This window comes from Bifidobacterium biavatii DSM 23969, from assembly GCF_000741165.1.
In the GTDB taxonomy this organism is placed as follows: Bacteria; Actinomycetota; Actinomycetes; order Actinomycetales; family Bifidobacteriaceae; genus Bifidobacterium; species Bifidobacterium biavatii.
The window spans coordinates 1-55,185 of the sequence record NZ_JGYN01000027.1; the positions used below are offsets into that span (position 1 = coordinate 1).

Below are 55,185 nucleotides of genomic sequence, written 5' to 3' on the forward strand. Positions count from 1 at the left end.
CTTTTGACTACCCCTCAGTCTCACTGCGTTCGACAGCTCCCCTGACAAGGGGAGCTTGTGTTGTATATGAACTCACACGATGCCGTTGTCGTAGGCGAAGACGACGGCCTGGACGCGGTCACGGGCATTGATCTTGGCAAGAATGTGCGCCACATGCGTCTTCACGGTCGGCAGACTGATGAACAGCTTGCTCGCGATCTCCTGATTGCTCAATCCGTGCGCGATCTCGACGAGGACCTCGCGCTCGCGGTCGGTGAGCAGCTCCAGTTCCGGATCGGTGTACGCCGGGCGTGCGGATGGCGACGACGCGTCGGCTGCGACCGACTGCGCCTCGGACGGAGCGCCGGCCAGCGTGTCGCCCTTCGCATACCCGTCCTGCATCATCTTCTCGATAAGTCGTTTTGTGGCCGACGGCGCGATGATCGCGTTCCCGTTGAACACCGTGCGAATCGACGACAGCAGCGTCTCAGGCTCCGTGTCCTTGAGCAGGAAGCCCGACGCGCCCGCGTTGATCGCGGCCATCACGTATTCGTCCAGATCGAACGTGGTCAGGATGATCACGCGCGTCGGACGACCGTCGGCGGACGCCTGCAGTGAACTGACGCGACGTGTCGCCTCAATGCCGTCCATGCCGGGCATGCGCACGTCCATAAGCACCACATCAGGCCGCAACGTTTCCGCCAACGCCACGGCCTGCGCGCCGTCCCCAGCCTGCCCGACCACCTGCATGTCCGGCTGGGAGCCGATCACCATCGCGAACCCGGCGCGCACCAGCTCCTGGTCGTCCGCGATCACCACTCGAATCCTGTTCTCACTCATACCTCACCACTGTATGCGGTGCTCGGTAAGACGAAAGTGGTCGACACCCTGATTCTTCCCTGAAATCATCAATCGTCGCGACGAGAACGAGCCAGATGCATATGCGTCTTAGGCGCGTCGCGTGCCGGCAAGCTGCTCGTCAAGAGAGGCGGCCGGCCGCAGCTGCATTTCGGGCTGCGCATGGCCGTGCGCTTCGTCGCTGAACCCGGTTTCACGCAGCACGCTCAGCAGCTGGCGCATGTGCTTCAGCGCGGAGCGGCCCTGCCGGCCGATCGCCGCGAACGCCGCCGCAACCGACTCGGCCGAAGGCTCCTCGCCGCGCGCCTCGGCCTCATCCATCATGCGAATGCCGGCCACGGTCCGGTCGATCACCGAGGTCAGCGTTTCGCTCACCTCGCTTTGGATGTTCGCGCTGATTCGGTCGCGTTCCATATTCGCCGCCAGCACCTTCTGCTTGGCCTGTTCGGCGCGCAACGCCTCCTCGCGCGCCTGCAGGACGAGCACGTTCGATCCGTTCGACCGCTGCCATCGCGCCAGCAGGATCGTGCCCATGCACATCGCGCCGACCAACGCCGCCCATGACAGGTCCTGCGCCCACAGCCTGAACATGCCGGGAACCCCGGAGACCGTGAAATCCGCGGTGCGCAGCATCCAATGCAGGATGCTGCCGTACCCGTAGGAACTGAGCGCAACCTTGAATCCGAACAGCACGGCGACCGCCGCGGACGCGCAGCCCGTCCACCGCCATGCGGTAGGCCGGCCATACAGCACCGCCGAATACAGCGCGCACAACGCGAACAGGTTCGAGAACAGCACCGGCTGGAATACGACCAGTTGGAATACGGACGCGATCACGACCGCGAGCGCCGCGCCTTCGGGGAACCGTCTGCGGAAGCACAGCGGCAGCATCGTCGTCAGCACGATGAACCGGCCGACCGCAAGTTCGCCGGTGGTGCCGTCCAGATAGCCGTCGAACATCGATATCGTGTTGCTGTACATGATCGCGACGAGCAGCAGCGTGCCGATGATGTCGGTCGCCAGGTAATGCCGTTCGGTCCACTGCGAGAGCCGTTCCACCCAGTTGAACGGCTTGCCGTCCGACAGTCCGGCCTGCGCGATCGGCTTGGACCGCAGGCGAGCGTGCAGTTGCGCCCACGTGGGGAGTTGGGGGAGCGTGGGGGCGGAAGATGTGCGAGCAGAGTTGCGAGCGTTGTCGTCCGTGTACGTGCCGCTGCTATGGCGGGCGGGGCGGAGCGGTGACAGGGCATCTTGTTGGGGGGAGCGTGGGGGGAGGAAAGATGTCTCCGCTCGCTGCGCTCGGGCGGCATGACATGGGAATTGGCTTGTTTGGCTGCGACGGGAGAGCTGGCTTGCTTGGCCGACATGACGGGGGAGTCAGCTTGTTCGCTCGATATGGTGGAGGAGCGTGCGCGTGCGAGCGGTGTCGCGGCGGGGAACGAAGCGTTGCCCGAGCGCGAGGGGGAATCGCCGGCCGGCATGGCGACAACGTGACGATCGGCTGGTTCGGTTCCGGACGGCTGCGCCGGTGCGGCTTGTGCAGATTCGGCCCCGCGCAGTGGCACGACGGCGTGCACGACGAACCCGCCGCCGACCTGCGGGCCGGCCGTCACCGTGCCGCCGGCCGCTTCGACGCGTTCGCGCATGCCGAGCAGCCCGTAGCCCGGCTTGTGCCCGTCCAACGCCGACGCCGCGCCGCGCCCGTCGTCGCGCACGGTGATTTCCAACGCGCGGTCCGTCCAGCGTTCACCGATGCGCACGTGCGCATTCGGTCCGGCGTACTTGCGCACGTTCGTCAACGATTCCTGCACGAGATGATAGACGGCCGTGCTGGCCGCCGCGCTCAGCAGTTCCGGCCTGGCCGTACCGTCGATGCGACGCACGATCGCGTCGCCGGACGATGCGATCGACGACGCTGCCGATGGCGTCCGCCACAAGGCGTCTGATGCTGGCGTTGCGGTCGGCGACGCCGTCGACGCGAAGGTTGCCGATGATGCGGATGCTGTCTTGACCGTTGACGCCGCGACCGGTGAAGCGGTCGCCGCCCGCGCCTGGTCGACGAGCGCGTCGATGTCCGCGTAATCGGCATGCGACGACCCGCCGAACACGCCGAACAGGCGCTTCATGTCATGCAGCGCGCGCTCCGACTCGTGCCGGATCGTCTCCATCGTCTGCCGTGCCACGGCCGGATCATGCGCGCCCGCGTACCGGCCGCCGTCCGACTGCACGATGATGATCGACAGCGTGTGCGCGACCACGTCGTGCATGTCGCGGGCGATGCGCGCGCGTTCCGCCAGCGCCGCAATGCGACGCTCCTCGGCTTCGCTCGCCTCGAGCGCCTCGTTGCGCTCCTGCATCATGCGGATCGTGATCAGACGCGCACGCTGCCAGAACGCGGCGATGACGACCGCGGCAAGACACGCCGCGATCGCTGCCAGATATATCGCAGACTCCTGCAGCAGCGTCTGCGCGCACGAGCCGGTGAATCCGCCGCCCGCATACACGGCCCGACAATCGGGGATCGACCCCGGAAGGGCCTGCGCGTACTCGTCGGGCGTGATGTACGGGTCGAAGAACGGTCCCAAGTCGAGCGCCCACGCCATTGCCGGACCGGCCAGTGCGCCGACCGCCGAGGCGAGCACGATGAACGCCGTCGTATTACGCGGGTCGCCGTACACGATCACCGAATACAACATGACCAGCGACAGAAAATCGGAAGGCACCATCGCCGGACCGACGACCAGCTGGATCACTGTCAGCCCCGCGAACACGAGCGCCGCGGTCTGCGGCCGCACGCGACGAATCGCGAGCGGCAACGCCAGCGCGACCGACCATGCGGCCATCGGACCGATATCGTATGAGAACAGCACGCCGGGCATGTTGCCCACGCTCGTGCCGAACAGCAGGCCGAACGCGAGCGCGGCCAGCAGCGCGGCGACCGAGTCGACGGCCAGCGCGCGCATCTGCCTGTTGCGTGCAAAGGCGGTTCGTATCGTCGTCAGTCGTCGCGTCATGTCCATGACCGTCCAGCGTAGCGCGCCGTCATCCGTACGACCATCATGCGTCGGGATGAAGCAGGGGAACGACGCGTGGCAGACGGCAGGGCAGTGGACCTGACGGTAGGCGAAACAGGCCCGCGATACGATCGCAAGCGGCTTGGTTGTCCCCGCGTGCGGCTGATATGGAGGACATCACGGATCCGCCGGGAAGCGTCCGCGGGACTGCGAAGGTTTCGAGGACACGTTCCGCGAACATTCCCGCCGGGGAAGCCAAGGAAAGGAATAGCGCAATGACGTTGCTTGCCGAATACTACGTGCCGGGACTGCACGTTGAGGACCGTTCGATCACAGTGCCGCTCGACTGGACCGGACATGAACCGGGCCGAGGCTTCGACGGCGAGTCGATCAGCCTGTTCTACCGCGTGGTCACCGCGCCCGAACACGCGCACGACGACCTGCCGCTGCTCGTCTACCTGCAGGGTGGCCCCGGCGGCGAAAGCCCGCGCCCGCTCAACCCGAGCTCCGACGGTTGGATCGAAGAGGCGATCAAACACTTCCGCGTCATTCTGCCCGACCAGCGCGGCACCGGACGCTCCAACCGCATCGACACGCAGGTCATGGCACGGCTCGCCCCGGCGGGCGCCCGCGCGCAGGCCGACTATCTGAAACTCTTCCTTGCCGATTCGATCGTGCGCGACTTCGAACACCTGCGCCGCACCGAGTTTGCCGGCGCGAAGTGGGTGACGCTCGGCCAAAGCTACGGCGGCTTCCTCACACTCACCTACCTGTCACTGTTCCCGGCCGGCGTGGCCGCCAGCTTCACGTGCGGCGGCATCCCGCACGTGCCGGCCGACGCGGCCGAAGTGTACGAGCACACATTCCCGCGCATGCTCACCAAGACCAGGCAGTTCTATGAGCGCTACCCGCAGGACGTCGAGCGCGTCGCCGCTGTGGCCGACCGTCTGGCCGGCGGTGACGTGACGCTGCCGAACGGCGACCTGTTCACCGTGGAGCGCCTGCAGTGCCTCGGCTCCGACTTCGGCATGAAGCCGAGCTTCGAGCGCGTGCACTGGATCTTCGACGCCGCGTTCCTCGACGGCGATGGTTCCGCTAGCGCCGATTCGCCGCTGTCCGACGAATTCCTGTCGCGCGTGGAGGCGGCCACGTCGTCGCGTCCGTTGTACTGGCCGCTGCAGGAGTTCATCTACGCGAACGGCGAGATGGATGCGCCGATCCGCTGGGCAGCGCAGCGCGTGCGCGACACGAAGCCCGAATTTGCCGCCGGCGTGCGTCCGCTCAACTTTACCGGCGAGGCGATGTTCCCGTGGATGTTCGAACAGGAGCGCGCGCTGCGCCCGTTCAAGCCGGCCATGGACCTGCTTATGGAGGACACGCGGTTCGGCGTGATCTACGACGCCGACCAGCTGGCCTGCAACGAAGTGCCGCTGCAGGCGGCCGTGTACTTCGACGACATGTACGTCGACTCCGGCATGCAGCTCGACACGCTGAGCCGTGTCGGCAACGCGCACGCGTGGGTCACCAACGAGTTTGAACACGACGGCAACCACGGCGACCGCGTGTTCAAGCACCTGTATGCGGAAGCGCTGAACCGCGGCGATCTGGAACCGCTGTTCTGACCTTCCCGTCGTCACAGCGAAGCGCACGCACACACGGCAAACGAAAGGACATCAATCATGAGCATGGACATCACCATCGGATTCATCGGCTACGGCAATATGGCCCAGGCCATCGCGCGCGGACTCGTCGACGCGGGCGTCGTCGACGGCGGTCGCATCGTTGCCTGCGCTGCGCATTACGACAAGCTCGAACACACCACGGCCGAACTCGGCGTACGCCCGCTGCACAATGCGACCGAAGTCGCCGCCGCGGCCGACGTCGTGATCGTCGCGATCAAACCGTACCAGATCGAGTCCGTCATCGGCCCGATCGTAGGCGAACTGGCCAAGCCGGGCAAGATCGTCGTGTCGATCGCCGCAGGCTGGGATCTCGCGAAATACCGGGATCTGTTCGGTGATGCGTTCGCGGCCGCGCACGTGCAGTGCACGATCCCGAACACGCCTATGGCTGTCGGCAAGGGCGTGCTTGTCACCGAAGCGGACAACACGCTCACCGATGAGCAGAACGCGACGTTCGAGGCGCTGTTCTCGCCGATCAGCCTGATCGAACGCGTTGACACCGCGCACATGAACATCGCCATGTGCATCGCCGGCTGCGCGCCCGCGTTCACCGACATGTACATCGAGGCGCTCGGCGACGCCGGCGTCAAATACGGGCTCCAGCGCACCGCAGCTTACCGCATGGCCGCCAAGATGGTCGAAGGCGTGGGAGCGCTGTACATGGCCACCGAAACGCACCCCGGCGCGATGAAGGACGCCGTCTGCTCGCCCGGCGGCACCACGATCCGCGGCGTCGTCCAACTCGAAAAGGACGGCTTCCGCGGCGCGGTCATTAACGCGGTGGACGCGATCGAGGCATAATCTGTCCTCCAACGGCGTCAACGCGCGCGGAACGGCCGGCACGGTCGGGACGATACGACGATCCCGAACCGTGCCGGCCGCACGATCAACGGCAACGGAAGGAGCATCGCATGTTCAGCATCCTCGACATGTTCAAAATCGGCGTCGGCCCGAGCTCGTCGCACACGGTCGGACCGATGTGCGCCGCGCACGAGTTCGCCGCATCGCTCGTCTCCGGCGGGCTGATCGACCGCGTCGCCCGCGTGCGCACCACGCTGTATGGCTCGCTTGCCCTGACCGGCATGGGCCACGGCACCGACCGCGCCTCCGTCGCCGGACTCGAAGGCGGACTGCCCGCCACCGTCGACACCGCGCACGTGCTGTCCATCAAACAGGAATGCGAGCAAACCGGGCGGCTCAACCTCGCCGGCGTCAAGGACATCGCCTTCGACTACGAGCACGACGTCGTCTTCGAACTGTGGCAGCGCATGGCCGCCCACCCCAACGGCATGCGGTTCCAGGCATTCGACGCGTCCGGCAACCTCGTCGACGAACAGGTCTGGTATTCGATCGGCGGCGGCTTCATCCGCAAAGGACACCGGGACGATCTCATGATCGGCATCCACGACCGGCCGCCGGCAGGCACGTCGTTCGCCGACGAAGACGAATCGTCGTCCGTCGACTTCGGACCGGACGTGCCGTACAACTTCACGTCCGGCAGCGAACTGCTCGCGATCTGCAAGCGCGAGCGCATGCCCATCGCCGACATCGTCTGGGCGAACGAAATCGCGATGCGCCCCGCAGAACAGGTACGCGCCGAACTGCTGCGCGTGTGGACGACCATGCACGAATGCGTGCTGAACGGCTGCATGAGCCCCGTAAAAACGTTGCCCGGCGGACTCGACGTGCCGCGCCGCGCTCCCAAAATGTACGCGCGGCTGTCCGCCAACAGCGACCTGCTCAACCGACGTCGGCGTTCGGACGCGGTGCTCGAATCGTCCGATGCGGCATGGGTCAACCTGTTCGCGCTCGCCGTGAGCGAGGAAAACGCGGGCGGCGGGCGCATCGTGACCGCGCCGACCAACGGCTCCGCGGGCATTATCCCGGCCGTGCTCGAATACTACTGGCATTTCGTCGACGCGGCCGACGAGGACGGCATCGTCACGTTCCTGCTCACCGCCGGCGCGGTCGGCTACCTGTTCAAGCGCAACGCGTCGATCTCCGGCGCGGAGGTCGGCTGCCAGGGCGAGGTCGGCTCGGCCTGCTCGATGGCCGCGGCTGGACTGTGCGCCGTGGTCGGCGGCACGTCCGCGCAGGTCGAGAACGCGGCCGAAATCGGCATCGAACACAACCTCGGCCTCACCTGCGACCCGGTCGGTGGACTCGTGCAGATCCCGTGCATCGAACGCAACGCGATGGCCGCGAACACCGCCATCAACGCGGTGCGCATGGCCATGCTCGGCGACGGCTCGCACATCGTCACGCTCGACCAGGCCATCAAGACCATGAAGGACACCGGCGAGGACATGATGGCCAAGTACAAGGAGACGTCGCAGGGCGGGCTCGCCGTCAACGTCGTCGAATGCTGAATCCGAACGCTTAATCGGCCGTCGAGGCGTATCGGTACGGCCTCGCGGACATGGCACGAAAGGAAGACCGTCGCATGAGCGACATGCAATACTCGTACGAAAACGCGATCCGTGAATTCGTGTACATCGAACTGCCGTTCGACGGCGACGCGGACGGGCGCAACGATCTGGTGCGCGCCGACATCATACGCCCGCGCGAACTCGACGGCACGGCGACAATCCCCGTCATCATGGACCCGAGCCCGTATTATGAGCTGTACGACCGGCACGGCGAGAAATTCGAATACTCGCATCCGGAGGACAAGTGGAACAGCCCGCTCAAACTGTTCCCGTTCTTCTACGACAACTACTTCGTGCCGCGCGGCTACGCGGTCATCCTGCTCAGCACGTCCGGCACCGCGCTGTCGGAAGGATTTTGCGACATCGGCGGGCCCAAGGACATCGCCTCCGCGAACGCGGTCGTCGACTGGCTCAACGGGCGCGCGAAAGGCTACATGACGCGAGACAGGCGCACTTCGGACAACGAGATGACCGCCTACTGGGCGTCCGGGCTCGTCGGTGCGATCGGCAAATCCTACGACGGCTCCGTGCCTAACGGCATGGCCGCCACCGGCATCGAGGGTCTGAAGACCATCGTGCCGATCTCCGCGATCTCCAGCCAGTACGACTGGTACCATCCGCACGGCGCGCTGCTCAACGGCGACGACGCGGACGGCGGCTGGTTCGAACCTGACAACTTCGCCGTCACCCTGCAATCCACCGCCGACGGCAAGCTGCAGCGGTTCAACACCAAAGGCGGCTGGCAGCGCCTGCACGACGGGTCCGACAAGGAACATCGCAGCACCAACGAATTCTGGGCCGAACGCGACTATCGCGCGCACGTCGACCGATTCAAGGCCAGCGTGTTTCTCGTGCACGGCGTCAACGACCTCAACGTGATGATGAACCAGGTCGACACGTACTGGAAGGCGCTGGGGGAGTGCGGCGTGCCGCGCAAGATCTGGCTGCACCAGTACGCGCACGACGACCCGTTCGACGTGCGGCACGACATGTGGCTCGAGACGCTGGAACGCTGGTTCGACTACTGGCTCAAAGGCATCGACAACGGCATCATGGACGAGCCCGAAGCCTCGATCGAAGACCCGGACGGCAACTGGCACGAATACGTGAGCTGGCCCGTGCCGGGAACCGCGCCGCACACGTTCGGCGTGCGTGCGATTGGCGGGGATGATGCCGGTGCCGGCGCCGCCTGCTCGCGGCTCGGCGAGTTGGTTGAAATCAACGATATCGACGACGATCGCGATGACGGTCAGAACCAGCCGGTGCCGGCCGACGGCGAGCCGACACGCGTCGCCACGATCAAGGGCGCGCGCATCAAGGAACTCACGACGTACGCCGAATCGCACGCCGCGCACGACGACCGGCTGCTCGCCGTCAGCGCGCCGCTGGAGCGCGACCGACACATCTCCGGCACGCCGCGGATCAGCCTGCGCGTCAAGGCCAGCACCGCCGACACGAACCTGTGCGCGTCCATCATCGAATACGGCGAAGGCAACTACGTGCAGGTGAGCGAAGACATCCACGCGCTCGTCGAACTCAAGGAAAAGCGCCCGCCGGCAGGCGGCACGTCCGACGACGACAAGGCGATCTTCCCCGTGTGCGTGCCGCGCAAGTCGCACGAAATGCAGAACATGGTCACGCGCGGCTGGATCGCCACCGCGCACAAGGACTCGTTCGCCGAGTTCACGCCCACGCCGGTCGGCACATGGATGGACGTGACGTTCGACCTGCTCGCCACCGACTGGACCGTGCGCGCTGGGCACAGGCTCGCGCTCGCGATCTACAACAATTCCAAGCGTCTCGCCGCCGTGCCGTTGTCGGACTTTACGATCGACCTCGACTCGGTGCGGCTGACGATACCGATGGCGTGACGGTCGTTTGCGCAGTGTTCGCGCGGCGGTGAGGCGGCGTGTAGCGTTGACGGTTCTGCGGCGTTGGACGTTGGTCGTTGCGTGTTGATTGTCGGGCGCCGTTCTTCGCATCGGCTCCCGGCCGGTCGGCGACATGCCCGGCCGGGTTCGCGGGACCGACGTCCACCTTGCCGCCAATACTGGGACACATGTCTCTTACTATCGGAATCGTCGGCCTGCCGAACGTCGGCAAGTCGACCATGTTCAACGCGCTGACGCGCAACAACGTACTCGCTGAAAACTACCCGTTCGCCACGATTGAGCCGAACACTGGCATCGTGCCGCTGCCCGACAAGCGCCTGCCCGTGCTTGCCGAACTCGTGCACACCGAAAAGATCGTGCCCGCGACCGTCACGTTCGTCGACATCGCCGGCATCGTCAAGGGCGCGTCCGAAGGCGAAGGCCTCGGCAACAAGTTCCTCGCCAACATTCGCGAGGCGGACGCGATCTGCGAGGTCGTGCGCGCGTTCAAGGACGACGACATCGTCCACGTCAACGGCAAGGTCGACCCGGCCGACGACATCGACACGATCAACACCGAGCTGATCCTCGCCGATCTGCAGACCATCGAGAACGCGCTGCCGAAGCTCGAAAAGGACCTGCGCGGCAAGAAGATCGAGCCCGCGTATCTCGAGGCCGTCAAGAAGGCGAAGGTCATCCTCGAGAACGGCGAGACGATCGACCATGCGGCCGCCGCCGGCAAGATCAACAAGGACGACATCTACGACCTGCACCTCATGACCGCCAAGCCGTTCATCTACGTGTTCAACGTGGACGACGACGAGCTGTCCAACGACGAGCTCAAGACGAAGCTCGCCGCGTCCGTCGCGCCCGCGCCGGCCGTGTTCCTCAACGCCCAGTTCGAGGCGGACCTCACGGACCTCGACGAAGCCGATGCCCGCGAGATGCTCGCCGACGCCGGGCTTGCCGAGTCGGGCCTCGACCAGCTGGCCCGCGTCGGATTCGACATCCTCGGCCTGCAGACCTTCCTGACCGCAGGCGAGAAGGAGGTGCGCGCCTGGCAGATCCACAAGGGCTGGACCGCCCCGCAGGCCGCCGGCGTGATCCACACCGACTTCGAAAAGGGCTTCATCAAGGCCGACATCGTCTCCTACGACGACTTCGTCGCCGCCGAAGGCTCGATGGTCAAGATCAAGGAGGAGGGCAAGCTCCGCCAAGAAGGCCGCGACTACGTCATGCAAGACGGCGATATCGTCGAGTTCAAGTTCAATGTCAGCAAACACTGATATAGAGCCAATCCTGTTGGCACAAATCCAGTGCCAACATGTCAGGACACGCCGGGTTGGCACACGAATTGTGCCACGCCGCATCGCCTAGTCTGACATGGGCATGAACAGGACCCGCTCCCTAAATATGGGGGCGGGTCCTTCTGCTTCTGCAGTTCAGTGATAGCATGCAGACTTATTGATTTCGGTCAGTGAAAGGAACGAAATGAGCGAAACCATCGAAACCGAACGCCTGCTGCTGCGCCCGTGGAAGGTGAACGATGAGACCGAAGCGGCTTCGCTATTCCGTTACGCTTCCGACCCTGAAATCGGATTGCTGTGCGGATGGCCGCCTCATACCGGCGTCGAGGGCAGCATGAACGACATCAAGAACATTCTTGCCGTGGAGAACAACTGGGCTATCACCATCAAAAGCAATGGCGACGGGCCGGTCGGCAGCATCGCGCTCAAACCGGTCAGTCACTACACTGTTGACCCGGTCGAGTCTGATGATGCACTGAGAAAACAATACGGCGGGTATCTCGGTGATAATGCACTGGAACTCGGCTACTGGATTGGACGCCCGTTCTGGGGCAGGGGCTTTATGCATGAGGCCTTGAACGCCGTACTCGGATACGCTTTCGGTGCGTTGCATAAGGACGCCGTGTGGGGCGGGCATTACAAGGAGAACACCCAATCCGGTCGTGTGATGGCTAAATGCGGCATGAACCCGGTATGTGAATCGAATCATGACTACTTCGGCCTCATTGACGAATACCATGATGACGTATTCCGTATCATCACCGCCGGCAAATGGGACTTGGAACATGAGGCCATCAAGTATGCGAGCGGCCTTGCACTGAAGATGTTGGAAGAAGCGGAATAATAGAGCTTTCCGGGTTGTGCGTTGTAAGGAGGCATGGAAGGCTGCTGTTGGCAATCAGCCTAGCGTTCGACAATGAACTGGCTGACTGTGCCGTCGGCGAGCGCCAAGGCTGTTGCGTCTATTCTCCGGTCCACGGGATGGGGAATCCGGTTATTTTTGCGAGCGCGTATGCTATTGCGGCGAGTATCAAGGCGGAGATCAGGGTCGTGAAGACGAAGTCTCCTATTAGGCATGCCTTTCGGAATCGCGGGTGCCGTTGCGAGAAGAGACGCATGCGTTCCCCTCTTGGATGATCTAGGTACATTGACGTTGCGCAGGCGTTGAACAGTCGCATGAATGGGCAGTATCGCAGCATGCGTAGCACCTGTTCCAGATCGAGGCTGGTGGCGCGGCCGCTTTTCGTTCCTTTATCGACGGGATTGAGTGGGTCTTCTTCGAGATTGTCTATGGCTACGGAACGGTTCTTGGCGGTTTTCTCGTATTGTTTCGATTCGTCGTCCCGAAGCGTTCCCTGTGCGTTGTCGTCTCCGTGTTTTCCGCCAAGCGCATCGGTGTCTTGGTCGAGGTATCGCTCCTCGATATCATCGTCTGTTGCCAAGGCCGTCAGTCCTTTTCGGGAGGGTTCTTCTTGAGTCGTTCGCGGCGTTTGCGCGCGGCGTCGAGGGATACGCCGAATCTTGCGGCGATGTCGATGAGGCTGCGGCCTTCGTGGAGCATGTCCATGAACGGCTTTTCCGGCATGAGCAGCGCGCCAGCGAATTCGTCGGCGTAGAACTCGTGCAGGTCGTACCGGCCGGGCTCGCGTCGTTCCACGAAGGAGAAGTCGTTGTCATCGGACACGTCCACACGTTCCACATAATGGCCTAGCTCATGGGCGAGGGTGAACCTGCGGCGCGTCTCGGTCTCCGATTTCTCGACGTAGGCGCGCGCCTGCTCGTTCGGCTTTTTCACGATCATGCCGGACAGCTCGGTAGACAATGACGCCTGATAGGGCATGATTCCCATCGCCTTGCTTATGGCTGCGATTTTGACCGGGAAACGTCCGTCCCAATAGTTGTCGAGAACGTCCTGCGCATGCTCCCGAGCGGACTGCCATACCAGTTTCGCCATCATCGCCTCCCCACGTGCCTAGCCTCATTAAACACCGAGCGGCACGCGTGCGGCAAGGTTTATCCACTGCGTGAAACGTTCGGTGACACGTGTTTCACGCAGCGGAGGCGGGGTCAGGCGGCCCTTTCGACCACTTCGGCGTCGATGACGTCGGTGTCGTCGCGGAGGTCGGGTATGGCCTGTCCGAGGAGTTTGGCGAGGCTGGCCGTGTCCCTGTGCGTGTAGTGGTTGGTCATGCTGATGCTGGTGTGGCCCATGATGGCGGTGCGGGCGTCGTCAGGCATGTTGGCCCGTGCGGTCATGCTGGCGGTCCAGTGGCGGGCGCTGTGGATGGTGACTGGCGGAAGGCCTGCGGCCTTCAACGCTTTGTTCCAGTTGTATCGTTCGGTCGAGCTGCGCACGGGGTTGCCCTGCGAGTTGGTGAAGATGGTATTTTGGTGTTCGCCCTAAGAGGTGTTAGGCTGTGAGGCGAGCTTGAAAGCCTGAATCCGCTTTTGCTGGTGGGGTGGGATTTCCGGCTCGAAGCCGCGTGGCCGGCTGCCGCAGGCATCCGATGGCGCATCCATGAACGCCATCCGCGAGAGCTGGATGTCATCGCCCACTGGCAGGGCCAGACGGTTTGGTCGGACCGATGTCACAACAGACCTTCGGGTTTAGTCATGCAGAAGACTGTAATTTTTTGACTTCACAGGGATGAAGGGTTAAGGGTCAAAACGAACATAACCAAGGCCAAAAGCCTCATGCTCGCATCGGCGCGGGCCGCAATCCCCGCATACTCAAGACTCGTCGGCATGACTACCACGTTCGTCTGTGAGGATGGCTTCACCCTGCCCGTACGGTGGGAGGCGTCGAACTTTGCCCATCTGTGTGGCCTCGACTACTACACCGACGGCACGCGCACCAGACGATACCCGTACGTCAGACTCTACGAACATATGGTATCCGGCAAACGCATCTCCGAACGCCAGCTCTCACCCAACGGCGACCCCAGATGGCTCCCGTACAAGGCCGAAGCCATCATCGGGGCATTCCACCTCGATAAGGCCCCGAGGTCATCGTGGAATCTGGCAACAGCCGCATCCTCTTCTACGCCGGCAACACCGTATGGTGCATCGGCATAGGCCACGATCTCGAACGCGACTACTACTATCCGCAGTCACTCGTACGCAAATCCTACGAAAAAGCCATGAAACCTGGCAGCGCCATCCATGTCATCGGCCACATCGAATACCAGCCAACCACAAACAACTAAATCAAAAGCCCCGGCGCTCGCAGACGAGCGACCGGGGCCTTCTTCTTGTTGCGTCTCGGTTTTTTATTGCTTGCTCATGCGGATGGTCATGGTGGTGCCGAGCATGGACGCCTCGTAGGTGAGTTCCTGCTTGTCGGCTGAATACGCGAAGTCCTTGGTGTCGTCCTGCGACGTCATGAGCGCGGTCTTCATGGTCTCGGTGTCGCCCTTGCTGGTCCATTTCCAGTCGCCGGCCTCGCTGGGTGCCTCGTAGCTGCCTTTCCAGTAGAGGCTCTTGGTGTCCTGGCCGACCCAGTTGATCTCGATGGAGTCGCCGCTGATGGTCGCCTCCATCCACGAGTCGTCGCTCTTGGAGTTGGTCTGCTTCCATGTGCCGGTCAGGTCGGCGGGTTTCGGCTTCTCCTGCTGCTGGGTGGTCGTGCTGCCGTCGTCGTTGCCGGTCGTGGCCGACGTGGTGCCGCATGCGGCCAGTCCGATCAGCATCGCCGTGGCGGCGAGCAACGCGATGGTTTTCTTCATGGTGCTCTTCTTTCTTCTATGACCGCACGGTCGTTCGTGCGGCGAAACCTATATGATTCCGGCTGATTCGCCATCGTTGGCTTTAACCGATCCCGGTTGCGGGCATGCCGTGCTGATTCGGGGAGAAAGAGAACGATCCCGCCTGGTTCGCCGCGCATAGACGCTCGCGTGCGGGGTGCTGTCGATGTTCATGTTATCGCCTCATTCCCAGTGCAGGGGCTGCATCAGCCTCGTCGTGTAGTCGGTGTTTGCTTTGAGGAACGTCAGCATCCGGGTCGAATATGAGTCGTCCCGGTTGATCTCGTCCACGAGATACAGCAGCGCTATCAACGCCTGAGCCACCGATCTGCCCTCGTAGACGAGCGACGGGTATCGTTCGCGCATGTCCTTGGTGACCGGCGGTACGATGACCATTTCGCGATGCCACAGTCTGCTGTGATGTGAGCATAGATTGCGCAGATAGACCATCGCGTGGATGATCTCGGATGCGGTGCGCAGGTTGGTGCGCACGCCGAGCGACCGGTACAGTTCCTTGAGTGCTGCCGTATCCCTGTGCAGGCTGAGCATACGCGACACGGTGTCGAACGGCATGGTCTCCACCGCAGCCCATATCGGCACCGGCTCGCCCGCTTTGCGATAGTGACGGATGCATACCTCGTTTGACATGTCCATCCATTTGCGGATGTTCGCAACCAGTGAAATGCGAAGCTCGACGCCCTTGCGGTTGGTAATCGACTCGTATGAATCGATGTCCGCATACGAATACGCACCACCGTTCTGCGCGACGAGATATTCGAAACGAGACCTCACCGTCAACTCGATAAGAGCCGTGCCTCGCAGGATCATGGGACGCAGTTCGCTGTCCAGTCGATATGGTTCGAGAAAGTCCGAGACGTTGACGTTCGGTTTGAAGTCGTTGTCTCCATGCGCTGGATCGTTCTGGAATGCACGGAAATAACCGGACAGCCGGTAGTAGTTGGAATCAAACAAAATCCGGCGCATTGCGTCGTGATCCGGCACGGTCAGGCCCCGTGACTCCATGAGCTCGATCATCTCATCCAAGTTCTTCACGGGCTTCACCGACACCTCCGGAAATGAAAAGAGCCTCCCGGGTTGCGCACTGTAAGGAGGCGTGGAAGGCTGCTGTTAACATCCAATTTAACATCCGGGCCCGACCATGGGTGATTCGCAGCCTCATCATGCTGCCACAGTGCGGGACAATCGCGATGCTGTGCGACCATTCCCGGCAAAAATGCGACGCAGTCCGGTGATGGCGTCGAGTTCAAGTTCAACGTGTCGAAGAAGTAGTTATTGAGCAGTGTGAGGGCCTTGGAATTCCAGTGATTCCAAGGCCCTCGGCTATTTCCTGTTATAATTGCCCTTCTTGCCAGACGCGATTATGCGCATCACTGTAATGAACGACCGGGGGTGTTATGAGTCTTAAGTTGCCAATTCTCGTTGTTGTCGATCTTGATGGCACGTTACTTAATGAGAATGGGCGGGTCTCCTCTCGATTGCAAGACATGCTTGGCCGAGCTAATAATGCCGGCGTTCTTTTCGCCGCGGCATCAGCGCGTCCGCTTCGCTTGGTAAAGCAAGTACTGGGGCCGGTATTGCCTTTATTCTCCGCTTTGTTTGTATCTAACGGTGCGCAGATTGTGGATGCAGCCACGTGCCAGGTTATTCATTCTGAACTGCTTGATGAGAGGCAGTGCGCTGGCATTATCGCTATGCTGAAAAGTAGATATCCGCAGGCTGGATTCGGATGGGAGTACAGGGAAGGATTCGGTTGCGATCAGGCATTTTGGGACCTGCACGCGCATGGAGGAATACTGCGTGATCCGGATTCTCAACGTATATCGTCAATTCCGAATGCTCCGGTTCTTGAGCTTGTCATGGCAACACCCGGGTATAAAGCGGATCAGTATATTGACGGTTGCCATGAGTTGATTGGTAAGGACTTTACAGTTACCGATTCCAGCGGCGGTGTTATGGAAATCTCAAATGCTCATGCGAACAAGGCGTATGCTTCACGAGAGTCTGGGCAAAAGCTGGGCACTGGTTTGAGGAATGTCATCGCTTTTGGTGATGGGCTCAATGATGTTCCATTGCTGCGCTCGGCGGGGATGGGCGTCGCTATGGCAAACGCCGATGAGCGGATCAAAGCTGCCGCTGATGCTATCGCTCCGTCCAACCAACAAGATGGGGTAGGGGTCTTCCTCACCAACTTATTAAGGGATGAGGGTCTTTTCTAACAATGCTGGAGCACAACGAAACCTGTTGCTGACTTGAACCCTATTGTGTGATCATGACCATGCATAGGTCGATTACCAGCGATGACGCTCTTGCTACGGGAATATACTCAAGACAGAGATTTAACTCATATGAGATATCGGATGGGAGGTGTGGCATGCTGGAGTTGAGTCGTTTCTTCGGAATCATCATCCGCATGATGTATCAGGACGAGAGCGAACATCACAAGCCGCATGTCCATGTGTACTACGGCGACTTCAAGGCGTCCATCGGCATCGACGGGGAGCTGTTGGCCGGCTCACTTCCAGCCAAGCAGTACAAGCTGGTGGTGGCATGGCTCGTATTGCATGAGGATGAGCTGTACAAGGCGTGGAACGAGGCCGTGTCCGGACGCCCGTTCGACCGTATCAAGCCGCTTTCGTGAGGAAGGATCCCGTCATGTTTGAAGTGAATGGCATCCTGTACGCGGATGAGCCCGCGCTGGAGTTGGAAATTCGTTCGGCTCGTGTCACGGATGATCATGTCATGCTGGTGACGTTCTCCACGGGCGAGACGCGCCTGTGCGATTTCACCGAAATGTACGACGACGTTCCCGCCTTCGCCCCGCTGTGGGATAAGAAGACGTTCGAGGACTTCCATATCGATCACGGGATTCTGACTTGGTGTGACGGTGACATCGACATCTCTCCCACGTATCTGTACGAACACTCATACGAGTACGCCGCTTATGGCGAACTGGTTTCGGCGTGATGCCGTATAGCGATGGCGTCGAGTTCAAGTTCAACGTGTCCAAGAAGTGACCGCGGTGATTGCTTCATAGCATCGAGGGCCTTGGAATTCCAGTGATTCCAAGGCCCTTGTCTATACTGTATTCAGTCGTCGCCGCACCAGATCGTGTTGAGATGGGTTTGGTGTGTGTCTGATTGGGAGGAGCGGATATGACCGGTTATGTGTTGCGTCTGTATGATGTTCCGCTGCTCCAGTTCGATGCCTCGTACGGTGAGGGGCTGTTGGCCGGCAAGGTCGAGGCGCATGTCCGTTGGTTCGACGAGTCGAAGCGGATGCTGTTGCCGTTCCCGTTGGCTCCGGAACCGGATGACACGAAGCTCACTACTTGGCTGGAGCGGCGGACCATTCCGAAGAACCGTGAGTTCGCGGCCCAGATTCTCGCGCAGGCCGGGTTGAACATCGCGGATACGCTGGGCATCATCGAGTTGTGCAAGGGGCTGTCGGTCAACGATTCGTTCTGGGTGGAACGTGATGATGAGGATCTGAAGTTTGCGGACATCAATCTGTATGACAATCCGTTGGACGAGACGCTCGCGATCGTGGCGTATACGGGGTACACGTCGAGTGAGAAGCATGCGATCGGTCTGTCGAGCGAGTGGACGACGGATGGCCAGTTCCCGAAGGCGTGGCGGCATACGGGTGGTGGTCTTGAATTGTGGAAGGCCGGTTCCGAAGGGTATGCGAACGCCGGACTGGAGCCGTATTCCGAGTATCTTGCCTCGCAGCTGGCACGCAAGATCGGCGTGAACGCAGTCGATTACCGTATCGCCCGTTGGAAGGGCAAGCTGGCTTCGGTGTGCCCTTCCATGAATTCGAAGGATGTGTCGTTCGTGCCGTTTTACGCGGCTACACAGCTCGCCTCGTTCCCTGAGATCCTCGCGGTCGCCCGTGCCGTGTCCGTGGAGTCGTTCGAGGCGATGCGCACGATGCTGGTGTTCGACGCGCTTATCGTCAACCAGGACCGTCACGCCAACAACCACGGCTTCTTACGCGACAACCACACCGGTCGTATCCTCGGCCCGGCCCCGTTGTTCGACCACAACATGTCACTGTTCAAGAACGACATGCGCTCCGATTGGGAGCATGGCGCGTGGACGCCGAAAGTGTTGGAGGAACGTCAGCCGTCGAACTCGCGCATGACGTTCTACAACCAGTGCGAAGCCATCATGGGAGCGGCACAGCATGAGATGCTGCGCAAAGCATTGGACGTCGCCTTGGAGAACGATCCGACATACCCGCTTGAGGACGGCCGCATCGAAGCATTGAACGAGTACCTGCACGCCGCGGCCCGAACGCTGCTTGACATCCCCGTGGTGAACGAGTCGAAGCTCGCCACCCAGCTCGACACGTTGCAGCCCGCCATCGAATATGCGCCCGTGATTCGCAACAACAGCCTGCTTGAGGAAGAATAATTGGTCGAGTTCAAGTTCTCCCCAACGTCTAAGAAGTGATTGTCGGGTAGTGTAGAGGGCCTTGGGATTTCGGTAATTCCAAGACCCCCTGTCATATGTGGAATCAATGGTCGCATGTGTGTGCCGTGTCGGGAATGACGTATTCGAGGTCTGCGCATGGGCACGCTTTCATCAAAGTGGGTTCGAACTTGTAGCTTCACCCCAGGCTTCTTCCGCCGTGCGATGGCGTGTGTTGCATGCCGCCCGCGACCTTGCCGTCGAGATCGTTCCTCACGGCCGCCGTAATGGCCTATTGTCCATAATTTTGCAGATGTCTAAATCTATGCTATCTTGACATCTGTAAATATATGGACATGTGAAAGATTGGATATCATGGCGAATGACATGGCATGCCAGCGAGTGACAATCAATGGCCAGCGGGAAAGCGATCAGAAGGATATCGCCGTTGTCACCGGCGCGTCATCCGGTCTGGGGCCGCATTTTTTGAGGCGATTGTCAAACGGTATCGCGATCTTGACGAGATCTGGATCGTCGCCCGACGCGAGCAGCGGTTGCGTGCACTCGCCGAGCGGCACGGCGATTCACACGCGCGTATTCGGGGCATCCCACTGGATCTGACCGGGGTTGACGCCTACGGGAAATTGACGGTGCTGCTGGAGGATTTGCGGCCGAATATCCGTGTGCTGATCAACAACGCCGGCTATGAACGCGAGGGCGCGCTGCGCGACATGGACCCCGTGGACATTCGCGCCATGATCGATTTCAACACGACGGCCATGACGCTGGTCAACCGCGTCTGCCTGCCATACATGGGCCGGGGAAGCTTCGCGGTAATCACTGGATCAGTGTCGTCCTTCGCGCCGATTCCCTGGCAGGCCGTGTATTCCGCGAGCAAGGCGTACACGCGGTTCCTCGCCCGCGCGTTGCATGAGGAGGAACGTGCGCGCGGCGTCAATGTAATGCTGTTCAGCCCCGGCAACATGGACACCGAAATGAACGTGCGCGGCGCCGCATCCGGTAAACTGGCTCGGCTGCCGTACCTTGATTTGCGCAGGGAAACGGCGAAGGCGTTGGCGAAGGCCGAACGCGGATGCGCGAACTACACGCCGCTGATGTTCTACAAGCTGTACCATGTGTTCGCCAAGCTGGTGCCGACCACGTTGGCCGTGCGCGTCACCAGTCTCAGGTCTGGCGGTGCCGTAAGTCGGGGTTGATGGTCATGGCCGGTTCGCATCATCCCTGTCGTTACGAGGAATCCAAACACAGTCACCGGCCGGAGGTGACGGTAGATGTTGTACCGTATACTCCGCAATGCAATATCTTGTATTGAAGGAGACGGATATGCCGTACATCAGGGCTCGTGTTGCGGGAGATGGATCAACGGAAATCGCAGCCAAGGTTGCGGATTTGCTCACCGGTCTGGCGGTGGACGTTCTCGGGAAGCAGCGTGACGTGGTGTCCGTGGACGTGGACTTCGCGGATCCTGCGTGCTGGTTCGTCGGCGGGTGGTCTGTGCCGGATCGTGGCGAGGGCACATTCTATGTGGAGATCAAGATCACCGAGGGCACCAACACCAAAGGTGATAAGGCGTTGTTCGTTCGGCGTGCGTTCGATGGCATGGCGGCGATTCTCGGAACGGTGTCCGAAGCCAGCTACATCGTGGTTCAGGACATGCGTCCAGACTCGTGGGGTTTCGCCGGTCTCACGCAGGAATACCGGTACATTGCCGGCAGGCTCGCCGCCAAGACTGATGACTGATTCATTGACCGTACCAGCCGGTACGCGGGGACGGAAGGCAGGTCAGCCGAGTCCAAGTAGTGATTGCTGAGTAGTGCCGAGGGTCTTGGAGTCCTAGTGATTCCAAGACCCTGATTTTGTAATGGCATGTGAGATAGCTTTGCCGCCGTTGATCGCGGATAACGGTCAGCCGTTGCGTCTGCAATGGTAAGGAGCGCTTCCGCCTATTCCGTTTTCCGATGCAAAGAAGCGAATAACGGAGCAACGCTGACCAACCGCTTATGCTCTCCTCAGTTCGTCATTTCTCGGTCTCGCCATTGGCGTGGGGTGGCGTCCATGTGCTGCCGGAACACGTAACTGAAATAAACGGGTGACGAGAAACCGCATGCCTGCGAAATCTCCTTGATGGACATGGTTCCCTCGGACAACAACTCACGGGCCTTGCCAAGGCGATAATCGGTGAGGTAGTCGATTGGCGTCTGCCCGGCATATGTGCGAAACAGTTCGCAGCAGACGCGACGGTTGACTATGCCGGCTCGCGCGATGTCGTCAAGGGTGATCTTTTGTGATGCGTTGGCGCGGATGAAGGCCATCATAAGCAGGAACGATCTGAACTCAGGCCCCGGATCGTTTGCCGTGGCATGTGCCGATGAAGGAGTTGGGTATTCCGAGGTCCTTTGGTCCACCGTCTTGGGTTCGGCGGTAATGGTTCCTTCGTTGATTCTTTCCAACGCCAGAAAGCACAAGCGTGCGGACTGGGCGACTGCCGGCAGCACCGTCAGCGCGTCGCCTGTCTCCTGTTGACTTTCACACCGGGACAACAGTCGTTCGAGCTCGTCGATACCGAACAGCAACGTGCGGTCCCGTTCGCGGGTTGAGTCGAGTACGACGTAATCAGGAGCGGTGTCATCCATGCGTTTGAGCATGGCGGCTGCCAGTGGCGCGTACATCGCGCCTAGCAGTGAAGCATCGATTACCGCCGAGACGAATCCGGCATCGTCGCCGTCGTCGCATACCAGATAGTGCATGCGACGCGAGTTGATGAAGATGCCTTCGCCTGCATGCAACGGAATGAGCGCGCCGTTGACGAATACGCGTGGATGGCCGTTGAGAACATGGATGAATTCCAAGTCTCGATGCCAATGACACGCCATGCGGAAGCCATAACGATGCATGGAGTCACGTCTTGCGTACATCGGCAATCCCGGCAGATTGTAGTGCGGGGTTTCCGAAAGGTCGGAGAAAATGGTCAGAGGATTGGAACTCTTCGGAGAGGTCTGATCAATCGTTCGCTTAGCGGTCATTGTTGTCACGATTTCTATAGTAATGGAAACTATAGTGATGGTTCGTCTCGTATCTCGTCGAGTTCGTATCACTACTATAACAGTAGTTTCTAAGTGGGTAATGTGAACATATCGATCATCATGTTCACCTTATTTCGATAGTTAATCGTGTTGTCTAGGAAAGGATGCTCATAGTGGATGCCACGAGGACGCGAAGTGGATCCCGGTTCTTCACCGTGCCGGTCGTCACGCTTATCGCATTGACGTTTTTGCTGGGACTGAGCGAGTTCATCGTGGTTGGCGTCATGCAGCCGATTGCCTCGGACATGCGCGTTTCGTTGGCGGCCATCGGTTCATTGGTCTCCGCCTTCGCGCTCGTATACGCGCCGATGACTCCACTCGGAGCGACCGTATCCGCCAAATTCAATCGATTCTATGCCTTGATGGCGATGACGGGCATCTTCTTGGCCGGCAATGTCCTGTGCGCCTTTGCCCTGAATTATCCGATGCTGCTGGTGGGACGCATCGTCATCGCCACAGTGAGCGGACCGCTCGTGGCCGTGCCCATGACGTTCGCACCGGATCTGGTCGGCGCATCTGATCGGCCCCGGTTCATGTCCTGGATCTTCTCCGGCATCTCCATCGCTGCGGTCTTCGGCGTGCCGATCGGTACATTCATCGCACAACAGTTCGGCTGGCGCTGGTCATTCCATCTGATCAATCTGCTGACCGTGCTCGTCATCATATCGATGCTGCGCTGCCTGCCACGCGCCTCATATACAACCGGAGCCACGCGTTTCCTACCACAATTCCGTCTCTTTACCGACGTGCGGGTCTGGTACGGCATGCTTGCGGTCGTTTTTGGAGCGGCGGCGACATACTCCTTCTATACATATCTTTCCCCCATCCTCACCGAGGAAATCGGCGTCCCCGAGCGGTACCTGAGTCTTGCGTTGACCGCGATCGGTCTTGCGGCATTGTGGTCCAATTTGTACAGCGGCAAGTTGGCGGCTCGTGGCACCGGCTCACAGCCTATCATCGGTTTGATTCCGCTGTACCTGTTGCAGGCCGTCTGCCTGGCCGTGCTGCCGTTCGCAAGTATGATTCCGGCGCTCGGGGCCGTGGATCTGCTCGCACTGGCCTGTCTCATGTACTTGCAGAATTCGCCGTCGCAGGTACTGCATACCGCCATCGCTGCCGAACGGTTCCCCTCGTCCATGACATTGGCCTCTTCGATGAACGCGATGGCATTCAACATCGGCATAACCTTGGGCTCCACCATCAGCGGACTGGCCATGACGCATCTGGGACTGCGTTGGCTCGGCCTCTTCGGCGCGGTGCTGGCACTGGGTTCGGTCGGCGTGCTGGTGCTGCTCAAGCGCACGGAATCACGCAACATCTCGTGATGGTTTTGACTGCTGTTTCAACAACACTCAACCCAACAATGAAGTAAGGAGTAACCATGAGAACAGTACTGTGCTCACCCGGCAGCTACATCCAACAGGAGGGTGCGCTTGGCTCGCTCGCCTCGGAATACGTGGAACTCGGTTCAACAGGCGCGTATCTGATCGTCGACCCGTTCATCGACCGGATGTACCACGATCGAATCACTTCGAGTTTCGATGCCTCGAACACTCCATATCATTACGAGGCGTTCGCCGGTGAATGCTCGATGACCGAGGTTCACCGTCATCAGAAACTGCTGGACAAATGCGATGTGGTGCTCGGTATCGGAGGCGGCAAGTCGCTCGATACGGCCAAGGCCGTGGCGCATTTCGCCGAGCTGCCGGTCATCATCGTGCCGACGGCCGCGTCCTCGGACGCGCCGTGTTCGCGGCTTTCGGTGCTGTACACCGACGACGGGCAATTCGACAAGTATCTGCCCTTGCCCAAGAACCCGGAAAAGGTGATCATGGACACGGACGTCATCGCCAAGGCACCTGCCAGACTCCTGACGGCCGGCTTCGGTGACGCCTACGCCACCTATTTCGAGGCTCTTGCCTGCGTCAAATCGAACGCGGTCACCATGGCCGGCGGCCATGCCACCAATGCCGCCGAAGCGATGGCACGCCTATGCCATGATCTGCTCATCGCCGACGGCGTGAAAGCCTTGGCGGCGGCGCATAAGGGTCTGCGCACCCGTGCCTTGGAACAAGTGGTCGAAGCGAACACGCTGCTCAGCGGCATCGGTTTCGAGTCGAGCGGATTGGCGGCGGCGCACGCCGTGCATAACGGCCTGACCGCGCTGGAAGGCACGCATAAGTATCTGCACGGAGAAAAAGTAGCATACGGCACTCTCGCGCAGTTCGTACTGGAGGACCGGCCGATGGCTGATTTCGAGGAGGCGTTCGGCTTCTTCCGCGCGGTCGGCTTACCAACCACCTTGGCCGACATCGGCATTGCAGACGCTACGGACGCCGACCTTCTACGCGTGGGCAAACTGGCCTGCTCGCCGGACGACACGATGGGCAACATGCCGTTCGAGGTCACTCCGTCCGACGTGGCCACCGCCCTGCGTGCAGTGGACTCGCTCGACGCCGTAGTCGGATAGTGGGACTTGTCCGTATGAACGGCCTGTTGCTGGAGAAACAGCCTGATGCCGTATAGCGACATCGTCGAGTTCATGTTCTCCCCAACGTCTAAGAAGTGATTGTCGGGTAGTGCCGTGGGCCTTGGAATTCCAGTGATTCCAAGGCCCTCGACGCTATGAAGCGCATGTGTCCCCGTGCGGATGCGGAAGCATAATGCGCGTTTTCTGCAGGATATGAGTCTGCGCAATCCGCCAATGTTCACCGCGACGTTGCACGGGATATCAGCGCGACGATGCCGAGGGTGACGATGATAACCGCGGCGGCTGCGGCGAAGCTGCCGGTCATTGCGGATTCGTAGGCGTGGGAGGCAATCTGTCGTATCAGGCCGCTCGTTGCTTCCGTGAGCCCGGCGGCCTGTTGGAAGTCCAGCGTCACGGAGCCGGCGGATTGCGGATTCAGCCCGGCGGATTGCGCGAGATCGTGGAATTCCGCCACATATAGTCCACTCTGGATACTGCCGAAGATTCCCACGCCGATGATGGAGCCGAATTGGCGGAACACGGTCAACAGACTGGAGCCGGCGCCGGATTGTTCGATCGGCACCCGGCCCATGGCCCAGCTCAGCATCGCCGGCTGGCCGATGCCCAATCCGAATCCCGCCACGGTCTGACCGATCAAAGCTGTCAGTTGTTTCTCCGCTTCGCCGGGCCACCACATGGCGGCCCCGATCGTCAGCATGCCGGCGGCCAGACATCCCAAGGCCAGCAGACTCGTGCCGCGCGAGCCGATGCGGGAGACGACCCAATCGTTCATCCGCGATCCCACGATGGACGCGACGACCAGCGGCATCAGCATCAGCCCGCCCACCAGCGCCCCGTGACGCAGCACCGTCTCCAAATAGGCCGGCATGATGAAGATGATGCCGTACATTGAGAAGTTCAGCATCATCAACGCCGGCGCGCAGGCCGCGAACGACGGGTCCCGCATCAGACCGATCTCCATCAAAGGATTGCGGGACGCTCGATCATGCAGCACGAATCCTGTGATCAGCACGGCGCCGGTGGCCATCGGAATCCAGGCGTCCATGGCCAGCACGCCATGTTGAGCATTGACCAAGCCTGCCGAGAACAGGGTGAAACCGGCGAACATCATCGCCACCGACATCCACGGCACGTGCAATGACCGGGACTTGTGCGATCCGCCCGTCTGTGGAACGTTCATGTGGATGACCACGATCACAGCGAAGAACACCACGCCGTCGAACCCGAAGATGCCGCGCCATCCCAGCGTCGCGGTAAGCACACCACCGACGAGCGGGCCGAACGGCACGCCTAAGGTGCCGGCTATTGCCCAAGCGGTCATGGCGCGGGACAGTTCGGGGCCTCGGAACAGGATGCCGAGCAACGCCTGACCCATCGGAATGACCACGCCGGCACCTGCACCCATGATCGAGCGAGAGATGAGCAGCACCGGCACATTCCCAGCCATAAGGCCAATTCCGGATGCAATGACGAACATGCCCAATCCGGCAAGCATGGTCTTCAGATGTCCGAGCCGGTCGCCAAGGAATCCTGCCAACAGCACCACGGCCGCGAACACAAGGTTGTAACTGGAAACGATCCACTGCTGCTCCGCCATGCCCGCCCCGAGCGATTCGGCGATGTTCGGCAGCGCCACGTTGAACGCGGTGGTATTGACCATCATCACCAGTTCGGCCGCGCATAGGCAGATCAGGGAACGGTTCAGAGTTCGTTCGTTCATATCAGCCATAAGCCAACCCACTTAAGATACCAATAAGTTTCTTATTAACCGCACATGATTATAGATAATCGCAAATAAGAAACGCCGTGGTATCTTGTAAAAAGGCGACGTGGACGACCGCCGGGCCGCAACACCCATGCCGCGTATGGAGATGAACCTATGGAAGCGAGCATTGAATCGAAACAGACACGCCGCCGGGGCAAGGCCTTGGAGGCCGCCATTCTCGAAGCCGCATGGGAACAGCTGTCCGCATGCAGCGCCGAAGAGTTCACCTTCGACAACGTGGCCGCCAGGGCGCACACCAGCAAATCGGTGCTGTACCGCCGATGGCCGAACCGTACGGAACTGTTCGTGGCTGCCGTGAGGCAACACCGTGGCCGCGCTTCCATCGAACGCCCGAACACTGGAACGCTCAGGGACGACGTCATTTCCATCCTGCTGCAGCTCAATCGCAAACAGTCTGACGCGGTAATGGTGCTGGCCAAATTCGGCGTCTACGCCGACTGGTTTGGCGTGAGTGCGCACGAACTGTACGAGCGCACGATGATCAGCGACCGGCCCAGCATCATCGTGGCTATCGACAACGCGCGGGCACGCGGCGACATCACCTGCGAACTGCCGGAATCCCTGCTGCGCATGCCCGGAGAGCTTGGGCGCGCGATCATCCTGCGCGACATGCGGCCCTTATCTGAAGCGGACATTATCGCCACGGTCGACGAACTGTTTCTCCCGCTTGTCCATTACTACGAGCATCGGGCGAGGGCTGCCGCTGACAAGGAATGCTCCGATGAATGCGCGGGAAGGAGCGGTGAACGTCCAGACGGGATTTGCTGATCGGTATGGCCTGATTGGTGTGGCCGACATCGCCGGATCGGAATCTTCGCCGGGGCTGTGCGGCTGCTGCGTATCTCGATGCTGGCCGTAGGTGGTTGGGATCGAGTTACAGTGTTCAACGGCAAGAATAATTCGGACAAGAAAGAAGGTATCGTATGACAGAGCAGACGATGATCACGCTCAACAACGGCACGGTCATCCCGCAGGTGGGCCTCGGCGTGTTCCGCACGCCGGACGGCGACGTCACGGTGAACGCCGTGCAGGCCGCGCTCGAAGCTGGCTACCGTCACATCGACACGGCGATGATCTATCGCAACGAAACGTCGGTCGGCGAGGGAATGCGCCGGTCCGGCGTGCCGCGCGAGGACGTGTTCGTGACGACCAAGCTGTGGAACGACGACATCCGCGCGCATCGCGCGAAGGCCGCGTTCGAGGAAAGCCTCGACCGTCTCGGCTTCGACTACGTCGACCTGTATCTCATCCACTGGCCGGCCGACGGCTGGCAGCAGGCGTGGGACGACATGCAGGAGATCGCCGCGTCGGGACGGGCCAAGGCGATCGGCGTGAGCAACTTCCACCAGCATCACATCAACGAGCTGCTCGCCAACAGCGACGTCGTGCCGGCCGTCGACCAGATCGAATCCTCGCCACAGTTCACCAACCAGGAGCTCGTCGACTTCGTGCACGGCCACGGCATGGCCGCGGAGGCGTGGAGCCCGCTCGGCGGCACCGGCGGCAACCTACTCGGCGAGCCGCTGCTGGCCGAAATCGGCGCGAAGTACGGCAAGTCGGCCGCGCAGGTCGTGATTCGCTGGCATATCCAGCGCGGCATGGTCGTGCTACCCAAGTCCGTGCATGCGGAACGCATCAGGCAGAACATCGACGTGTTCGACTTTGCGCTGACGGCCGATGACATGGCCGCGATCAACACGCTCAGCACCGGTCATCGCAACAGCGCCGACCCGGACAACTTCGATTTCTGACCGTTTCCCGACTGGCTATCAGCGGCGGTGGATTGCGGCGTCGCGGAGCACGGCGCGGCTGTTGACGCGACAGCTGACAAAACCGTGCCCCGTTGCGCTGTTGTCGCACGAGCCGTGCGTCCGTGACCATTGGCGGCGGTTCGCACGGCACGTGTGCCATAATCGGGTGCATGAGAATTGTGATTCAGCGCGTGTCGCAGGCGAGCGTCGATGTCGTCAACGAATTGGGGATGCTTGACCCTACGTTCGAACCGCAGCAGATCGGTCCTGGATACATGATTCTGGTGGGGGTTTCCGATGCTGATGGTGATGCGGAGGTTGCGTGGCTTGCGCACAAAGTGCTCAATCTGCGCGTGTTCGAGGACGAGCAGGGCAAGATGAACCGTTCCATTCAGGACATCGGCGGCGAGATTCTCTCGATTTCGCAGTTCACGCTGTTCGCCGACGTACACAAGGGCAACAGGCCCAGCTTCATCCGCGCCGGCAAGCCCGAACATGCCGATCTGACGTGGATCAAGTTCAATGAGGCGTTGCGTTCCGGGGGAGTGCCGGTTCGGGAAGGGCGATTCGGCGCGCACATGCGCGTTGGATTGGTCAACGACGGCCCGGTCACGATCGTCGTCGATACGGACGTGGACATGCCGCATAAGGCGTGAACGTGCGTTTTCGCCGTTCGCATTTGTCGACATGGTTAGATCAAATGTTCGACACGCTGATCGAACGAAAGTTCGATTATTTGATATGCTGATTATAACGGGGCGAAAGTCCCGCGGAAAGGATGGTCATCATGGGTGATGCAGTCAACGAACAGCAGGGAACGCAGCAGGCGACTGCGACCGGTGCGGCGCAGAAAGCCTCGCCGAAACTGCCCGAACCATACGAGAAGACCACATGGCACAGCATCGCAATCGATGGCCGGGAACTGCGATACAACGCCACCGTCGGCACGATCAACATCGATTCCGGCAAGGTCAAGCCTGCCGCCAGCATCTTCTTCACCGCTTTCAGCCTGACTGACGACTCCGGGGAAACAGACCCCGCACGGCCGGTCACGTTCATTTTCAACGGCGGTCCCGGTTCGTCCACCACGTTCCTGCTCATGGGGTCCATCGCGCCCAAGCGCATCGACGTGCCCGACGCCGCACCTGTTCCGGCGGCGCCTTACCATCTGGAGGACAACCCGTACACGCTGCTGCCGGACTCCGATCTGGTGTTCATCGACGCCGCAGGCGCGGGCTTCTCCGAAATCCTCGACGCTGCCAAGCCATCGCTGTGGTCCGTGGACGGCGACGTAGCCGGGTTCAGCGCGTTCATCCGCGCCTACCTGAGCAAATACCACCGCTGGAACTCGCCCAAGTACGTGCTCGGCGAATCGTACGGCACCACGCGCGGGGCTGCGCTCGCATATCGTCTCCAGCAGGACGGCGTCGCACTCAACGGTCTCACACTCATCTCCAACATTCTCGACTACGCCTACACGCTCGACACGTCCGACCAGTTCTACATCGGCTACTTCCCGACCTTTGCGTCCGTCGCCAAATACCATGGCCACGCCGCCTCGGACACGGAAACCGCCGAACACCTGCAGCAGGCCCGCGCGTTCGCCAACGGCCCGCTGCGTCTCGCGCTCGCCGCTGGAGCCTCGCTCGATGACGCCACCAAGCGTCGGGTCGCCGAACGGTACGCCGAACTGACTGGATTGGATGCGCAGTACGTCTACGATTCCGATCTGCGCGTCGTGGACATGCGCTTCCGCAAGGAGCTGCTGCGCGGCGAGGAGAAGATCGTGGGCCGTTACGACGGTCGCGTCGCCGGCTACGATCTCGACCGTGTCAACGACGAGGAGACGTTCGTGGTCGACGACGCCTTCCTTGATCCGGCGTACTCGAGCCTGTGCAACGCATACCTGCGTGACGAACTCGGCTGGGACCGTATTCCAGAACGCCGGGGATTCGCCGACTTCGACTGGAGTTCCACTGAGCCTGGCAAGGGCTGGACATGGTGGCATCATCAGCCGGAGGGCACCAAGTCCTCGTGGGGAGGCAATATCCCGTTCCCGAATGTGCTGCCCGACCTCGCAGCGGCCGTGGCCCATCAGCCCACGCTCAAGGTGCTCATCGGCAACGGCATCTACGACCTGTGCACGCCGTTCTTCCAGACCGAATACGACATCGACCATCTCGGTCTGCCCAAGCCGTTGCGCGGCAACATCGCCTTCACCTACTATCCGGCCGGACACATGCTCTACTCGTCCAAGGAAAGCCTCGCCAAGTTCTGCAACGATCTCAAGCGTTTCTACAACGCGGATGTCAGCGGGCTCGCCGACATCAACGAGCGTCCGGTTCAGCCGGCGCAGGACATTCGGTTGTAGCGGGACGCGGATCGCCGGTGGCCTGTGTCGGGTTGAGGCTTCTACGCGGTGAATGTCCTCGGACATGTGCGGGAAATGCGACGATGGAACGTCCGTCATCGCATTTCCCGGCTCCGTGCGGCATGATGGGTCGATGCGCGCCGCGCAACATTACAGGCCGTTTGTGCAGAAGGGAATAGCCAATGGGCACCAATGTTGATCTGTCGAAACTGGATCTGTCGAACGTCGACCTGTCCAAGCTCGACCTGTCGTTCATCGACCGAATCGTGCTGTGGTACGGCAGCCTGCCGGACTCCGTGCGCACCCTGATCACCGTCGCAGTCGGCGCTGCGATCGCTTATGCGGTGTTCCGTATCGTCGTCAAAATCATCAAGGGCATGATCGGCGCGGCCGTCGCCGCCGTACTCGCCTTCCTGCTCACCACGGTTCCCGGCAACATGCTGCTGTCACAGGCATTCGACCGCGTCGAACAGCAGATTTCCACTAGTCTGACCAGTCAGCAGTGATCACCAACACCATTCACCCGTCTTTTCGAAAGGAAACCACCATCATGGAACAGCAGCAGTACGTGTGCGCCAAATGTGGATGCCGACAGTACGTGAGCGATCAGTTCCAGGCCACCGGAGGCAATCTGGCCAAACTGTTCGACGTGCAGAACAAGAAGTTCATCACCATCAGCTGCAGCCAGTGCGGCTACACCGAACTGTATCGGGCCCAGACTGGCACCGGCATGAACGTCCTCGACTTCCTCATCGGCGGCTGATCGCCCGGGGCGGGGCATGTTCGAGGCCAAAACGGCGTAGGGCGTTGTGGCTTCGGCGTCACCGATCGCGGCGCGGGCTTCCTCCACATAGATATCCGCACCGTTTCGGTACCATAGTGGTCGGGATCGAAACCCATGAGAATGAAGGTCTTCGTATGAACATCACGCATGCGCTTACGTCAATCACCCAGGCATCCAAGGAGCCGGTGTTTCTGCTGTTGCACGGATGGGGATCCAACGAACACGATCTGCCGAGCCTGCTCACATACTGCGCGCCGGGAGGAGATTACGCATCGCTGCGCGCGCCCATCGAATACGGTATGGGGTACACGTGGTTCGGCAAATGGGAATACGATGGCGTGCCCACCGGAGAGTCGCTCGACGAACAGGCGAAGGTCGCGGGGGACGCCATCGCGGCATGGGTAACAGACAACATTCCTGACGACCGGAAGATCGTCGTCATGGGCTTTTCCCAGGGCGGACTGCTCGCCGGCGAAATGCTTCGTCTCGACCCGGACCGCTATGCCGCGGCCGTCAGCTTCTCCGGATTCCTGGCACACGGCGCCTTGCCTGGAGATGAACGCCTCGCGCAGCTTCGCCCGCCCATGTTCTACGGGCACGGTTCGGCAGACGACATCTTTCCGGCCGAGGAGGTGCGCGACATGTCCTCGTTCTATCAGGCGCACACCACGCTGACCGAGAAGGTGTATCCGGGCATGACGCACAGCATCTGCATGGAGGAAATGCGCGACGGGGCCGCATTCCTCACCGACAACGGCCTGACACGGCCCCGAATCTGGTAGCGGCAGGCAAGACGCGGGAATCGGCCTGAGCATGCACATCGTGGAAACGGTGCGGCAAATGCTCACGAAGAAGGCCCCGGAGATCGAAGAAGAGCAGGACGGAGCAGTACATGACGGCCCATACGGATGAGGACACGCTGGTATCGGTCATCGTGCCGGTGTACAAGGTGGAACAATACCTTGACGAATGTGTGGAAGGCATCGTCGGACAAACCCACCGCAATCTGGAGATCCTGCTCGTGGACGACGGGTCGCCGGACCAATGCCCGGCCATGTGCGACGCGTGGGCCGCGAAAGACGGACGCATTCGCGTCATCCACAAGAAGAACGGTGGACTGTCCGACGCGCGCAACGCGGGACTCGAACGGGCCACAGGCGATTGCATCTACTTCGTCGACTCCGACGATATGGTCGATCCCCGGCTCATCGAACATTGCCTTACCGCCATGCGCGAACACGATGCCGACCTCGTCATGTTCCAATTCGACACAATCTCCGAGAACGGTGTGCCGTTGATTTCCGACTACAAGCACAACGATTTCGACGAAGTCATGGTCATGACCCCGGTCGAAGGCATCAAGGCCCAGCTCAAAGCCGAAATCGACGGCTACTTCTGGTCCTTTCTCGCCGCGACCCCCATCTACAAAGATCACGACTTCTCATTTCCCGTCGGTCGCAAGATCGAAGACATGGCCCGCATCTGTAACGTCATCGGCGAATCGCACCGCATCGTACGCATTCCCGAAGTGCTCTACCACTACCGGCTGCGAGGCGGATCCATCACCAGCGCATGGTCACCGCAACTCATGCGCGACTGGATGAAAGCCGCGGACGATCGGGAAACATACATTCTCGAACGCTATCCCGAACTCAAGGGGTTCATGCGGCTGCAGCAGCTCACCTTCTTCGCGAACCTCGACTACGAGACGATCCGCCAAACCGTCACCGCCAGCCTCAACATCGACCCGGAAGACGCCGACGAAATGCGCCGGCGCATCGACCGGCTGCGTAGGGACATTGCCGACAACCACGACGAAGTCCCCGAATCCACGCGCTCGCTACTTGACCTGCTCAGGGACTCCGTGGACGATGCCGTCGACGATTTCAAAGAAATGCGCGACGACTGGAAGCGCATCGGCCGCGGCTGGAAGGAATACATGCACGAACGCACCGAACAAGCCGGTCAAAACCAGGCAGAACACGGCAAAACCGGCCGTGACGGAATCGGTCTTGCCGGCAGGATCGCACATGCCGCCAATCCGTTGCGCAAGTCGGGACAATCCGCCGTAGACGAGGTGCGATGATGCGCGCGTTCGACTTCGACGGCACCATCTACGACGGCGAAAGCCTGTTCGACCTCTACCTGTACAGCGCCAGACATGATCCGAAAGTGTTCCGCCACATCGCACCGGTGCTGCGCTACGCGATCAAATACAAGCTTGGACGGGCCACACTCGAACAGATGGAATACGGTGTGGGGCGCATCGCCCGCAAATACCTGCGCGACCTGTCCGAATCGCGGCGGGTGAACGACCTGTGCGGCAACGGGCTCGACGTGGTGCTCGACGACGTCGCACACCTTGCCGACGAGCCGGCCGAAACGTTGCAGTCGGTCGGGGACGAGGTGCCGCGCCCGCCGTCCGGTGGTCTCGACGGATTGGTCCGCGCGTTCTGGGACCGCAACATGCGCCGGATCAAACCGTGGTACCGGCCGTTGCCGGACGACGTGATCGTCACCGCATCATTCGACGTGACGGTGGGGGAGGCATGCCGCAGACTCGGCCTGTCCCGTCTCGTCGCCTCGACGATCGACCCGGCAAGCATGGAGGTCACCTACCTGAACTTCAACACGAACAAGCCGAAACGGTTCCGCGAACTGTTCGGCGACGAGCCGATCGACGAATTCTACACGGACAGCCGCTTCGACCAGCCCATGATCGACCTCGCCCGTCACGCGTTCATGGTGAAAGGCGAGCGCATCACCCAAATCAAATAGACGGGCATCAGGCAGAGTTGCGGTCATGCGACAACGACGACGATCATGCGACGGCATCGGGCGTGCCTTGTCCGCCGTTTTGTTATCGTAACGTTCCGTGAACAAGCAGTCGAACGAGCAAAACGGCAACGGACAAGGGCAGTCGGACATGCAACAACGGCGGGAACAGGGCGCGGCGGTCAAAGTGTCCCCGTCACTGGCCCGGCTCATGCTGGTGGTCAACGCGGCCGTGTGGGGCTCCGGATACACGATCCTCAAGCACGTCCAGCAGACCATTCCCACCCAGTGGATGATGGTGCTGCGCATGGGCGCGGCCGCCATCATCCTCGGCATCGTATTCCTGCCGCACCTGCGCCGCATCGGCTTGCGACGGTACGTGATCCCCGGCATCCTGCTCGCGCTCTCGTTCTGGCTCGGCTACATCTTCCAACTGTGGGGCCTGTCACTCACGGCCCCCGGGCGCAACGCGTTCCTGACCGACACGTACTGCGTCATGGTGCCGTTCCTCATCTGGGCGCTCACCAAACGCCGGCCCACATGGCAGCACATCATAGCCACGTTCGTGTGCGTGGTCGGCATCGGCTTTGTCTCGCTCAGCGGAGGCGGGGGAGCGGACCTGTTCCGCATCAGCTTCGGCGACGGCATCACCATCGTCGGCGCGTTCTTCTTCGCGCTCAACCTCGTCACCGTCGGCATGCTCGGCCGCCGCTACGATGCGACAGGACTCATGTTTTCGGAATTCGCATTCACGGCGCTGCTGTTCCTCATCGGCGCCGTGCCGACCGAAGGCGCGCCGCAGGCTGGATGGCTGCGTTGGGATCTTATCGCCGGGCTCGCGTATCTCGTGATCGGCTCGACCATCATCGCCCAACTGTTCCAGACCATCGCCGTGCAGCATCTGCCCACCGCGCAGGCGTCCATCATCCTGAGCACGGAAAGCGTGTTCGGCGTGCTCGTCTCCGTGCTCTTCTACGGCGAAATCCTCACTGCGCAGTCGGTGACCGGCTTTGCGCTCATCTTCTGCGCGATCATCCTGTCCGAAGTCGCGCTGCCCAGCCCGTTCCGCCGGCGGCGCAAGAACGGGGAGCGAGCCGGAGACGACGCGGCCAAAGATGATGCGGTCAAGGCCACGAACGAGGACAAGGACAAGGAGGCCGCGGTGAAGGAGGCGGCGCATGGACCAGATCGCCAGTGAGGCGAAACTGCGCTACCTCGACTTTATCTCGCGCGAGGACCGCATCCGGCACCACCGCTACGTCGAGGAAATGAAACAGTACGATCTCATGCGCTCCGGCGACGGCGCTGCCATCGCAGAAAGCGCGCGGTTGTGGGATTCCGGCCTGTACGGGCATCTGTCCGACGATCCGGTGCGCAACGCGAAATACCGGTTCGTCACGTCGATCACGCTCGCCACGCGCTTTGCCATCGAAGGCGGCATGGACGAGGAGGACGCCTACAACGCGTCCGACCTGTACATTCAGGACATGGACCGGTGCAAGGACGCCAACGACGTGCGCCGACTGCACACCGACATGATGACGTTCTTCACATGGGCCATGGCCGACATGCAGAAATCCGAAATCCACTCCAAGGCCGTGGCCGAAACCATGGACTTCATCCACTATCATCTGCACGAGCGAATCACCGTCGAGCGTCTCGCCGAACACGTCGGCCTCAACCCCACGTACCTGTCCGAACTGTTCGCGCGCGAAACCGGCACGCCGATATCGAAGTACGTTACGGCCAAACGTATGGAAGCCGCCGAGAACATGCTCAAGTACTCCGACTATTCGCTCGGCGAGATCGCGCAGATCCTCGCCTACCGTTCGCAAAGCCACTTCACCAAGGTGTTCCGCGAGCACGCCGGCATGACGCCCGGCCAGTATCGGCGCAAGTACGCGCAGACCGGCATCTGGCCGGAGTAGACAGCTCGGACACGTTGCCGCGACCGTTGGCGTGTTTCGATCGGCCGTGCGCCCGACGTGCCGGCCGGGCCGACGGCGGCCGCCGACGCATGCGGTGACATGCGGCTGTACGTTCGGTGAATTCTTCCCGCGGCGGACGAATTCGCCCGCCCGGCAACGTTGCCGTACGATACGGTAAGACAACGAAGTACGATCCGAAAAGAGGAACACGGCTATGGGAATGCCGCTTGATTTGTATGTGATCCGACACGGAGAGTCGGAGGCGAACGTGATCATCAGCGCCGGCGAGCAGGGCGATAACTCGCTGTACACGCAGGACAACGTCACCGTGCCCGACCGGTCGTGGCGACTTACTTCAACCGGCCGCAAGCAGGCCGACTGCATTGGACGCTGGCTCGTCGACCAGCAGCAGCTGTTCGACCGCTATCTCGTCTCGCCGTTCGTGCGCACGCGCGAAACGGCCGCCACGATGGCGCTGCCGAAGGCGAAATGGGAGGAAACACGCGTACTGCGCGAACGCTCGTGGGGCGAGATCAACACGATCACCAAGGACGACTTCCGCGACAACTACCCGCGCAACTGGATGTTCAAGAACACTGACCCGCTGTACTGGCGTCCGCCGGCAGGCGAGTCGATCGCCGACGTGGCCGAAAACCGCGTGCACAACCTGCTCACGTCGCTCGACCGCAAGTCCGACGCGCAGTCGGTGGTGATGGTCAGCCACGGCGACCTAATGCTCGCGCTGATGCTCGTGCTCGAGGATCTGTCGGATGAAGAGTTCATGCATCGCGCTGCGTCGCCGGAGTGGCAGATCACGAACTGCACGTGTCTGCATTATTCGCGGCGCGATCCGGCGACCGGGCGTACGTACAAGCGGTTCCGTTGGGAGCAGACCGCGCGTCCGGTGCTCAACGAGGAGAACGGCAAATGGGAGGTCCAGGTGACCGACTGGCGCTCGTTCAAGAAGCCGACGCTGTCCAATGGCGATCTGGTGGACGTGGTGCACGCCGTCGACCCGCATCTGTGAGGCCGTCGTCCCTTTGCCCCGCCCTTCTCCCTCGCCCCGAAATGTGAAGTACCGGTGAACAGGCTACAATGGCTCACGATGTGCGGGCGCATGACGTAGCGCGTCCGCTCGGAGAGAACCGAAGGAGTTCACCTATGAAAAGCCTGTTCACCTGGGCGCTGCACGGCGACGGCAAGACGCTCGCCCCCGGCGAGGTCGTCGAACCCGACGAGCGCCTGACCTGGCCGCGGACCGCCGGCATCGGCGCGCAGCACGTCGTCGCCATGTTCGGCGCGACCTTCCTCGTGCCGATCCTCACCGGCTTCGACCCGTCGACCACGCTGTTCTTCACCGCGCTGTCGACCGCCCTGTTCCTGCTCATCAACAAGAACGTGCTGCCGAGCTACCTCGGTTCGTCGTTCGGCTTCATCGCGCCGATCACCGCCGTCACCACCGCGCACAAGGGTATCGCTGTTGCCAGCTTCGGCATCATGGTCACCGGTCTGCTGCTCGCGCTCGTCGGCGTGGCCGTGCACTACGCCGGCTCGAAGTGGATCGACATCATCATGCCGCCGGTAGTCAACGGCGCGATCGTCGCGATCATCGGCTTCAACCTGGCCCCCAGCGTGTGGAACAACTTCAAGGCCGCGCCCGACACTGCACTCGTGACTTTGGTTGCCGTGCTGCTGGTCGCCGTGCTGTTCAAGGGTCTTGCGGGCCGACTCAACATCCTGCTCGGCGTGATCATCGGCTATGCGTACGCGTGCGTGCGCGGCCAGGTCGACTTCTCCGCCATCGGCAAGGCCGCGTGGATCGGCTTCCCGCAGTTCCACACGCCGCAGGTCGACTTCTCGATCCTGCCGATGTTCCTGCCCGTCGTGCTCGTGCTCATCGCCGAGAACGTCGGCCACGTCAAGTCCGTTGCGCAGATGACCGGCCGCGACTACGACAATCAGATGGGCACCGCCCTGTTCGCCGACGGCCTCGGCACCGCGATCGCCGGCTTCGGCGGCGGCTCCGGTACCACCACGTACGGCGAGAACATCGGCGTGATGGCCGCCACCAAGGTCTACTCGACCGCCGCGTACTGGTGCGCCGCCGGCTTCGCGCTGCTGCTGAGCCTGTGCCCGAAGTTCGGTGCGATCATCAACACCATTCCGGCCGGCGTGCTCGGCGGTGTCACCACGCTGCTTTACGGCATGATCGGCATGATGGGCATCCGCATCTGGGTTGAGAACAAGGTCAACTTCGACAAGCCGCTCAACATCATGGTCGCCGCAATCGTCATGATCATCGCCATCGGCCAGTTCGAGTTCGCGTTCAGCGGCATCCAGTTCAACGGCATCGCCATCGGCACGATCGTGATCCTCGTCGCCTACCACGGCCTCAAGGCCATTGGCAAGGCGACCGGCACCATCGCCAAGGACGATCCGGATATCCTGTAGTCCGCGGTCCGGCTACCTCGGATTTGGCTCTTGCGGCCGTCAAGGCTCCCTTCGTGCGAAGGGAGCCTTTTTGCTGCGCGTTGAGGTAGTCTATGGTCGCGACCGGAACGCGCCGGGTGTGACGCCGACGCGTTTGCGGAAGACGTTCACGAAATAGCTCGCTGTGGAAAAGCCGCACGCCCGTGCGATCTCTGCAACCGACCCGTTCGTCTCGCGCAGAAGCCGGCGCGCTTCTTCGACGCGGCGTTCGGTCAGGTATTCGTTCGGTGTGCGGCCCACGTACCGGTTGAACAGGATGCAGCACTGGCTTCGGCTGACGCCCCCGGCGGCCGCGATGTCGTCCAGTCCGAGCGGATCGCGGAACCTGCGCTGGATGATGCCGGTCATTTCCAGCACGCTCATGCGATTGCCCTGCTCGGCGGCCATGTCGTTGCCGGTGTCGCCTGGCTGGTTCGGTTGGAACCGATCGAGCACCTTGTCGCACAATTCAATCGCGGCCGCCACCGCTGGCAGCGGATCGGCGACAATGACGGCCGTTGTCGTGCCGCTCGTGCCATTCGTCCCGGTCGTCCCGATCGCCGGGCCACGTGCCGAGACGCGGCCGTCGATATTGCTGTCGGCGATGCTGCGGACGACGCTACCCGCGGCGTCGCCGCCGATGCTGATGACGGCGTCGGCGTTCCGGTCGGCGCGACCTCGGCGACCGCCGTGCATGCCGCCGCCCGGCATGAGCCGGATCACGCGTTCGATCGCCGTCAGCACGTCGCGCTGCCAGTCCACGTCCGGCGTCAGATGCAGAAAGTCCTCCATATGCTGTGCGAACGCGCGTTCGCAGCGCGCCGTGGTGTCCGCCGTCAGATTCTCGAATAGCGTCGGGCTGATCACCGCACACGAGAACCAGGTTTCCCGCCGTTCGGGAGAAAACCCGTAATGCAGACGGCTGGAATTCACCACGATGCCTTCGCCGGGGCGCAGTATCTCGACATGTCCGTTGACGAAGTAATGCAGTTCGCCGCTGACGACGTGAATGAATTCGAGATCGCGGTGCCAATGGCATGGGCAGCGATAGTCGGGGAAACTGGACAGCGGATCGCAGTATGCGTAGATCGGCAGTTCGGGAATGTTGTAGTAAATACGCTCAGACAGATCCGAAAACACAGTGACCCGCTTCGTTGGCGACGCCATGGCCCCTCCTATGTCTTGGAACAGCAGTCAATCTACTATTTTGATATTACCGTGGCGGGAAGTTCAATAAATGCACAGGTGTCGGCATATCTACTGATTTATTATAAAAACATCTTCCAGCTGCAGAGGAAGATCGCAAAAAGCTAAGAAACAGCAACCTGCCGAAGCAAAGGTGTGGACGATTTCGTTACACCGGGACATCTTCGGACGCATAGATCAAGGAGTGATTGCGATGCGTGACCATGCACTGAAGAACAATGCCGAATCCATTGCCGTACTGTCCGAACTGATTGCCGAAGGCAACCATCTACTCGACCAGTTCTTTGCGTACTGCCGTGCGTGGGTGGCCCGTCAGCTCGTCCAGCCGGACGAGGAGAACTGGTGGGCGATGTGGTATCCGAAGAACGCCGCGCAGATCGCGTGACCGCTGCGCGGATGGCGTGACGGCGACGGCGCCGCGGCGCGGTCATCACGCTTTGTCGTTGCCCGGCGCGCTGCTGGGCGAAACGCGGGTCTAACCGGTTCGATATGCTGACATGAGTTTTGCCGCACGTCGCGGCAACGCTGCGGCGACTGCGCCGCACATACGCCACAATACGCAAGGACGCAAGGAGGCAGCATCATGGCAACATCGGACGGCAAGAAGATCGCGATCGTCACCGGCAGCGCGCTCGGACTCGGCTACGAGCTGGCCCGTCAGTTGATCGGCAAGGGCTGGTTCGTCGCGGGCATCGACTTCAACGCCGAACGCCAGGCCGAACTCGCGGACGAATTCCCGGCCGACTCGTATCGCGGCTTCGTCGGCGACGTGTCCGACGAGGCGTTCGTGCGCGAATCCGTCGCCGCGATCGCCGCGATCGGCCACATCGACCTGCTCATCAACAACGCCGGGCAGCCGTCGTTCAAAGTGCCGACCGGGTACGTGGCGGCCGACGTCGACAAGTGCCTCAAGGGGCTCAAGGGCATGATCCTGTGGTCGGTTGAAACGCTCAAGGCCGACGGCGAGGCCGATCTCAAGATTGCGAACGTGATGAGCACCGCCGCCACGCGAGGCAACGCGAACGAATCCGTGTACTGCGCGACCAAGTGGGGTGAAAAGGGCTACACGCAAAGCCTCAAGGCCGCGTACAAGGGCACGAGCGTGAAAATCGTCGGCGTGTACCCGGGCGGCATCGACACACCGTTCTACCGCGACAGTCACGACTACGTGTCCGAGGAGAAGCAGCACACGTTCATGAACGCGGGCCAGCTGGCCGAAGTGATCTTGTTCAACCTCGTCAACGAGGCGAACCTGACCGTCTCCGACATCCTCATCGAACGCAATTATGTGTGAATGAGCGAGCCGGTTCCCGGGGTTGGCACCGATAATCCCAGGAACCGGAAACCTCACATATATTCACAAACCGTAACACCGTGATCGGCTTGGGCAGTGGTTTTCCCACCGAAAAGCGAACATGACCGGTTCCCGGGATTTTCTCCGAACAATCCTGGGAACCGAAAAAACGGCGAAAGTAGTGGGCATGGGCTACAGTGGCTCAGTTTGCGCACCTTGCGCGAGAACCTGAGATGAAAGGCCACCGTGCCCAAGACCAAAAAATTCGCGAAAAACAATCACCAGAAGCCCTATCGGTCCAATAAGGGTTATAAAGGCCATAAGGGCCATAAGAACGACACGCCCGCCAAGTCGTTCACCGGAGAGACGGCCGAACCGTTCGCCGTCACCACGACCGCTGCCGACATGGAGCCCGTTCCATTCGCCGAGCTCGGCGTGCCCGATCCGCTGCTGCGCGTGCTCGCCGCCGACGGCAAGACGGAAGCGTTCCCCATTCAGGCCGACACGCTGCCCGATTCCCTGCGAGGCCGCGACGTGCTCGGCCGCGGCCGCACCGGCTCCGGCAAGACGCTCGCCTTCTGCATCCCACTCGCCGCCCGCCTGTGCCAGGCCGCATGGGAGCCGGGCATGTCGATGGCCGACTACCGCCGCAACGTCAAAGCCGTGCGCCAAAGCCGGCTCGAAGAACGTCGCGCCGATGATTTCATGCCGCATCCGCGCGGACTCATCCTCGCGCCCACGCGCGAGCTCGCCAACCAGATCAACGACGTGCTCCAGCCGCTCGCCCAGATGGCCGGTATGACCACTACCACCGTGTACGGCGGCGTCAAATACAGCCGTCAGATCCGCGATCTCAAGTCCGGCGCGGACATTGTCGTCGCCTGTCCGGGCCGTCTCGAGGACCTGCTGCGGCAGGAAGCGCTTGTCCTGTCCGACGTGCAAATCGTTGTGCTCGACGAAGCCGACGAAATGGCCGACATGGGCTTCCTGCAGCCGGTCAAGCGCATTCTCGCGCAGATTCGCGCCGACGCGCAGCACATGCTGTTCTCCGCCACGCTCGACCATGGCATCGACGAGGTCGTGCGCGAGTTTCTGCGCGACCCGAAGGTGCACAGCGTCGCCGAACCGGCCGACGCGGCCGACACGATGGAACAGCACGTGTTCGAGATCGAGAAGTCCGACAAGAATGACATGGTGCATGCGCTCGCGTCCGGCGTCGGCAAGCGCATCCTGTTCACGCGCACCAAGTTCCAGGCGAAGAACCTTGCCAAGAAACTCACCCAGTCTGGCATCCCCGCCTCCGAGCTGCACGGTAATCTGTCGCAAAACCAGCGCGACCGCAACCTGGCCGCATTCGAGCAGGGCGACGTGAACGTGATGGTTGCCACCGACGTGGCCGCGCGCGGCATCGACGTGAGCGACGTGGAGCTGGTAGTGCAGGTCGACCCGCCGGAGGATCCCAAGTCGTTCGTGCATCGTTCGGGCCGCACCGCGCGCGCCGGCAAGTCCGGCGTGGTCGTCACGCTCGTGGCGCCCGACCAGCGGCGAGAAGCCCGTCGCATGCTCAAGGCCGCCGGCATCAACGTGAAGCCGGTCAAAGTGCGCCACGATTCGCCCGAGGTGCTTGAGCTCGTGGGACAGACCGCCGAGCTCGTGGAAGGCTGGAGCCTTGACCAGACGCAGCCGGCCGGCAACCCGCGCGGGCGCAAGGGCCGTGACCGCAACGGTCGTGGCCGTGGCGGTGATTTCGGTCGCGCGCTCGATCACCTGCCGATCGACGAGCCGAGCAACGCGATGACGGACGAGGAGCGCGACAAGCTCACCGCACGCCTGGAGCATCAGCGCAACGCGGCCAAGAAGGAGCGCCGCCGCCGTCGCGCCGCCGAACGACTGGAACGAGCTTCCCGGTCATCCGCAGCAACGGATGCCGCGCATGACGGTGAGACCCGTGTCGGCGCGCCCGCGACGAACCGCGCCGATCGCCGTTCCGGACTGAACGATCCGGATGCGGAGCGCCGCGACTATTTGTTCGAGCACCCCGAAGAGCGCCGTGGCGGCAAGCCCGGCACCGGCCGCAACCGTAGCGAACACGGCGAGCGCAATGATCGCCATGATCGGACCGGTCGATACGATCGTCGCGATCGCAATGATGACCGTCGCACACGCCAAGTTCGCGAACGCGGCGGCAACAACGGCGGCAAGCGCATCCACCGCGACGAAAACCGCATCGTGAGCGATGAGCGCGGCGAAGCCGTCAAACGGCACGAACGCCGCATGGCCGCCAAATACGGCAACACGGACGGTCCGCGCCGCCGTCATTCCAAGATCAAGCGCGCCCCGTTCCGTATGGGCGGCAAGGGCCGCTGACGGTCGTCCGATCCCGTGCACGGTGTCTGGGGCACGGGATCGGCGGTCTCATGGCCGGCCGGAAATCCGCCGGACGCGCCGCAGCGGGCCACGGCATGGTATCGGGTTTCGTTGCCGGGCGCATACGGCATAAGATGATCCCTCGTGACGAATCAAGAACCGCTTCCGCCCGCCGGCGTCGCCACGGCCGGCGGCATCCGCATGCGCGCCCTGCGCACCGCGCTGCCTCTCACCCTGCCGATCGCCGCCGGATTCCTGTTCCTCGGCTGCTCGTACGGCCTGCTCATGCATGCCAAGGGCTTCTCGTTCTGGTATCCGGTGTGCATGGCGTACTTCATCTTCGCCGGGTCGATGGAGTTCGTGACCGTGAACCTGCTGTTGTCTGCATTCAACCCGATCGCCGCGTTCCTGCTGGCGATCATGGTGAACGCGCGGCATCTGTTCTACGGCCTGTCGATGCTTGAACCGTATCGCGGCACCGGCTGGAAGAAACCGTACCTGATTTTCGCGATGTGCGACGAATCGTTCGCGATCAATTCGTCGGCGACGATTCCGGCGGACGTGGACCGTGGCTGGTTCATGCTGTTCGTGAACCTGCTCAACCGCTGGTATTGGATCATTGGCACGGCGATCGGCTGGCTGGTCGGCGGCCTGCTGCCGTTCTCCACGAAGGGCATCGAATTCGTGCTCACCGCGCTGTTTTTGGTGATCTTCCTCGATCAGTGGATGGGCCAGAAGCGGCATGTGCCGGCGATGGTCGGTGTGCTCGCGTCCGCGTTGTGCTTGGTCCTGTTCGGCGCGGACAGGTTCATGATCCCGTCGTTGGTGCTGATGCTGGTGCTGTTCGTCGTGCTGCGGCCATATTTGGACAAGCCTCGCGACGACGACCGCGATGCGGTGATGGACGATGCCGCGAAGCGCGATGCGACGACGATGGAGGGGGAGTTACGATGACCATGACGTTTTGGCAGTCCGTGGCGACGATCGCGGTTGTCGCGTTCGGCACGATGCTCACGCGGTTTATTCCGTTCCTGCTGTTCCCCGAGTCGAAGGAGCCGCCCCGGTTCATCCGGTATCTGGGCAACGTGCTGCCGTATGCGATGACAGGCCTGCTCGTCGTCTACTCGCTCAAGGACGTGTCGCTGGTTTCCGGATCGCACGGTGTTCCCGAGGCGATCGCCATGCTGGCGATCATCGGGCTGCACGTGTGGAAGAAGAACATGCTGCTGTCGATTGCCGGCGGCACTATCCTCTACATGGCGCTCGTCCAGCTCGTCTTCGTCTGACGCGCAGGCGGTCGGTGATGGAAGCCGGCCGTCGGATGCCTTTTTCGTCGTGGAAAGCGTGCCGAAAGAGCACGGCGGGCGTCAGTCTGCGAGCTGCATCTCATACTTGAGGGTCATGACGCGTTCGGCTGCGCGCGTGGCCTTGTCTGCGAACGCGGCGTCGGCGTGCGCGCGGGTCAGCAGCCCGTCGAGAATCGGCTGCACGTAGGACAGGTCTCCGATGCACGCCAGATCGCCACCCGCCTCGACGAACCGCACGCCGAGCTGATCGGCCGGCACGCCGCTCACGGCCGTCGCCGACAGCGAATCGGACGTGACCACGCCCTCATAGCCGGTTGTGCTACGCAGATAGCCGTCGATGATCGTCGACGAAAACGCGGCCGGATGTTCCGCGTCGATCAGCTGGTAGGTCGCCAGCGACATCATCACCATCGCCGGCTCGGCCTCGCGGATCACGCGTGTGAACGCGCCGATTCCCGGTCCGTCCAACGCCGTGGTCGCGTCGACGATGCCGTCCGCGGTGAAATCCGTGTTGCCGCTCACCGCGCCCAGGCCGGGATAATGCTTGACTGACGCGGCCACGCCGGCGTCATGCATTCCCTGTACGAACGCGATCGCATGATCGGCGTTGCCGTTCGCATCCAATCCGAAATCACGGTTCAATGCGCCGATCGGCGCGTTCGTCGCACGATTCACGCCCACCGTGTCCACGACCGGCGCCAGATCGACGTTGACACCGGCCTGCGCGAGCTGCGCGCCCCACGCCGCTGCCGCGTTCCGCAGACCGGTCGCATCCATGCGCCCCTGTTCGACGGCCGACGGCATCGCGTCAAAGCCGGGGCCTTGCAAGTGCTGCACGAGGCCGCCCTCCTGATCGGCGGTTACCAGCAGACGGTTCCCCTCAGGCGCATACGATTGCAGCGCGTCGGTGGCGGTTTTCACCGCGGCAACTCCGCCGTTCCAGTTGCCGATGAGCAGTACGGACCCGACATGCCGGTTCGCGATCAGATCCTGCAGTACGGACGGATCATTGCCGACGAACAGCGGCGCCATAACCAGCTGACCGATCCGCTCCTCGAGGCTCATCGACGCGACCGCGCGTTTCGCCTTGCCGGCGGGGGAGTCGTCGAGTGGGTTGGGCACGGCGCTCGCTTCGTGGTCATTATGATTCGGCGACGATTGCGGCCGGACGGAGCCGGATTGTCCGGTCGATCCCGGCTCTGATTGTTCCGGTCGCGACGGCCGCGTTTCGGATTGCGCGGGCGCGCCGCCGTTCGCTGCCGACGATCCGGTCTGCGTGCACCCGCACACCGTTACCGTCACGATCAGACACAGCAGCATCGCCAGCATCGAGCGGATGCGCGAGCTCCGGCACCGCACCATCAATCCTTTCACGCGCTTGATTATCGCACATGGGTCCAATCATTCGCCGCACGGATATCCGATGCCAAAGCCGCGCGCGGCGATGGGAGCGTTGCCATCACGGCGGCAACGCGGGCAACGGGACCCCGAAACGCTACGAGAACACGGGAAAAGCTCTGGGCGAAGATCACTCCGCACCTGACGATACGCTGGGAGACATGTCATTTTTCGATGCTTTCGGACCCCTATTTGACCCTGACGAACGCCCTGGCGCAAGTCGGCGCAAGGCCGCGGACGACGATCCGGTGATCCTGGACGTGCAGGCGGACGGCGACGACGCGTCATCGTATCAGGCACCCGACGGCGACGCCGGCCAGCCTCCGCGTCGCCCGAACAATCCGCGCATCGCGCGTCGCCCCAGCCAACCCAAGCCGAGCCGCGGATCGGCGATCCTCATCGGCGTCGTCGCTGCGCTCGCGGTCATCGTCGGCCTGTTCTTCGGCCTCGCCCAGTTCATCACCGACCTCATGTGGTACGGCCAGCTCGGCTTCCAAAGCGTCGTCTGGACGCAGCTGGGCACCAAGGTCGGCCTGTGGGTCGCCTACGCGCTGCTCATGGCCCTGACCGGATTCGTGTCCGCCATGCTGGCGATTCGGGCGCGCCCTGACTCGTCCGACGGTTCGACGATCCGATTGAACGGTGATGTGATCGAAATCGGCAAGGGCGTGGCGTCTAGAACCGCACGTCGCGTAGCCGTCGTCGTGTCGTTGATCGTCGGTGCCGTATTCGGCTCCCAGTTCAACGCGAACTGGGCCGACGTGCTGCTCATGTTCAACGCGCAGCCGTTCGGCACCACCGACCCGCAGTTCGGTCTCGATAACGGCTTCTACGTGTTCGTGCTGCCCGGCCTCAAACTCGTCGTGGCCGCCGTCTCCATGCTCCTGTTTATGGGGCTGCTGTTCTCGCTCGTCACGCACGTGCTCATGGGCGGCGTCCGCTTCACCATGCCCGTGCACGGCCGAGGCATCCTCGACGTGACCAAGCGCGCCCGCCGCCAGATCGCCGTCTGGTTCATGCTCAACATGTTCGCATGGGCCGCACGCCAGGTCATCGGCGTGTTCACGCATCTGACCGAACAGGGCAGCCGCATCACCGGCGCGACCTACACGACCGTCAACGCGACCATCCCCGTTACGTTCGTCATGGCCGCGATCACCGTCATTCTCGGCGTGTTCCTCGGCATTTGGCTCATGAAGTCGCATGCGCTCGAAGGCCCGGCCAAGCCCACCGTGCGTGCGGCCGCCGCGCTCAAGGCATGGCGGGTGCCCGTCGTCGCCATCGCCTCGGCGCTCGTCGTCTCCATGGTGCTCACCGTCGTCTGGCCGATGCTGCTGCAGCGCTTCAAGGTCAACCCGAACGCGCAGGAAATGGAATCTACCTACATCCAGCGCAACATCAAGGCCACGCAGCAGGCGTACGGACTCGACAAGGTGAAGGTCGAACAGTATCAGGTCACCACCAAGGGCGAATCCGGCGCGCTCGCCAGCGAGGCGGACACCACCGCGCAGATCCGACTGCTCGACCCGCAGATCGTCTCCCCGACGTTCAAGCAGCTGCAGCAGTCCAAGCAGTACTACACGTTTGCCGACACGCTCGCCGTCGACAAGTACGAGGTCGACGGCGAAAGCCAGGACACGGTGATCGCCGCGCGCGAGCTCGACCTTGACGGACTTGACAACCGCAACTGGGTCAACGACCACACCGTGTACACGCACGGCTACGGCGTCGTCGCTGCATACGGCAACAAGGTGACCGCCGACGGTCAGCCGAAGTTCTTCGAATCCGGCATCCCCACCCAGGGCAAGCTCACCGACTCCGAGAAGTACGAGCCGCGCATCTACTTCTCTCCGAACGCGACCGAATACTCGATCGTCGGTGCGCCGGAAGGCACCAAGTCGTGGGAGTTTGACTATCCGACCGGTTCCGAGGGTGCAACCACCACGTTCAAGGGCGACGGCGGCCCATCAGTCGGCAACATCTTCTCCCGTCTGCTGTACGCGATCCGCTTCGGCTCCGACCAGATCCTCTTCTCCGACCGTGTGACCAGCGCCTCACAGATCCTCTACGACCGTTCCCCGAAGACGCGCGTCGCCAAGGTCGCCCCGTACTTGACGCTCGACGGCCGCGTCTACCCGGCGGTCGTGGACGGACGCGTCAAGTGGATCGTCGACGGCTACACGACCTCCGACGCGTACCCGTACTCGCAGATGACCGACCTGGGCGCGGCCACCGCCGACTCGACCACGGAAACGTCGGACACGGTGCAGGGCCTCGGCTCGCAGCAGGCCAACTACATCCGCAACTCGGTCAAGGCCACCGTCGACGCGTACGACGGCTCCGTCGACCTGTACGTGTGGGACACATCCGACCCGGTCATCAAGGCGTGGCAGCGGATCTTCCCCGGCCAGTACCACCAGCTCTCCGACATCTCCGGCGACCTGATGAGCCACCTGCGCTACCCGGAAAACCTGTTCAAGGTGCAGCGCGAGCTGCTCGCCAAGTACCACGTCTCGTCGGCCAACCAGTTCTTCTCCGGTGAGGACTTCTGGCAGACGCCCGTCGACCCGACCGAATCCGAGGCCGCGCAGGCCAAGGACATCCTGCAGCCGCCCTACTATCTGACGCTGCAGACCGGCGGCACGAACGAGCCGATCTTCTCGCTGACCTCCTCGTACATCCCCGCCGGCACGTCCACGCGCGAAATCCTCACCGGCTTCCTGTCGGTCGACTCCGACGCCGGCAACGAGCAGGGCGTGATCGGCGCGAACTACGGCACGATACGCCTTCAGGAACTGCCGAAGGACTCCAACGTGCCCGGCCCCGGACAGGCACAGAACAACTTCAACGCGGACGCCGACGTGTCCAAGGAGCTGAACCTCCTGCAGTCCGGTTCCACGAACGTGGTGCGCGGCAACCTGCTCACCCTGCCGCTCGGCGGCGGACTCGTGTACGTGCAGCCCGTGTATGTGAAGTCGAGCGGCTCGACGTCGTTCCCGCTGCTCAAGAAGGTGCTCGTCGCTTTCGGCGATCAGGTCGGCTTTGCCGATACGCTCGACGAGGCGCTTGACCAGGTGTTCGGCGGCGATTCCGGCGCGTCCGCCGGCGACGCGGAGAACGCGGCCGGCGGGTCGGGCGGTGCTACGCCCGGTTCCGGTTCGACGACGAGCGGCGGTTCGGACACATCGAACGGTTCGTCCGGCACGGACAAGGGCAACGGTACAGCGTCCGGCGGTTCGGCGTCCGGCTCGGGTTCGGCGTCGGCGAACGCCGATCTCAAGGCCGCGCTCGAAGATGCTGCGCAGGCGATGAAGGACTCCGACGCCGCCCTGAAGAAGGGCGACTGGTCCGCCTACGGCGACGCCCAGAAGCAGCTGCAGGAGGCGATCAACAAGGCGCTCGAACTCGAACAGCAGTAAGTCGCTTGCCTGCGGTTCGATTATCATCGGCCGAACAATAACGAGGGGCCGCGGTTCATTCCGTCATGGATGAACCGCGGCCCCTCGCGTCATATCACCGTGCGCATATCACCTGTCGTCGTGCATCGTCGCCGCGTGAATGGCGCGACGATCACTCGTCCGGATTCTCGTCGTTCTCGACCGGCCCGAGCAGGACGCGCTCGCACACGTTCACGATGGCCATAAGCAGCACGGTCAATGCGACGATCACGATCGTCGCGGAGAAGATCAGCGGCGTACGGAACGAGTTGTACGCGGCCTGCAGCCAAATGCCGAGACCCTTGCGCGCGCCCAGATACTCGGCCGTCGTCGCCGTGGCGAAAATGTATGCGGCGCTGATGCGCACGCCGCCGAAGATCTGACGGGCCGCCACACGCAACTTGACGTGCCACAGCGTCCACACCGGGGTCGCGCCGCAGGTCAGCGCCACATCCGAATAGAACTGCGGCACGGCCTTGAGTCCACGGATCGTCTGCACGGCGATCGGGAACAGCCCCCAGAACGCGGTGATGACGATCTTGCCGGAAATCTCAAAACCGAACCAGATCAGAAACAGCGGGGCGATCGTGATCAGCGGCATCGTCTGCGCCGCATACAGCAGCGGATACAGAGCGGCGTTCAGCGTGCGGAAGCAGTAGAACGCGATGCCGACCAGAATGCCAGACAGCACGGCGAACGCGAAGCCAACGAATCCCTCGAACGCGGTCACCTGCGTCGCCGGCCACAACGTTGGCCACGCGTCGATCGTCGCCTGCACGATCTGCGTGGGGGAGGAGAACATGCTCGCCGGAATGTGCGCAAGCCGCACCCAGCCCTCCCATACCGCCAACAGCACGATCACGGCCGTCGTCGTCGCAATGCGGTCCTTGACGCGCTCGCGGCGTTCCTCTTGGTCTTTGCGCTGAGTATCCATCGTCACCTTCCCCTTTCCGTGGGGTGTCTCGTTCCTCACAGCCGGAAGGCGACCTGCGGTAAGGTGAGGAGCCCGCGCGCCGTTCCGTCCGAAACCCAACAAGCCGTACGCATACGGCCATATGGCCATGACCCATTATGAACGGTTCGCGGACTTTGCCCGAACGCCGGCCCGGATTGTCTGACGAACCGGTACAATGGCAGTGCTTCAGCGCCAATGTGTGGCAAACCGGCCGGAATGGATTGAGAGCGACGGCCGGGGGCATTGGGCAAGCGGAATCAGGCCCTCCGGTCGTGCTCTGCCGAACTCCGCTTGAAAGCGTCCCAGAGCGCGGCGCGCGGCAATGCCGCGTTGGGAGAAGAAACTGATTTAGGGAATCATCATGACTTTCACGTCAACCATGCGTAAAACCGTCACCCACGTGCTTGCGGCCACCGCCGCCGCGGCCATGGCATTCGCCGTCGCAGGCTGCGGCAACACCGCCAACAACGCCTCCGACACCTCGTCGAACAAGCTCACCAAGGTCACGTTCATGCTCGCGTGGACGGCCGACACCAACCACATTGGTGTGTACGTGGCCAAGAACAAGGGCTACTTCAAGAATGCCGGACTCGATGTCGACATCGTCGCCGTCGCGCAGGCCGGCGCCGAACAGGCTGTGAACAACGGCGTCGCCGAATTCGCGCTGTCCAACCTGTACAACGCGGCCAGCTACACAGACCTCAAGGGCGCGCACATCAAGCAGGTCCTGCAGGTCCAGCAGAAGCCGAGCGCCATCTGGTGCGCGCTCGCCAGCAACACGTCCATCAAGTCCCCGAAGGACTTCGACGGCAAGACCTTCGCCACGTTCGGCGGCAACGAGTCCGACATCGTCATCAAGCGCATGATCCAGAACGACGGCGGCAAGGGCGAGTTCGACAAGGTCACCGTCGGCACGTCCACGTTCAAGACGCTCGAATCCGGCAAGGCCGACTTCGGCGGCTTCTACGCCACCTGGGAGGGCGTGCAGGCCGAAATGTACGGCCCGCAGCTCAACTGCTTCAGCGAGCCCGACTACGGCGTGCCCGGCAACGGCGACGCGATCGGCATCATCACCAGCGACAAGATGATCAAGGAGAAGCCGGACGTCGTGCGCAAGTTCGTGCAGGCCGCCCAGCAGGGCTACGAGTACGCGTACTCGAACCCGGACGATGCCGCAGCCATCCTCTCCAAGGACGCCGCCGACTACAACCTCGAGGAGGCGTTCGTCAAGAAGAGCATGCACGTGATCGTCGATGGCCAGTACTGGGGCGATCCGGCCAAGATCAAGGACGGCTCGTTCGTGCTCGGCACTAACGACTTCGTCGAAACGCAGAAGCGCTTCGATTTCCTCGGCGAGGGCCACGCCTACACCGACGCCAACGGCAACCCGACCGACAAGGTCCCGCAGGCCAAGGACGGCGCCACCAACGAATTCCTGAAGGGAGCCAAGTAACCATGACCCGCCTCGTGCTCGACGTCGACACTGGCATCGACGACACCCTCGCCCTGTGCTATCTGCTCGCCTCGCCCGAGGCCGAGCTCATGGGCGTCGTCGGCACCTACGGCAACGTGACAGCGCGCGATTCCGTGCGCAATAACCATGCCGTGCTGCGACTGTTCGGGCGCGAGGACATTCCGGTCATGCTCGGATGCGAGGCGCCGTCCTGGTCCGACCTGTTCGAGGTCGACGAGGGCTGTGCCCGCTTCCACGGCTCCAATGGACTCGGCAACGTCGATCCGAAGGACTATCTGACGGATGACGACGTTGCCGCAGTCGGCGCAAGTCGCGGCAATACGGACGCCACGCATGATGCGGCGCTCGCCGACACGATCGATGTGACTGATGCGGGCGACGATCTCGCGTCGTCCGCGCGTCCATCCGTTGCTGCATTCCGTACGCGACTGACCAAGTCTGTCGGCGGCGAACGCGTCGACGTCGAGACGACTGCCGAATCCGCGGCGCTCGCCGACGCGGCCGCCGCATCGCGTGAAGGCGCGGGCGTGCGGTTCATCGTCGACGCGGTGCGCGCGTACGGCCGCGACGTGACGATCGTCGCCACCGGCCCGCTCACCGACGTGGATGCGGCCATCCGGTTCGCACCCGACATCGTGCCGAACCTGCGCCTCGTCATCATGGGCGGCTCGCTCACGCAGGAGGGTAACTGCTACGACCTGATCTGCGAAACCAACATTTTCCAGGATCCTGAAGCCGCGAACCGAGTGTTCCGCTCCGGCGCGGACGTGACCATGATTGGTCTCGACGTGACCCACCAGTGCCTGATGACGCGCGCCGACGCCGACCTGTGGCGTGCGACCGGCACTCGCCGCGGCGCATTCCTCGCCGACATGGTCCGCTTCTACATCAACGCGAACGAGGCCAGCGACCCGATCTTCCTCGCCGGCAGCCCGCTGCACGATCCGCTCGCCGCGGCCGTCGCGCTCGATCGGGCGCTCGTCGGCCTGTTCGACGTCAACATGATGACCGAAACGGCCACTGGCAACGGGCACGGCTTCCGCGGACGCACCATCGGCGACCCGACCAGGCTGCGCGAGTCGCGCAAAACATCTCACGTCGCGCTCACCGTCGACGCGCCGTGCTTCACTGCACGGTTCCGCGACCGGCTCGCCGGACTGTGCGCGGCGTAAGCGGCGCAGAACGGGCGATCGGGCTACGACCGTGCACGTGCGACCGGACGGTGTGCGTGACGCGATGATGCGTGACGCACACCGTCCGGTGCTATGGTCGGTAACCATGCTGAACCATGTCATTCGCCCGGCCGAAGACCGGGATCTTACGGCCATCGCCGACATCTACAACGAGGCCGTCATCCGCGGCGGCGCGTCCGCCGATCTCGAACCAGTCTCGCTCGACGCTCGACGCGCATGGGTCGACTCGCATCAACCGCGTACGAAGTATCCCGTCGTCGTCATCGACGTGATCGACGAGACCACCGGCACCCGCGAGACGGCCGGATTCGGTTCGCTCTCGAAATTCCACCAACGCGCCGGCTACGATGGAGTGACCGAACTGAGCTACTACATCGCCGGCAAGTACCATGGCCGGGGACTCGGCACGGCGATGGTGCGCTGGCTGCTCGATGCCGCCGTTTCGCGCGGATTCCGCCACGCCGTAACCATCATCTACGCCGACAATGCCGGTTCCGTCGCGCTCATGCGTAAGTTCGGATTCACCCGCTTCGGCCTGTTGCCCGCGGCCGTCGCCACGGCCGGCGACGATGTGCTGCACGACATGAGCTACTGGTACAGGAAGCTGTGACAGGACTGTGTCATCGGCTCGGTTCTGATCTGAGATATCCGGCTCATGAGGTCACGCGATGGAAAACAGTGTTGATATTCCACCGCATGATCCGCAGCAAGTCACGCGATGGTAGAACGATGTTGATCTGCCGTCGCGTGACCTCGATACACGGTCATGCGATGGAAAAGAATCGTGTCAGCATCGTCGGGTGACGGTAACGCCCGTCACGCGATGGCAAACGAGCAGGAATTACCATCGCGTGACTCTTGCGTCGAAGATGATGCCGTCGCGGATGCAGCCGATGACGCCGGGAACGGGTATGATTCCTGTGTTTGCGCACGATATGAGACGCCGTGACGGCACGGCGCACGGACGAACAGGGGAGTGACATGGCATCCGATTTCTGGCTGATCGTAGGACTGGGCAACCCGGGCAAGAAGTACGAGGACACGCGGCACAACATGGGATTCATGACCGCCGACGTGCTCGCCGAACGCTGGTCGGTCGCCTTCTCCGACCACAAGGGCCTCGCCATGCTCGGCAAGGGCGCGATGAGCCTGAACGGCCGCACCGTCAAATTCTTCCTCGCCAAGCCGCTCACCTACATGAACGATTCTGGCAACGCGGTCGCCTCCATCAGCGCCTACTACCAGATCCAGCCCGACCGCATCGTCGTCATCCACGACGACATGGATCTGGAATTCGGCCGCATCAAGGTCAAGGCCGGCGGTTCCGCGGGCGGTCACAACGGCATCAAGTCCATCGACCGTTCGCTCGGCACGCCGCAGTACGCGCGCGTGCGCATGGGAGTCGGCCACGCCAAGCGCGGCGCGAACGCGCACGACAACACCGTCAACTGGGTGCTCGGCGGATTCGGCCCCGACCAGCGCAAGCAGCTGCCCGAATTCCTCATGGACGGCGCCGACGCGGCCGAAGAGATTATCTTCAACGGTCTGGCGAAGACGCAGGAGAAGTTCAATGGCCGATAAGGCGAACGCGAAACAGGTCGCGGCGGGGACGGCCGACGTGCACATCGCGCGGCTGTCCAACGGCGCCCTTGCCGGCGTACTCGCCGCGCTCGATAAGGATCCGCGTTTCCACGCGCTTGCGGCCGGCGAAGTCGAGCCGTACGTCGACAAGGACACCGATCCGACCATCACCGTCGGCGCGCCCGAAGGCATCCGACC

Annotated in this window: 52 protein-coding genes and 1 pseudogene; 40 read left to right on the plus strand and 13 right to left on the minus strand. The window is 62.1% G+C overall.

Features of this window, described 5'->3' with window-relative positions:
* Positions 1-72: 72 nt before the first annotated feature.
* The 3 genes from BBIA_RS09165 to BBIA_RS09175 all read right to left on the minus strand — a co-directional run bounded on the left by BBIA_RS09165 (position 73) and on the right by BBIA_RS09175 (position 3,851).
* Complete coding sequence (locus tag BBIA_RS09165) at positions 73-819, minus strand: response regulator (protein WP_033491958.1); 747 nt, start codon at positions 817-819, stop codon at positions 73-75.
* Between the two features lie 108 nt (positions 820-927).
* A complete protein-coding gene (locus BBIA_RS15265; protein ID WP_420796698.1) occupies positions 928-1,848 on the minus strand; it encodes a DUF7134 domain-containing protein in 921 nt (306 codons plus the stop codon).
* The gene (locus BBIA_RS09175) at positions 1,734-3,851 is read right to left on the minus strand and encodes a sensor histidine kinase (RefSeq protein ID WP_162179169.1); all 2,118 of its coding nucleotides are present in this window, start codon (positions 3,849-3,851) and stop codon (positions 1,734-1,736) included. Before BBIA_RS09175 ends, BBIA_RS15265 begins: the two co-directional genes overlap by 115 nt.
* Positions 3,852-4,126: 275 nt before the next feature.
* On the opposite strand from BBIA_RS09175, the gene BBIA_RS09180 reads away from it, so the two are divergent.
* From BBIA_RS09180 to BBIA_RS09205, 6 genes are all read left to right on the plus strand, one after another.
* Complete coding sequence (locus BBIA_RS09180) at positions 4,127-5,473, plus strand: alpha/beta fold hydrolase (protein ID WP_033491960.1); 1,347 nt, start codon at positions 4,127-4,129, stop codon at positions 5,471-5,473.
* A gap of 57 nt (positions 5,474-5,530) precedes the next feature.
* Positions 5,531-6,334, plus strand: a complete 804-nt coding sequence (gene proC, locus BBIA_RS09185; protein ID WP_033491961.1) for a pyrroline-5-carboxylate reductase — start codon at positions 5,531-5,533, stop codon at positions 6,332-6,334.
* A gap of 110 nt (positions 6,335-6,444) precedes the next feature.
* A complete protein-coding gene (locus tag BBIA_RS09190) occupies positions 6,445-7,902 on the plus strand; it encodes an L-serine ammonia-lyase (protein ID WP_033491963.1) in 1,458 nt (485 codons plus the stop codon).
* A 74-nt stretch (positions 7,903-7,976) separates the two neighbouring features.
* The gene (locus BBIA_RS09195; protein ID WP_051923942.1) at positions 7,977-9,833 is read left to right on the plus strand and encodes a CocE/NonD family hydrolase; all 1,857 of its coding nucleotides are present in this window, start codon (positions 7,977-7,979) and stop codon (positions 9,831-9,833) included.
* Positions 9,834-10,021: 188 nt separating this feature from the next.
* Entirely contained in the window at positions 10,022-11,119 is a 1,098-nt protein-coding gene (gene ychF / locus BBIA_RS09200; RefSeq protein WP_033491965.1) for a redox-regulated ATPase YchF, read from the plus strand.
* A 205-nt stretch (positions 11,120-11,324) separates the two neighbouring features.
* Positions 11,325-11,984, plus strand: a complete 660-nt coding sequence (locus tag BBIA_RS09205) for a GNAT family N-acetyltransferase (protein WP_033491967.1) — start codon at positions 11,325-11,327, stop codon at positions 11,982-11,984.
* A 118-nt stretch (positions 11,985-12,102) separates the two neighbouring features.
* Here the strand turns inward: BBIA_RS09205 and BBIA_RS09210 are convergent, their stop codons facing one another.
* From BBIA_RS09210 to BBIA_RS09220, 3 genes and pseudogenes are all read right to left on the minus strand, one after another.
* Positions 12,103-12,582 carry a hypothetical protein gene (locus tag BBIA_RS09210; RefSeq protein WP_033491969.1) on the minus strand — a complete coding sequence of 160 codons (480 nt, stop codon included), beginning with the start codon at positions 12,580-12,582 and terminating at the stop codon, positions 12,103-12,105.
* 5 nt (positions 12,583-12,587) lie between these two features.
* Positions 12,588-13,097, minus strand: coding sequence for an ImmA/IrrE family metallo-endopeptidase (locus BBIA_RS09215; protein WP_033491971.1), 510 nt, complete (start codon positions 13,095-13,097; stop codon positions 12,588-12,590).
* 110 nt (positions 13,098-13,207) lie between these two features.
* Positions 13,208-13,522: pseudogene (locus BBIA_RS09220) on the minus strand (tyrosine-type recombinase/integrase); the annotation flags it as partial.
* Positions 13,523-14,151: 629 nt separating this feature from the next.
* Here BBIA_RS09220 and BBIA_RS14305 point away from each other — a divergent pair.
* On the plus strand, positions 14,152-14,346 hold the full coding sequence (locus BBIA_RS14305) for a hypothetical protein (RefSeq protein ID WP_238548482.1): 195 nt from the start codon (positions 14,152-14,154) through the stop codon (positions 14,344-14,346).
* 63 nt (positions 14,347-14,409) lie between these two features.
* Here BBIA_RS14305 and BBIA_RS09230 read toward each other — a convergent pair whose 3' ends face one another.
* Together BBIA_RS09230 and BBIA_RS09235 are read right to left on the minus strand one after the other, a co-directional pair.
* Positions 14,410-14,865 (minus strand): hypothetical protein, encoded by a 456-nt coding sequence (locus BBIA_RS09230; protein WP_033491974.1) that lies wholly within the window; start codon positions 14,863-14,865, stop codon positions 14,410-14,412.
* Positions 14,866-15,066: 201 nt separating this feature from the next.
* Positions 15,067-15,936: an Abi family protein gene (locus BBIA_RS09235; protein WP_238548483.1), complete on the minus strand. Its 870-nt coding sequence runs from the start codon at positions 15,934-15,936 to the stop codon at positions 15,067-15,069.
* 362 nt (positions 15,937-16,298) lie between these two features.
* Here BBIA_RS09235 and BBIA_RS13440 point away from each other — a divergent pair, with 362 nt between their 5' ends.
* The 6 genes from BBIA_RS13440 to BBIA_RS09265 all read left to right on the plus strand — a co-directional run bounded on the left by BBIA_RS13440 (position 16,299) and on the right by BBIA_RS09265 (position 21,077).
* A complete protein-coding gene (locus tag BBIA_RS13440) occupies positions 16,299-17,120 on the plus strand; it encodes an HAD family hydrolase (protein WP_051923943.1) in 822 nt (273 codons plus the stop codon).
* Between the two features lie 155 nt (positions 17,121-17,275).
* Positions 17,276-17,542, plus strand: a complete 267-nt coding sequence (locus BBIA_RS09245) for a DUF4160 domain-containing protein (RefSeq protein ID WP_033491976.1) — start codon at positions 17,276-17,278, stop codon at positions 17,540-17,542.
* Between the two features lie 14 nt (positions 17,543-17,556).
* The gene (locus tag BBIA_RS09250; protein WP_033491978.1) at positions 17,557-17,868 is read left to right on the plus strand and encodes a DUF2442 domain-containing protein; all 312 of its coding nucleotides are present in this window, start codon (positions 17,557-17,559) and stop codon (positions 17,866-17,868) included.
* Positions 17,869-18,056: 188 nt separating this feature from the next.
* A complete protein-coding gene (locus BBIA_RS09255) occupies positions 18,057-19,319 on the plus strand; it encodes a HipA family kinase (protein ID WP_033491980.1) in 1,263 nt (420 codons plus the stop codon).
* 389 nt (positions 19,320-19,708) lie between these two features.
* The gene (locus tag BBIA_RS09260) at positions 19,709-20,533 is read left to right on the plus strand and encodes an SDR family NAD(P)-dependent oxidoreductase (protein WP_238548484.1); all 825 of its coding nucleotides are present in this window, start codon (positions 19,709-19,711) and stop codon (positions 20,531-20,533) included.
* A 127-nt stretch (positions 20,534-20,660) separates the two neighbouring features.
* Positions 20,661-21,077 carry a tautomerase family protein gene (locus tag BBIA_RS09265; protein ID WP_033491981.1) on the plus strand — a complete coding sequence of 139 codons (417 nt, stop codon included), beginning with the start codon at positions 20,661-20,663 and terminating at the stop codon, positions 21,075-21,077.
* A gap of 269 nt (positions 21,078-21,346) precedes the next feature.
* Here BBIA_RS09265 and BBIA_RS09270 read toward each other — a convergent pair whose 3' ends face one another.
* Entirely contained in the window at positions 21,347-22,360 is a 1,014-nt protein-coding gene (locus BBIA_RS09270; RefSeq protein WP_033491982.1) for an AraC family transcriptional regulator, read from the minus strand.
* Between the two features lie 173 nt (positions 22,361-22,533).
* Here BBIA_RS09270 and BBIA_RS09275 point away from each other — a divergent pair, with 173 nt between their 5' ends.
* Both BBIA_RS09275 and BBIA_RS09280 read left to right on the plus strand, forming a co-directional pair.
* Complete coding sequence (locus tag BBIA_RS09275; RefSeq protein ID WP_033491983.1) at positions 22,534-23,745, plus strand: MFS transporter; 1,212 nt, start codon at positions 22,534-22,536, stop codon at positions 23,743-23,745.
* A gap of 56 nt (positions 23,746-23,801) precedes the next feature.
* On the plus strand, positions 23,802-24,890 hold the full coding sequence (locus BBIA_RS09280) for a glycerol dehydrogenase (protein WP_033491984.1): 1,089 nt from the start codon (positions 23,802-23,804) through the stop codon (positions 24,888-24,890).
* 238 nt (positions 24,891-25,128) lie between these two features.
* Here the strand turns inward: BBIA_RS09280 and BBIA_RS09285 are convergent, their stop codons facing one another.
* A complete protein-coding gene (locus BBIA_RS09285) occupies positions 25,129-26,640 on the minus strand; it encodes an MFS transporter (RefSeq protein WP_033491986.1) in 1,512 nt (503 codons plus the stop codon).
* Between the two features lie 150 nt (positions 26,641-26,790).
* Between BBIA_RS09285 and BBIA_RS09290 the strand changes: the two genes are divergently transcribed.
* The 13 genes from BBIA_RS09290 (at position 26,791) to BBIA_RS09350 (ending at position 38,757) form a co-directional block, all read left to right on the plus strand.
* Positions 26,791-27,465 (plus strand): TetR family transcriptional regulator, encoded by a 675-nt coding sequence (locus tag BBIA_RS09290; protein WP_051923945.1) that lies wholly within the window; start codon positions 26,791-26,793, stop codon positions 27,463-27,465.
* Between the two features lie 155 nt (positions 27,466-27,620).
* Positions 27,621-28,448 carry an aldo/keto reductase gene (locus tag BBIA_RS09295; RefSeq protein ID WP_033491988.1) on the plus strand — a complete coding sequence of 276 codons (828 nt, stop codon included), beginning with the start codon at positions 27,621-27,623 and terminating at the stop codon, positions 28,446-28,448.
* Between the two features lie 170 nt (positions 28,449-28,618).
* Positions 28,619-29,104: a D-aminoacyl-tRNA deacylase gene (gene dtd / locus BBIA_RS09300; protein WP_033491992.1), complete on the plus strand. Its 486-nt coding sequence runs from the start codon at positions 28,619-28,621 to the stop codon at positions 29,102-29,104.
* Between the two features lie 131 nt (positions 29,105-29,235).
* Positions 29,236-30,819: a S10 family peptidase gene (locus tag BBIA_RS09305; protein ID WP_033491994.1), complete on the plus strand. Its 1,584-nt coding sequence runs from the start codon at positions 29,236-29,238 to the stop codon at positions 30,817-30,819.
* 182 nt (positions 30,820-31,001) lie between these two features.
* Positions 31,002-31,325: a hypothetical protein gene (locus tag BBIA_RS09310; protein WP_051923946.1), complete on the plus strand. Its 324-nt coding sequence runs from the start codon at positions 31,002-31,004 to the stop codon at positions 31,323-31,325.
* A 44-nt stretch (positions 31,326-31,369) separates the two neighbouring features.
* Entirely contained in the window at positions 31,370-31,582 is a 213-nt protein-coding gene (locus BBIA_RS09315; RefSeq protein ID WP_033491998.1) for a zinc ribbon domain-containing protein, read from the plus strand.
* Between the two features lie 155 nt (positions 31,583-31,737).
* Positions 31,738-32,385, plus strand: coding sequence for an alpha/beta hydrolase (locus tag BBIA_RS09320; RefSeq protein ID WP_033491999.1), 648 nt, complete (start codon positions 31,738-31,740; stop codon positions 32,383-32,385).
* A gap of 110 nt (positions 32,386-32,495) precedes the next feature.
* Positions 32,496-33,689: a glycosyltransferase family 2 protein gene (locus BBIA_RS09325; protein ID WP_081892219.1), complete on the plus strand. Its 1,194-nt coding sequence runs from the start codon at positions 32,496-32,498 to the stop codon at positions 33,687-33,689.
* The gene (locus BBIA_RS09330) at positions 33,689-34,381 is read left to right on the plus strand and encodes an HAD family hydrolase (protein WP_033492130.1); all 693 of its coding nucleotides are present in this window, start codon (positions 33,689-33,691) and stop codon (positions 34,379-34,381) included. Before BBIA_RS09325 ends, BBIA_RS09330 begins: the two co-directional genes overlap by 1 nt.
* A 148-nt stretch (positions 34,382-34,529) precedes the next feature.
* Positions 34,530-35,576 carry a DMT family transporter gene (locus BBIA_RS09335; RefSeq protein ID WP_081892222.1) on the plus strand — a complete coding sequence of 349 codons (1,047 nt, stop codon included), beginning with the start codon at positions 34,530-34,532 and terminating at the stop codon, positions 35,574-35,576.
* The gene (locus BBIA_RS09340; protein ID WP_033492001.1) at positions 35,557-36,306 is read left to right on the plus strand and encodes a helix-turn-helix domain-containing protein; all 750 of its coding nucleotides are present in this window, start codon (positions 35,557-35,559) and stop codon (positions 36,304-36,306) included. The genes BBIA_RS09335 and BBIA_RS09340 overlap by 20 nt, the downstream gene beginning before the upstream one ends.
* A 214-nt stretch (positions 36,307-36,520) precedes the next feature.
* A complete protein-coding gene (locus BBIA_RS09345) occupies positions 36,521-37,333 on the plus strand; it encodes a histidine phosphatase family protein (RefSeq protein ID WP_033492010.1) in 813 nt (270 codons plus the stop codon).
* 134 nt (positions 37,334-37,467) lie between these two features.
* On the plus strand, positions 37,468-38,757 hold the full coding sequence (locus tag BBIA_RS09350) for a uracil-xanthine permease family protein (RefSeq protein WP_033492011.1): 1,290 nt from the start codon (positions 37,468-37,470) through the stop codon (positions 38,755-38,757).
* Positions 38,758-38,847: 90 nt separating this feature from the next.
* Here the strand turns inward: BBIA_RS09350 and BBIA_RS09355 are convergent, their stop codons facing one another.
* Positions 38,848-39,786, minus strand: a complete 939-nt coding sequence (locus tag BBIA_RS09355) for an AraC family transcriptional regulator (RefSeq protein WP_238548486.1) — start codon at positions 39,784-39,786, stop codon at positions 38,848-38,850.
* Between BBIA_RS09355 and BBIA_RS14945 the strand changes: the two genes are divergently transcribed.
* The 6 genes from BBIA_RS14945 (at position 39,688) to BBIA_RS09380 (ending at position 44,928) form a co-directional block, all read left to right on the plus strand.
* Positions 39,688-40,089, plus strand: a complete 402-nt coding sequence (locus BBIA_RS14945; protein WP_238548488.1) for a hypothetical protein — start codon at positions 39,688-39,690, stop codon at positions 40,087-40,089. The genes BBIA_RS09355 and BBIA_RS14945 overlap by 99 nt on opposite strands.
* Before the next feature lie 85 nt (positions 40,090-40,174).
* On the plus strand, positions 40,175-40,366 hold the full coding sequence (locus BBIA_RS09360; RefSeq protein ID WP_033492015.1) for a hypothetical protein: 192 nt from the start codon (positions 40,175-40,177) through the stop codon (positions 40,364-40,366).
* Positions 40,367-40,564: 198 nt separating this feature from the next.
* Complete coding sequence (locus tag BBIA_RS09365) at positions 40,565-41,275, plus strand: SDR family oxidoreductase (RefSeq protein ID WP_033492017.1); 711 nt, start codon at positions 40,565-40,567, stop codon at positions 41,273-41,275.
* A gap of 405 nt (positions 41,276-41,680) precedes the next feature.
* Positions 41,681-43,642 (plus strand): DEAD/DEAH box helicase, encoded by a 1,962-nt coding sequence (locus BBIA_RS09370; RefSeq protein ID WP_033492132.1) that lies wholly within the window; start codon positions 41,681-41,683, stop codon positions 43,640-43,642.
* A 201-nt stretch (positions 43,643-43,843) separates the two neighbouring features.
* Positions 43,844-44,596, plus strand: a complete 753-nt coding sequence (locus BBIA_RS09375) for an AzlC family ABC transporter permease (protein ID WP_033492133.1) — start codon at positions 43,844-43,846, stop codon at positions 44,594-44,596.
* Complete coding sequence (locus tag BBIA_RS09380; protein WP_033492019.1) at positions 44,593-44,928, plus strand: branched-chain amino acid transporter permease; 336 nt, start codon at positions 44,593-44,595, stop codon at positions 44,926-44,928. Before BBIA_RS09375 ends, BBIA_RS09380 begins: the two co-directional genes overlap by 4 nt.
* Positions 44,929-45,009: 81 nt before the next feature.
* Here the strand turns inward: BBIA_RS09380 and BBIA_RS09385 are convergent, their stop codons facing one another.
* Entirely contained in the window at positions 45,010-46,278 is a 1,269-nt protein-coding gene (locus tag BBIA_RS09385) for a glycoside hydrolase family 3 N-terminal domain-containing protein (protein WP_152600461.1), read from the minus strand.
* 230 nt (positions 46,279-46,508) lie between these two features.
* On the opposite strand from BBIA_RS09385, the gene BBIA_RS09390 reads away from it, so the two are divergent.
* Positions 46,509-49,766, plus strand: a complete 3,258-nt coding sequence (locus tag BBIA_RS09390; protein ID WP_033492020.1) for a UPF0182 family membrane protein — start codon at positions 46,509-46,511, stop codon at positions 49,764-49,766.
* Positions 49,767-49,917: 151 nt separating this feature from the next.
* Here BBIA_RS09390 and BBIA_RS09395 read toward each other — a convergent pair whose 3' ends face one another.
* Complete coding sequence (locus tag BBIA_RS09395; RefSeq protein ID WP_051923947.1) at positions 49,918-50,718, minus strand: ABC transporter permease; 801 nt, start codon at positions 50,716-50,718, stop codon at positions 49,918-49,920.
* Between the two features lie 400 nt (positions 50,719-51,118).
* Between BBIA_RS09395 and BBIA_RS09400 the strand changes: the two genes are divergently transcribed.
* The 5 genes from BBIA_RS09400 to BBIA_RS09420 all read left to right on the plus strand — a co-directional run.
* Complete coding sequence (locus BBIA_RS09400; RefSeq protein WP_033492138.1) at positions 51,119-52,192, plus strand: ABC transporter substrate-binding protein; 1,074 nt, start codon at positions 51,119-51,121, stop codon at positions 52,190-52,192.
* Between the two features lie 2 nt (positions 52,193-52,194).
* Positions 52,195-53,385: a nucleoside hydrolase gene (locus tag BBIA_RS09405; RefSeq protein ID WP_033492021.1), complete on the plus strand. Its 1,191-nt coding sequence runs from the start codon at positions 52,195-52,197 to the stop codon at positions 53,383-53,385.
* 106 nt (positions 53,386-53,491) lie between these two features.
* Positions 53,492-54,016 carry a GNAT family N-acetyltransferase gene (locus tag BBIA_RS09410; protein ID WP_033492022.1) on the plus strand — a complete coding sequence of 175 codons (525 nt, stop codon included), beginning with the start codon at positions 53,492-53,494 and terminating at the stop codon, positions 54,014-54,016.
* A 371-nt stretch (positions 54,017-54,387) separates the two neighbouring features.
* Positions 54,388-54,987 carry an aminoacyl-tRNA hydrolase gene (gene pth, locus BBIA_RS09415; RefSeq protein ID WP_033492026.1) on the plus strand — a complete coding sequence of 200 codons (600 nt, stop codon included), beginning with the start codon at positions 54,388-54,390 and terminating at the stop codon, positions 54,985-54,987.
* The coding region (locus BBIA_RS09420) for a hypothetical protein (protein ID WP_035138315.1) at positions 54,977-55,185 on the plus strand (209 nt) is incomplete at its 3' end. The genes pth and BBIA_RS09420, both read left to right, overlap by 11 nt.

Coding starts and splice junctions, on each gene's coding strand:
- BBIA_RS09165 (WP_033491958.1), bottom strand. CDS start 819: ATGAGTGAGAACAGGATTCGAGTGGTGATCGCGGACGACCAGGAGCTG.
- BBIA_RS09175 (WP_162179169.1), bottom strand. CDS start 3,851: ATGACGCGACGACTGACGACGATACGAACCGCCTTTGCACGCAACAGG.
- BBIA_RS09180 (WP_033491960.1), top strand. CDS start 4,127: ATGACGTTGCTTGCCGAATACTACGTGCCGGGACTGCACGTTGAGGAC.
- proC (WP_033491961.1), top strand. CDS start 5,531: ATGAGCATGGACATCACCATCGGATTCATCGGCTACGGCAATATGGCC.
- BBIA_RS09190 (WP_033491963.1), top strand. CDS start 6,445: ATGTTCAGCATCCTCGACATGTTCAAAATCGGCGTCGGCCCGAGCTCG.
- BBIA_RS09195 (WP_051923942.1), top strand. CDS start 7,977: ATGAGCGACATGCAATACTCGTACGAAAACGCGATCCGTGAATTCGTG.
- ychF (WP_033491965.1), top strand. CDS start 10,022: ATGTCTCTTACTATCGGAATCGTCGGCCTGCCGAACGTCGGCAAGTCG.
- BBIA_RS09205 (WP_033491967.1), top strand. CDS start 11,325: ATGAGCGAAACCATCGAAACCGAACGCCTGCTGCTGCGCCCGTGGAAG.
- BBIA_RS09215 (WP_033491971.1), bottom strand. CDS start 13,097: ATGATGGCGAAACTGGTATGGCAGTCCGCTCGGGAGCATGCGCAGGAC.
- BBIA_RS09230 (WP_033491974.1), bottom strand. CDS start 14,865: ATGAAGAAAACCATCGCGTTGCTCGCCGCCACGGCGATGCTGATCGGA.
- BBIA_RS13440 (WP_051923943.1), top strand. CDS start 16,299: ATGAGTCTTAAGTTGCCAATTCTCGTTGTTGTCGATCTTGATGGCACG.
- BBIA_RS09245 (WP_033491976.1), top strand. CDS start 17,276: ATGCTGGAGTTGAGTCGTTTCTTCGGAATCATCATCCGCATGATGTAT.
- BBIA_RS09250 (WP_033491978.1), top strand. CDS start 17,557: ATGTTTGAAGTGAATGGCATCCTGTACGCGGATGAGCCCGCGCTGGAG.
- BBIA_RS09255 (WP_033491980.1), top strand. CDS start 18,057: ATGACCGGTTATGTGTTGCGTCTGTATGATGTTCCGCTGCTCCAGTTC.
- BBIA_RS09260 (WP_238548484.1), top strand. CDS start 19,709: ATGCCAGCGAGTGACAATCAATGGCCAGCGGGAAAGCGATCAGAAGGA.
- BBIA_RS09265 (WP_033491981.1), top strand. CDS start 20,661: ATGCCGTACATCAGGGCTCGTGTTGCGGGAGATGGATCAACGGAAATC.
- BBIA_RS09270 (WP_033491982.1), bottom strand. CDS start 22,360: ATGACCGCTAAGCGAACGATTGATCAGACCTCTCCGAAGAGTTCCAAT.
- BBIA_RS09280 (WP_033491984.1), top strand. CDS start 23,802: ATGAGAACAGTACTGTGCTCACCCGGCAGCTACATCCAACAGGAGGGT.
- BBIA_RS09285 (WP_033491986.1), bottom strand. CDS start 26,640: ATGGCTGATATGAACGAACGAACTCTGAACCGTTCCCTGATCTGCCTA.
- BBIA_RS09290 (WP_051923945.1), top strand. CDS start 26,791: ATGGAAGCGAGCATTGAATCGAAACAGACACGCCGCCGGGGCAAGGCC.
- BBIA_RS09295 (WP_033491988.1), top strand. CDS start 27,621: ATGACAGAGCAGACGATGATCACGCTCAACAACGGCACGGTCATCCCG.
- dtd (WP_033491992.1), top strand. CDS start 28,619: ATGAGAATTGTGATTCAGCGCGTGTCGCAGGCGAGCGTCGATGTCGTC.
- BBIA_RS09305 (WP_033491994.1), top strand. CDS start 29,236: ATGGGTGATGCAGTCAACGAACAGCAGGGAACGCAGCAGGCGACTGCG.
- BBIA_RS09310 (WP_051923946.1), top strand. CDS start 31,002: ATGGGCACCAATGTTGATCTGTCGAAACTGGATCTGTCGAACGTCGAC.
- BBIA_RS09315 (WP_033491998.1), top strand. CDS start 31,370: ATGGAACAGCAGCAGTACGTGTGCGCCAAATGTGGATGCCGACAGTAC.
- BBIA_RS09320 (WP_033491999.1), top strand. CDS start 31,738: ATGAACATCACGCATGCGCTTACGTCAATCACCCAGGCATCCAAGGAG.
- BBIA_RS09325 (WP_081892219.1), top strand. CDS start 32,496: ATGACGGCCCATACGGATGAGGACACGCTGGTATCGGTCATCGTGCCG.
- BBIA_RS09330 (WP_033492130.1), top strand. CDS start 33,689: ATGCGCGCGTTCGACTTCGACGGCACCATCTACGACGGCGAAAGCCTG.
- BBIA_RS09335 (WP_081892222.1), top strand. CDS start 34,530: ATGCAACAACGGCGGGAACAGGGCGCGGCGGTCAAAGTGTCCCCGTCA.
- BBIA_RS09340 (WP_033492001.1), top strand. CDS start 35,557: ATGGACCAGATCGCCAGTGAGGCGAAACTGCGCTACCTCGACTTTATC.
- BBIA_RS09345 (WP_033492010.1), top strand. CDS start 36,521: ATGGGAATGCCGCTTGATTTGTATGTGATCCGACACGGAGAGTCGGAG.
- BBIA_RS09350 (WP_033492011.1), top strand. CDS start 37,468: ATGAAAAGCCTGTTCACCTGGGCGCTGCACGGCGACGGCAAGACGCTC.
- BBIA_RS14945 (WP_238548488.1), top strand. CDS start 39,688: ATGCAGACGGCTGGAATTCACCACGATGCCTTCGCCGGGGCGCAGTAT.
- BBIA_RS09360 (WP_033492015.1), top strand. CDS start 40,175: ATGCGTGACCATGCACTGAAGAACAATGCCGAATCCATTGCCGTACTG.
- BBIA_RS09365 (WP_033492017.1), top strand. CDS start 40,565: ATGGCAACATCGGACGGCAAGAAGATCGCGATCGTCACCGGCAGCGCG.
- BBIA_RS09370 (WP_033492132.1), top strand. CDS start 41,681: ATGGAGCCCGTTCCATTCGCCGAGCTCGGCGTGCCCGATCCGCTGCTG.
- BBIA_RS09375 (WP_033492133.1), top strand. CDS start 43,844: ATGCGCGCCCTGCGCACCGCGCTGCCTCTCACCCTGCCGATCGCCGCC.
- BBIA_RS09380 (WP_033492019.1), top strand. CDS start 44,593: ATGACCATGACGTTTTGGCAGTCCGTGGCGACGATCGCGGTTGTCGCG.
- BBIA_RS09385 (WP_152600461.1), bottom strand. CDS start 46,278: ATGCTGGCGATGCTGCTGTGTCTGATCGTGACGGTAACGGTGTGCGGG.
- BBIA_RS09390 (WP_033492020.1), top strand. CDS start 46,509: ATGTCATTTTTCGATGCTTTCGGACCCCTATTTGACCCTGACGAACGC.
- BBIA_RS09395 (WP_051923947.1), bottom strand. CDS start 50,718: ATGGATACTCAGCGCAAAGACCAAGAGGAACGCCGCGAGCGCGTCAAG.
- BBIA_RS09400 (WP_033492138.1), top strand. CDS start 51,119: ATGCGTAAAACCGTCACCCACGTGCTTGCGGCCACCGCCGCCGCGGCC.
- BBIA_RS09405 (WP_033492021.1), top strand. CDS start 52,195: ATGACCCGCCTCGTGCTCGACGTCGACACTGGCATCGACGACACCCTC.
- BBIA_RS09410 (WP_033492022.1), top strand. CDS start 53,492: ATGCTGAACCATGTCATTCGCCCGGCCGAAGACCGGGATCTTACGGCC.
- pth (WP_033492026.1), top strand. CDS start 54,388: ATGGCATCCGATTTCTGGCTGATCGTAGGACTGGGCAACCCGGGCAAG.